The organism is Rhizobium sp. LC145 (assembly GCF_001005825.1).
GTDB lineage: Bacteria > Pseudomonadota > Alphaproteobacteria > Rhizobiales > Rhizobiaceae > Neorhizobium.
This window is the reverse complement of the sequence record NZ_LBHV01000005.1, coordinates 108,389-165,642: the sequence shown is the minus strand read 5'-3', so window position 1 is coordinate 165,642 and position 57,254 is coordinate 108,389. Positions and strand designations below refer to the sequence as shown.

General features: G+C 61.5%; 52 protein-coding genes (1 of these 52 cut by a window edge). 25 read left to right on the top strand and 27 right to left on the bottom strand.

The window, feature by feature from the left end:
* Positions 1-1,488, top strand: the 3' portion of a protein-coding gene (locus YH62_RS16240) for an LTA synthase family protein (RefSeq protein ID WP_245282109.1). The gene continues 483 nt to the left of window position 1, outside the view; 1,488 of the gene's 1,971 nt are visible here — the last part of the coding sequence; the start codon falls outside the window, past its left edge; the stop codon is at positions 1,486-1,488.
* Here the strand turns inward: YH62_RS16240 and YH62_RS16235 are convergent.
* On the bottom strand, positions 1,469-1,888 hold the full coding sequence (locus YH62_RS16235; RefSeq protein ID WP_046795287.1) for a diacylglycerol kinase: 420 nt from the start codon (positions 1,886-1,888) through the stop codon (positions 1,469-1,471). The two genes, YH62_RS16240 and YH62_RS16235, sit on opposite strands and share 20 nt — an antisense overlap.
* A 278-nt stretch (positions 1,889-2,166) precedes the next feature.
* Between YH62_RS16235 and YH62_RS16230 the strand changes: the two genes are divergently transcribed.
* From YH62_RS16230 to YH62_RS16220, 3 genes are all read left to right on the top strand, one after another.
* A complete protein-coding gene (locus tag YH62_RS16230; protein WP_348625768.1) occupies positions 2,167-2,373 on the top strand; it encodes a helix-turn-helix transcriptional regulator in 207 nt (68 codons plus the stop codon).
* Positions 2,374-2,547: 174 nt separating this feature from the next.
* The gene (locus YH62_RS16225) at positions 2,548-2,790 is read left to right on the top strand and encodes a hypothetical protein (protein ID WP_046795554.1); all 243 of its coding nucleotides are present in this window, start codon (positions 2,548-2,550) and stop codon (positions 2,788-2,790) included.
* A gap of 122 nt (positions 2,791-2,912) precedes the next feature.
* Positions 2,913-3,725, top strand: a complete 813-nt coding sequence (locus YH62_RS16220; RefSeq protein ID WP_052760434.1) for an enoyl-CoA hydratase-related protein — start codon at positions 2,913-2,915, stop codon at positions 3,723-3,725.
* Here the strand turns inward: YH62_RS16220 and YH62_RS16215 are convergent.
* The 5 genes from YH62_RS16215 to cyoA all read right to left on the bottom strand — a co-directional run bounded on the left by YH62_RS16215 (position 3,722) and on the right by cyoA (position 8,739).
* Positions 3,722-4,396, bottom strand: coding sequence for an SURF1 family protein (locus tag YH62_RS16215; protein WP_348625767.1), 675 nt, complete (start codon positions 4,394-4,396; stop codon positions 3,722-3,724). The two genes, YH62_RS16220 and YH62_RS16215, sit on opposite strands and share 4 nt — an antisense overlap.
* 93 nt (positions 4,397-4,489) lie before the next feature.
* Complete coding sequence (gene cyoD / locus YH62_RS16210; protein WP_046795284.1) at positions 4,490-4,897, bottom strand: cytochrome o ubiquinol oxidase subunit IV; 408 nt, start codon at positions 4,895-4,897, stop codon at positions 4,490-4,492.
* Entirely contained in the window at positions 4,894-5,517 is a 624-nt protein-coding gene (gene cyoC, locus YH62_RS16205) for a cytochrome o ubiquinol oxidase subunit III (RefSeq protein ID WP_046795283.1), read from the bottom strand. The genes cyoD and cyoC overlap by 4 nt, the downstream gene beginning before the upstream one ends.
* A 4-nt stretch (positions 5,518-5,521) precedes the next feature.
* A complete protein-coding gene (cyoB, locus tag YH62_RS16200; protein WP_046795282.1) occupies positions 5,522-7,525 on the bottom strand; it encodes a cytochrome o ubiquinol oxidase subunit I in 2,004 nt (667 codons plus the stop codon).
* Between the two features lie 29 nt (positions 7,526-7,554).
* Entirely contained in the window at positions 7,555-8,739 is a 1,185-nt protein-coding gene (cyoA, locus tag YH62_RS16195) for a ubiquinol oxidase subunit II (RefSeq protein ID WP_046795281.1), read from the bottom strand.
* 311 nt (positions 8,740-9,050) lie between these two features.
* On the opposite strand from cyoA, the gene YH62_RS16190 reads away from it, so the two are divergent.
* Together YH62_RS16190 and YH62_RS16180 are read left to right on the top strand one after the other, a co-directional pair.
* The gene (locus YH62_RS16190; RefSeq protein ID WP_046795280.1) at positions 9,051-10,409 is read left to right on the top strand and encodes an MFS transporter; all 1,359 of its coding nucleotides are present in this window, start codon (positions 9,051-9,053) and stop codon (positions 10,407-10,409) included.
* A 333-nt stretch (positions 10,410-10,742) separates the two neighbouring features.
* Positions 10,743-11,822, top strand: a complete 1,080-nt coding sequence (locus YH62_RS16180) for a siderophore-interacting protein (RefSeq protein ID WP_046795278.1) — start codon at positions 10,743-10,745, stop codon at positions 11,820-11,822.
* Positions 11,823-11,849: 27 nt separating this feature from the next.
* Here YH62_RS16180 and YH62_RS16175 read toward each other — a convergent pair whose 3' ends face one another.
* From YH62_RS16175 to YH62_RS16165, 3 genes are all read right to left on the bottom strand, one after another.
* Entirely contained in the window at positions 11,850-13,082 is a 1,233-nt protein-coding gene (locus tag YH62_RS16175) for an MFS transporter (protein WP_046795277.1), read from the bottom strand.
* Positions 13,083-13,100: 18 nt separating this feature from the next.
* Positions 13,101-15,194 carry a TonB-dependent siderophore receptor gene (locus YH62_RS16170; RefSeq protein WP_197082528.1) on the bottom strand — a complete coding sequence of 698 codons (2,094 nt, stop codon included), beginning with the start codon at positions 15,192-15,194 and terminating at the stop codon, positions 13,101-13,103.
* A gap of 244 nt (positions 15,195-15,438) precedes the next feature.
* A complete protein-coding gene (locus YH62_RS16165) occupies positions 15,439-15,630 on the bottom strand; it encodes a DUF2735 domain-containing protein (RefSeq protein WP_046795276.1) in 192 nt (63 codons plus the stop codon).
* A 414-nt stretch (positions 15,631-16,044) separates the two neighbouring features.
* On the opposite strand from YH62_RS16165, the gene YH62_RS16160 reads away from it, so the two are divergent.
* Together YH62_RS16160 and YH62_RS16155 are read left to right on the top strand one after the other, a co-directional pair.
* Positions 16,045-17,085, top strand: coding sequence for a glutamine synthetase beta-grasp domain-containing protein (locus YH62_RS16160; protein WP_046795275.1), 1,041 nt, complete (start codon positions 16,045-16,047; stop codon positions 17,083-17,085).
* Between the two features lie 238 nt (positions 17,086-17,323).
* A complete protein-coding gene (locus YH62_RS16155) occupies positions 17,324-18,091 on the top strand; it encodes an SDR family oxidoreductase (protein WP_137326506.1) in 768 nt (255 codons plus the stop codon).
* Here the strand turns inward: YH62_RS16155 and YH62_RS16150 are convergent.
* A complete protein-coding gene (locus tag YH62_RS16150) occupies positions 18,088-18,681 on the bottom strand; it encodes a TetR/AcrR family transcriptional regulator (protein ID WP_046795550.1) in 594 nt (197 codons plus the stop codon). The two genes, YH62_RS16155 and YH62_RS16150, sit on opposite strands and share 4 nt — an antisense overlap.
* A 78-nt stretch (positions 18,682-18,759) precedes the next feature.
* Here YH62_RS16150 and YH62_RS16145 point away from each other — a divergent pair, with 78 nt between their 5' ends.
* Positions 18,760-19,683: an alpha/beta fold hydrolase gene (locus YH62_RS16145; protein ID WP_046795274.1), complete on the top strand. Its 924-nt coding sequence runs from the start codon at positions 18,760-18,762 to the stop codon at positions 19,681-19,683.
* A 42-nt stretch (positions 19,684-19,725) separates the two neighbouring features.
* On the opposite strand, the gene YH62_RS16140 is transcribed toward YH62_RS16145, so the two are convergent.
* The 3 genes from YH62_RS16140 to denD are packed head-to-tail and all read right to left on the bottom strand — an operon-like array spanning position 19,726 to position 23,381.
* A complete protein-coding gene (locus YH62_RS16140) occupies positions 19,726-21,510 on the bottom strand; it encodes an IlvD/Edd family dehydratase (protein ID WP_046795273.1) in 1,785 nt (594 codons plus the stop codon).
* 9 nt (positions 21,511-21,519) lie between these two features.
* Positions 21,520-22,401, bottom strand: a complete 882-nt coding sequence (locus YH62_RS16135) for an NAD(P)-dependent oxidoreductase (RefSeq protein WP_082118376.1) — start codon at positions 22,399-22,401, stop codon at positions 21,520-21,522.
* Entirely contained in the window at positions 22,398-23,381 is a 984-nt protein-coding gene (gene denD, locus YH62_RS16130; RefSeq protein WP_046795272.1) for a D-erythronate dehydrogenase, read from the bottom strand. Before denD ends, YH62_RS16135 begins: the two co-directional genes overlap by 4 nt.
* A gap of 195 nt (positions 23,382-23,576) precedes the next feature.
* Between denD and YH62_RS16125 the strand changes: the two genes are divergently transcribed.
* The 6 genes from YH62_RS16125 to YH62_RS16100 all read left to right on the top strand — a co-directional run bounded on the left by YH62_RS16125 (position 23,577) and on the right by YH62_RS16100 (position 30,025).
* On the top strand, positions 23,577-25,028 hold the full coding sequence (locus YH62_RS16125; protein ID WP_046795271.1) for an FAD-binding oxidoreductase: 1,452 nt from the start codon (positions 23,577-23,579) through the stop codon (positions 25,026-25,028).
* A gap of 46 nt (positions 25,029-25,074) precedes the next feature.
* A complete protein-coding gene (locus tag YH62_RS16120) occupies positions 25,075-25,794 on the top strand; it encodes a FadR/GntR family transcriptional regulator (protein ID WP_046795270.1) in 720 nt (239 codons plus the stop codon).
* A 173-nt stretch (positions 25,795-25,967) separates the two neighbouring features.
* On the top strand, positions 25,968-27,146 hold the full coding sequence (locus tag YH62_RS16115) for a fumarylacetoacetate hydrolase family protein (protein ID WP_082118375.1): 1,179 nt from the start codon (positions 25,968-25,970) through the stop codon (positions 27,144-27,146).
* A gap of 16 nt (positions 27,147-27,162) precedes the next feature.
* A complete protein-coding gene (locus YH62_RS16110) occupies positions 27,163-27,696 on the top strand; it encodes a TRAP transporter small permease (RefSeq protein ID WP_046795268.1) in 534 nt (177 codons plus the stop codon).
* Entirely contained in the window at positions 27,696-28,973 is a 1,278-nt protein-coding gene (locus YH62_RS16105) for a TRAP transporter large permease subunit (RefSeq protein ID WP_046795267.1), read from the top strand. The genes YH62_RS16110 and YH62_RS16105 overlap by 1 nt, the downstream gene beginning before the upstream one ends.
* A gap of 47 nt (positions 28,974-29,020) precedes the next feature.
* The gene (locus tag YH62_RS16100; protein ID WP_046795266.1) at positions 29,021-30,025 is read left to right on the top strand and encodes a TRAP transporter substrate-binding protein; all 1,005 of its coding nucleotides are present in this window, start codon (positions 29,021-29,023) and stop codon (positions 30,023-30,025) included.
* Between the two features lie 82 nt (positions 30,026-30,107).
* On the opposite strand, the gene YH62_RS16095 is transcribed toward YH62_RS16100, so the two are convergent.
* The 8 genes from YH62_RS16095 to YH62_RS16060 form a co-directional block, all read right to left on the bottom strand.
* The gene (locus YH62_RS16095; RefSeq protein WP_046795548.1) at positions 30,108-30,965 is read right to left on the bottom strand and encodes a DMT family transporter; all 858 of its coding nucleotides are present in this window, start codon (positions 30,963-30,965) and stop codon (positions 30,108-30,110) included.
* A gap of 86 nt (positions 30,966-31,051) precedes the next feature.
* Positions 31,052-32,254 carry a mandelate racemase/muconate lactonizing enzyme family protein gene (locus YH62_RS16090; RefSeq protein ID WP_046795265.1) on the bottom strand — a complete coding sequence of 401 codons (1,203 nt, stop codon included), beginning with the start codon at positions 32,252-32,254 and terminating at the stop codon, positions 31,052-31,054.
* A gap of 19 nt (positions 32,255-32,273) precedes the next feature.
* Complete coding sequence (locus YH62_RS16085) at positions 32,274-32,990, bottom strand: FadR/GntR family transcriptional regulator (protein WP_046795264.1); 717 nt, start codon at positions 32,988-32,990, stop codon at positions 32,274-32,276.
* An 80-nt stretch (positions 32,991-33,070) separates the two neighbouring features.
* Positions 33,071-33,865, bottom strand: coding sequence for an APH(3')-II family aminoglycoside O-phosphotransferase (locus YH62_RS16080; protein ID WP_046795547.1), 795 nt, complete (start codon positions 33,863-33,865; stop codon positions 33,071-33,073).
* A 10-nt stretch (positions 33,866-33,875) separates the two neighbouring features.
* Positions 33,876-34,505 (bottom strand): 2-dehydro-3-deoxy-6-phosphogalactonate aldolase, encoded by a 630-nt coding sequence (locus YH62_RS16075; RefSeq protein WP_046795263.1) that lies wholly within the window; start codon positions 34,503-34,505, stop codon positions 33,876-33,878.
* 13 nt (positions 34,506-34,518) lie between these two features.
* Positions 34,519-35,439 carry a 2-dehydro-3-deoxygalactonokinase gene (locus YH62_RS16070; RefSeq protein ID WP_082118374.1) on the bottom strand — a complete coding sequence of 307 codons (921 nt, stop codon included), beginning with the start codon at positions 35,437-35,439 and terminating at the stop codon, positions 34,519-34,521.
* Positions 35,440-35,580: 141 nt separating this feature from the next.
* Positions 35,581-36,066 (bottom strand): MgtC/SapB family protein, encoded by a 486-nt coding sequence (locus tag YH62_RS16065; protein WP_046795262.1) that lies wholly within the window; start codon positions 36,064-36,066, stop codon positions 35,581-35,583.
* Between the two features lie 104 nt (positions 36,067-36,170).
* The gene (locus YH62_RS16060; RefSeq protein WP_046795261.1) at positions 36,171-37,427 is read right to left on the bottom strand and encodes an AGE family epimerase/isomerase; all 1,257 of its coding nucleotides are present in this window, start codon (positions 37,425-37,427) and stop codon (positions 36,171-36,173) included.
* A 169-nt stretch (positions 37,428-37,596) separates the two neighbouring features.
* Here YH62_RS16060 and metH point away from each other — a divergent pair, with 169 nt between their 5' ends.
* Positions 37,597-41,367 (top strand): methionine synthase, encoded by a 3,771-nt coding sequence (gene metH, locus YH62_RS16055; protein WP_046795260.1) that lies wholly within the window; start codon positions 37,597-37,599, stop codon positions 41,365-41,367.
* Between the two features lie 30 nt (positions 41,368-41,397).
* On the opposite strand, the gene YH62_RS16050 is transcribed toward metH, so the two are convergent.
* The 5 genes from YH62_RS16050 to YH62_RS16030 form a co-directional block, all read right to left on the bottom strand.
* Complete coding sequence (locus YH62_RS16050; RefSeq protein ID WP_046795259.1) at positions 41,398-42,459, bottom strand: ABC transporter ATP-binding protein; 1,062 nt, start codon at positions 42,457-42,459, stop codon at positions 41,398-41,400.
* A gap of 13 nt (positions 42,460-42,472) precedes the next feature.
* Complete coding sequence (locus YH62_RS16045) at positions 42,473-43,261, bottom strand: ABC transporter permease (protein WP_046795258.1); 789 nt, start codon at positions 43,259-43,261, stop codon at positions 42,473-42,475.
* The gene (locus tag YH62_RS16040) at positions 43,258-44,133 is read right to left on the bottom strand and encodes an ABC transporter permease subunit (protein ID WP_046795257.1); all 876 of its coding nucleotides are present in this window, start codon (positions 44,131-44,133) and stop codon (positions 43,258-43,260) included. The genes YH62_RS16045 and YH62_RS16040 overlap by 4 nt, the downstream gene beginning before the upstream one ends.
* A 65-nt stretch (positions 44,134-44,198) precedes the next feature.
* Positions 44,199-45,302 carry an ABC transporter substrate-binding protein gene (locus YH62_RS16035; protein ID WP_046795256.1) on the bottom strand — a complete coding sequence of 368 codons (1,104 nt, stop codon included), beginning with the start codon at positions 45,300-45,302 and terminating at the stop codon, positions 44,199-44,201.
* Positions 45,303-45,435: 133 nt separating this feature from the next.
* Positions 45,436-46,326 carry a MurR/RpiR family transcriptional regulator gene (locus YH62_RS16030; protein WP_046795255.1) on the bottom strand — a complete coding sequence of 297 codons (891 nt, stop codon included), beginning with the start codon at positions 46,324-46,326 and terminating at the stop codon, positions 45,436-45,438.
* 169 nt (positions 46,327-46,495) lie between these two features.
* Here YH62_RS16030 and YH62_RS16025 point away from each other — a divergent pair, with 169 nt between their 5' ends.
* The 6 genes from YH62_RS16025 (at position 46,496) to YH62_RS16000 (ending at position 53,833) form a co-directional block, all read left to right on the top strand.
* The gene (locus YH62_RS16025) at positions 46,496-47,266 is read left to right on the top strand and encodes an N-formylglutamate amidohydrolase (RefSeq protein WP_046795545.1); all 771 of its coding nucleotides are present in this window, start codon (positions 46,496-46,498) and stop codon (positions 47,264-47,266) included.
* Between the two features lie 136 nt (positions 47,267-47,402).
* On the top strand, positions 47,403-48,902 hold the full coding sequence (locus YH62_RS16020) for an amino acid permease (RefSeq protein ID WP_046795254.1): 1,500 nt from the start codon (positions 47,403-47,405) through the stop codon (positions 48,900-48,902).
* A 69-nt stretch (positions 48,903-48,971) separates the two neighbouring features.
* Positions 48,972-50,342, top strand: a complete 1,371-nt coding sequence (locus YH62_RS16015) for a glutamine synthetase family protein (protein ID WP_046795253.1) — start codon at positions 48,972-48,974, stop codon at positions 50,340-50,342.
* A 37-nt stretch (positions 50,343-50,379) separates the two neighbouring features.
* Positions 50,380-51,765, top strand: coding sequence for an aldehyde dehydrogenase family protein (locus tag YH62_RS16010; protein WP_046795544.1), 1,386 nt, complete (start codon positions 50,380-50,382; stop codon positions 51,763-51,765).
* Positions 51,762-52,907 carry an iron-containing alcohol dehydrogenase gene (locus tag YH62_RS16005; RefSeq protein WP_046795252.1) on the top strand — a complete coding sequence of 382 codons (1,146 nt, stop codon included), beginning with the start codon at positions 51,762-51,764 and terminating at the stop codon, positions 52,905-52,907. Before YH62_RS16010 ends, YH62_RS16005 begins: the two co-directional genes overlap by 4 nt.
* Before the next feature lie 206 nt (positions 52,908-53,113).
* Entirely contained in the window at positions 53,114-53,833 is a 720-nt protein-coding gene (locus YH62_RS16000; RefSeq protein ID WP_046795251.1) for an AAA family ATPase, read from the top strand.
* A gap of 72 nt (positions 53,834-53,905) precedes the next feature.
* On the opposite strand, the gene YH62_RS15995 is transcribed toward YH62_RS16000, so the two are convergent.
* A complete protein-coding gene (locus YH62_RS15995) occupies positions 53,906-55,288 on the bottom strand; it encodes a L,D-transpeptidase (protein ID WP_046795250.1) in 1,383 nt (460 codons plus the stop codon).
* Positions 55,289-55,484: 196 nt separating this feature from the next.
* On the opposite strand from YH62_RS15995, the gene YH62_RS15990 reads away from it, so the two are divergent.
* From YH62_RS15990 to YH62_RS15980, 3 genes are all read left to right on the top strand, one after another.
* Complete coding sequence (locus YH62_RS15990) at positions 55,485-56,324, top strand: DUF4432 family protein (protein WP_046795249.1); 840 nt, start codon at positions 55,485-55,487, stop codon at positions 56,322-56,324.
* Positions 56,325-56,406: 82 nt separating this feature from the next.
* Entirely contained in the window at positions 56,407-56,745 is a 339-nt protein-coding gene (locus YH62_RS15985) for a TIGR01244 family sulfur transferase (RefSeq protein WP_046795543.1), read from the top strand.
* A 67-nt stretch (positions 56,746-56,812) separates the two neighbouring features.
* On the top strand, positions 56,813-57,154 hold the full coding sequence (locus tag YH62_RS15980; RefSeq protein WP_046795248.1) for a RidA family protein: 342 nt from the start codon (positions 56,813-56,815) through the stop codon (positions 57,152-57,154).
* The last annotated feature ends 100 nt before the right edge of the window (positions 57,155-57,254 follow it).

Below are 57,254 nucleotides of genomic sequence, written 5' to 3'. Positions count from 1 at the left end.
CTCGCCTATGCAATCCTTTTCGCCTGGACACGCTTCCCCAAGCTTGGCACGCGCGGGCGGCTGCTGCGGCTGGCGATAACCATCCCGCTGCTCGCAAGCTGCATACCGCTTGCACAATACGATCGATATTCGTGGATCAGGGACCGGCTGTCGATTCTCCCCATGATGTGGGATCAGAACGCCAATTACCGCCACAATGGTTTTCTCATCGCGTTGGCGTTCAACCTTCCCATGCTCAAGGTGGCCGCTCCTTCCGGTTACCGTGCGGATGCCGTCACCGATGTCCCTCTGGCGGCGGACGCCTTTGCTGTGGATCGCGGCGGGCGGCCGGACGTCATCATGATCATGAGCGAATCGCTTTGGGACCCCACGAGGCTGCCGGGAGCGCGCCTGAAGCCCGATCCGATGCCGACGATCCGCGCCCACCAATCCGGCAATGTCTTTTCTCCCGAATTCGGCGGCATGACCGCCAATGTGGAGTTCGAAGCGCTGACGGGGTTTTCCAATGCCTTCCTTCCCCAGGGAAGCATTCCATACCAGCAATATATCCGCAGGCCGCTTCCTTCGCTCGCCAGCTTCTTCCGCGGCGAGGGCTACAGGTCCATCGCGATCCACCCGTTCGAGGGCTGGTTCTGGAACAGGACGAATGTCTACAAGGCGCTTGGCTTCGACGAATTCCTGGCCCAGGCAGATCTGCCGGAGCTGGAAAAATATGGAAAATTCGCGGCCGACGATGCGCTCATGCGTCAGATCATGGCCAAGGGCGAGGCCTCGGATCAGCCGTTCTTCCTGTTTGCGGTGACCTTGCAGGGCCATGGCCCATACGAGAGCGACCGCTACGCCGCGCTGAAGACTGAGATAGAGAGCGGGCTTTCCGAACGCGCCGCGCAATCCTTCGCGACCTATGTAGAAGGCGTGCGGCAGGCCGATGACAGCCTCGCCTCTCTGATGGATTGGGCACGCGCCCGCGACAGGGAAACGATCGTCATCCTTTTCGGCGATCACCTGCCGCCTTTGGGCCCGACCTTCCAAGAAAGCGGCTACATGCAGGACATGGTCGCCACCCGCCGGGCGGAGCTCGACGTCATGAAGCGCGAACACGAAACCCCGCTGGTGGTCTGGTCCTCCAGAACCGGCGTCGTGACGGGGCTCGGTTCCATCAGTCCGTCCCAGCTTCCCTATCATGCCGTGAAGGGGGCAGGCTTCCGCGACCCGTTCTATACCGGCGTCCTCGGTGAGGTTCGGAAGAACTATTCGATCGTGGACCGCTACATGCTCGGCCTTAGGGACGGCGGCTCGAAGCCGGGATGGCTGGATGGCGGAGCGCTGCCTCGGCAGTTGAGCGATTATCGTCTTCTTCAATACGACATGATGTTCGGTGCCGAATATGCTCGGGAGCGGTTCTTCCCCGGCTTCGACTGGCTGCGCAGGCAGGGTATGGAAAGCCGGAAAGAGGATGAGGTCGGGACTATAGAGGCAGCCAGCTAAGATTTTCCAGATCGAGGGCGCTCAGGAATTCATACATCGCATAGGCGAAGAACAACCCGTTGGCCGCCAGCAGGCAGAGGACCGCGAAAGAGCCGAGGTCCTTTGCATTGCGCGCCGTGATCGAAAACTCGGGCGACACGCGATCCATGATTTCCTCGATCGCCGTGTTCAGCGCCTCGACCGCGATCAGGATCAGAAAGAGGATGCCGCTGACGACGAAGACGAAGACTTCCGCGCCGATGAGGGCATAAATTATCATGGCGACGGCTATCGCGATCACCTCATGCTGAAACGCGGTCTCGCGCCAGATCCGGCAGGCGCCGGAGGTCGAGAATCGCAGGGCGGCGAGGGCATGGGCAATGCCGCTTCGCTTCCGGATCGGCAGGGCATCGTTCGACATAATCGGGCTCCGCTTGAGTATTGCCCCTATTATCGGCTGCCGGTATCGAGGTTCAAGAGCGGCCGGCGCATTCCCCATTTCGATGCCCAGAATATCGCAAAACAGTGCTTTTTCAAAAGCATGTAAAGCAACCCGCTGCTGGGTATTGGCTTGCGGGATCAAACTACCTATCTTTGCCCGGCATCCGGCTCCAAATGCTGCGCTGCATCCTTTGGGCTGATGCCCTTTTTACCGGCCTTCTGGCCGGTTCTCCAAAGGAGTAATCCATGACAATTTCAATGAAGAGTTTTGAGTCCTCGCAGTCAGCTTCCATCGCGAGCATTATCGCCGAAGCCAGGCGGGATGCCGGCTATAGCGTCGAGGATCTGGCTTTGACCTGTGGACTGACTGCCAGTGAAATCGAAGCGATCGAAGAAGGCCGGGATGTGGATCCGGGCCGTCTGAAACGTGTCGCAACGGCGCTCCAATTGCCGTCGGCGCATTAATTTGCCCTTTGAGAGCGGACTGATGCAGCCCGCTCTCGCGTTCCTTCAGTTCAAGCGTTCAGCCGTGGCATGAGTTCCCCCGGATCGGTTTTCACCCATCCGGCTGGAAGCGGTCGGCTGCTGAACTATATGTCCCGGAACACCGTTCATTTCCGTGAAATGAAGGAGTTCCGAATGAGCATGACCTCGGAAAACGTAACGGCGGTACTCGGCCCGGTCGATCGAATGCTGATCGCCGAGATTATCGCGACCGGCGCCACCCCGGCGGAACTTGCCGAAGCCTGGGCATGGATCAACAGCGAAGAAGCGTTGGTGAGCGCGGGGCGCACGAGGCCAAGCGGCAGGGTCGCGCAACTGGTGGATCTGCTTGCTCCCGACGATGACGATCCGGATTTCAATCCGGCCGGCGAGATCTGATCCAGGGGCTATGGACGGTTCCCGAGTTTGGCGTTTCTTGAACAGCACAGGTGCAGGTGTTTACTCCGCCTCCAAAGAATGGCACCCATCTGCCTTGTGAGGACAGGGGGAGGACAGGAAATATGCCCGACAGGATGCCTCAGCAGAGTGTCACTCCGCCGCAAGGCGGAGATGTTCTGGTCGAAACCTTGGAAACAGGTGCGGCGGCCATCTGGCTGAATCGGCCGGGACGGCTCAATGCGCTGGGCTCCGACATGGTTGTGGCGTTGACCGAGGCGGTGAACGGCGCGATCGCTGCCGGCGCGAGCGCCATCGTTCTTCGCGGCAAGGGGCGCGGCTTCTGCGCCGGCGCGGACCTCAAGGAACGGCAGGGCATGGACGCGGCGGGGCGTTACCAGCACAATCGCGCGATCAATGCAGCGGTCAACGCGCTTGCAGCGGCGCCGGTGCCGACTGTCGCAGCCATTAATGGCGCGGCGCTCGGCGGCGGCCTCGAACTTGCGCTCGCCTGCGATATCCGGATTGCGGCGGAAGGCGCTTCGCTTGGTCTCACGGAATCGCGGCTCGGCGCTATCCCCGGTGCTGGCGGCACCCAACGCCTGCCGCGACTGATCGGCATCTCCCGCGCCCTCGACATGATGTATACGGGTGAGCCGATATCGGCCCGGAGGGCCTATGAGATTGGGCTTGTGAACGCCTGCATTCCTGACGAGGAACTGGACAAGGCGGTCGCCGATTACATGGCTCTTCTCGGGTCCCGTTCGGCGGCGACGGCGCGCGTTCTGAAGCAGGTCGTCCACGAAGGTCATGCGCTTCCGCTCGCGGACGGATTGGAGCGGGAGCGGCAGGCGCTTGGCGCGATCTTCGGATCGGACGATTATGCGGAGGGCCTTGCGGCCTTCGCCGAGAAGCGGCCGCCCAGGTTTTCGCGTTAGTGATCCCGAGACCGCCGGAGAACATAAATTCCGGCGGCTGCCGACATGACTGCCAGAATATACCAGGTGAATATATAGACCAGGTGGCTGTTTCGGAAGCGTACGACCGTCAGGCCGCCCACCGGAAAGCCGCCGGGATTGGGCGTGGCGTCGGCATCGATGAAATAGGGCGCGATATTCGAAATGCCCTTGTGGGCTGCGATGGCTGCGACGTCGCGCGAATACCAGCGATCATTGGCCGGATCGTTGCCGCGCAGGAAACCGCCCCCCGGTTCGGTCATGCGCAGGAGGCCGATAACGTTTGCGGTGCCCTCGGCTTGTCCAGCGGCGCGGGATGCCGGATCGCGGCGGTCGCCGGGCACGAAGCCGCGATTGATGAGAATGGCCGTGCCGTCAGCCAGCTCGAGCGGGGTCAAGACCCAGTAGCCCGGCCCAAGTTCGGTCACCGCCTGAACCAGCGTTTCCAGGTCGTGCCGGAAACGACCGCTCACCGCCACACGTAGATATTCGTGGTCCTGGACGTTGACCGAAGCCCATTGCGCTGGAGCTGGCGGCGCTTGCGGCCCGGCATTTATCCGGCTTTCCACCCGCTCGATGAGATCAAGCTTCCAGAAAAGCCGCTGTACCTGCCATGTGCCGAGCGCGACGAAGACGATCGTCAGCAGCGCCATGACGCCGACGAGCGTCAGGCGGGCCCGGCGCGAACGGCCGGGCATTGTTTCGTCGGAAGGCAGGGACATGGGGAGCCGCAAGCGAGATGAGCGTCAGGGCATATTCTTCATCATCTCGGGCGACATGGGCATCATGTTCGTGTTGAGATGATGCATGACCCAGAGCGAACCGGCCAGGGTGATCGCCACGAGCACGAGGGTGAAGATCAGCGCCATCATCGTCCAGCCGCCTTCGGAACGCGGGTTCATGTGCAGGAAGCAGACCATGTGCACGACGATCTGAACCACACCGAGACCCATGATGAAGAAGGCCGTCAGCAGCTTGCTTTCCAGCACGTCGCCCATAACCAGCCAGAAGGGGATCGCGGTCAGGATGGCCGCGAGGACGAAGCCGGTGACATAGCCTTTGAAGGTGCCATGTCCGGCGCCATGGCCATGGCTATGGCCATGATGGGTCGCCGCGGCATCTTCATGAACAGGAGCGTGGGTTTGGGGTGTCATCCGAGAACTCCCATCAGATAAACGAAGGAAAAGACGCCGATCCAGATCACGTCTAGGAAGTGCCAGAACATCGAGAGGCACATCAGCCGGCGACGGTTCTCCTCGATCAGCCCGTGCATGGAGACCTGAACCATCAGCGTCACCAGCCAGATGATGCCGAAGGTCACGTGCAGGCCGTGGGTGCCGACGAGCGTGAAGAAGGAGGAAAGGAAGGCGCTGCGCATCGGGCCGGCGCCTTCATGGATCAGGTGGTAGAACTCGTAGAGCTCGATCGCAAGAAAGGCCAAGCCGAACAGGCCGGTGATGGCGAGCCAAGCGAGCGTTGCGCCCTTCCTGTTCTTCTCCATTTCCAGCATGGCGAAGCCATAAGTGATGGAGGAGAAAAGGAGCATTGCCGTGTTGATCGCCACGAGCGGCAGGTCGAACAGATCGGCGGGGGAGGGGCCGGCCGCATAGGAGCGGCCGAGAACCCCGTGGGTCGCGAAAAGCACGGCGAAGATCAGGCAGTCGCTCATCAGGTAGAGCCAGAAGCCCAGGAGGGTGCTGCCCTCCGGATGATGCTCCTCCTCGGTCAGATAGAACTGCCGTTCTTCCTGTTCGTTGATTGTGGTTTCACTCATCGTATCACGCCTGTTCCGCGAGCTGCCTGGAGCGGGCTTCTTCCGTCTTTTCAACGGTTTCGGCCGGTATGTAGTAGTCACGCTTGTAGTTGAAGGTATGGCCGATCGTCACGGCCAGCATGGCGACGAAGGACAGGGCAGCCAGCCACCACATGTACCAGATCATGCCGAAGGCGAAGGCGACGCTGAGTGCGGCCAGGATGACGCCCGTGCCGGTATTCTTCGGCATGTGGATCGGCTTGAAGCCGGTCATCGGGCGGGAATAGCCGAGCTTCTTCATGTCGTACCAGGAGTCGTGGTCATGGACGACCGGCGTGAAGGCGAAGTTGTATTCCGGCGGGGGAGAGGACGTGGACCATTCCAGGGTACGCGCGTCCCAGGGATCGCCGGTGGTGTCGCGCAGTTCCTCGCGCTTCATGAAGCTCACGACGAGCTGGATGAGGAAGCAGGCGATGCCGCAGGCGATCAGCACCGCGCCACAGGCGGCGATGATGAACCAGATCTGCAGCGACGGGTCCTCGAACTGGCTGACGCGGCGGGTTACGCCCATCAGACCGAGCACGTAGAGCGGCATGAAGGCGACATAGAAGCCGATGAACCAGAACCAGAAGGAGAGCTTGCCCCAGAACGGATCGAGCTTGTAGCCGAAAGCCTTCGGGAACCAGTAGACCAGGCCTGCCATCAGCCCGAAGACCACGCCACCGATGATCACGTTATGGAAGTGGGCGATCAGGAAGAGCGAGTTGTGCAGCACGAAGTCGGCCGGAGGCACGGCCAGCATGACGCCGGTCATGCCGCCGATGACGAATGTTATCATGAAGCCGACGGTCCACAGCATGGGCACTTCGTAGCGGATGCGGCCGCGATACATGGTGAACAGCCAGTTGAATATCTTGGCTCCAGTCGGGATCGAGATGATCATCGTGGTAATGCCGAAGAAGGCGTTCACGCTGGCGCCCGAACCCATGGTGAAGAAGTGGTGCAGCCAGACGATATAAGAAAGGATGACGATGACGACCGTGGCGTAGACCATCGAGGCATAGCCGAAGAGGCGCTTGCCGGAGAAGGTCGCCACCACTTCGGAGAAGATGCCGAAGGCCGGCAGGATGAGGATGTAGACCTCCGGATGACCCCAGATCCAGATGAGGTTGACGTACATCATCGGATTGCCGCCGAGGTCGTTGGTGAAGAAGTTGGTGCCGACGTAGCGGTCGAGCGTCAGAAGCGCGAGAGTGGCGGTCAGAAACGGGGAGGTTGCGACGATCAGGACGTTGGTGCAGAGCGATGTCCAGGTGAACATCGGCATCTTCATCATGGTCATACCCGGCGCGCGCATCTTCACGATGGTCGCGATCAGGTTGATGCCCGATAGCGTCGTGCCTATGCCGGCGACCTGGAGCCCCCAGATATAATAGTCCACACCAACGCCGGGACTGTAATCGGCCCCCGAAAGCGGCGGGTAGGCGAGCCAGCCGGTGCGTGCGAACTCCCCGACAAAAAGCGAGATCATGATAATCACCGCGCCTGCCGTCGTCATCCAGAACGAGAAGTTGTTGAGGAAGGGGAAGGAGACGTCGCGCGCGCCGATCTGCAGCGGCACCACGAAGTTCATGATGCCCGTCACGAAGGGCATGGCCATGAAGAAGATCATGATCACGCCGTGAGCGGTGAAGATCTGGTCGTAATGGTGAGGGTTGAGATAGCCTTCATTGCCGTTGAAGGCGATCGCCTGCTGGGCGCGCATCATGATGGCGTCGGCAAAGCCGCGCAGCAGCATCACGAGCGCCAGGATCACGTACATGATGCCGATCTTCTTGTGATCGATGCTGGTGATCCACTCCTTCCAGAGATAACCCCAGAGACGATAGCGGGTGATCAGCGCCATGAGCGCGATGCCGCCGATCGCCACCACGGCGAAGGTGACCACGAGAATAGGCTCGTGGTAGGGGAAGGACTGTAATGTCAGCCTTCCGAAAATGAACTGCATAAGGTTGGAATCTGCAAACATGGCGTGATCCAATTACATCATCGCCGGCCTTAAGGCTGGCTATTGCTATCGGTGTTGAGTTGGTCCTGCCCGGGGTTCTGGGCATCCGGCGCCTGCGGATCATGGTGTTCGCCATGATTCATCTGCGGTTCGCCCTGAGGCTGCGGGTTGTTTTCGGAACGGGTGTCCACGCCTTCTGCCGGCTCGGGGCTGCGGGCGGGGTTGCCGGTCGCGGGGAAGGTCGCGGCAGTGCCGGCCTCCGCCGAACGGCGGCTGTCGTATTGAAGGCGCTCGCGGTTCTCGTGGCTTTCCCGACCCGCTCCGCCCATGGTGTCGATATGCATCATCTCGTTCATGCACATCTGGCCGGGCTGGGCACACATGTTGAGCACGGCTTCGTAAAGCCCGCTCTCGACACTGGCGTAATAGCGGACCGGTTCGCGCTCGCTCGGCTTTTCGAGCTTCAGGTAGGCATCGCGGTTGAGCATGGTTCCCTGGCTCTTCACGCGGGCGACCCATTCGTCGAAACCGGCTTGATCGAAGGAGTGCAGCTTGAAGCGCATATGCGAGAAGCCGTCCCCGCTGTAGTTGGCGGAGAAGCCGTCGAACTGGCCTTCGCGGTTCATGACGGCATGGAGGCGCGTCTGCATGCCCGGCATGGCGTAGATCATGCCAGCCATGGCGGGGACATAGAAGGAGTTCATCACGGACGAGGAGGTGATCTTGAAATTGACCGGTACATCGACCGGCGTTGCCATCTCGTTCACGGTGGCTATTCCGTAGTCGGGATAGAAGAATAGCCATTTCCAGTCGAGCGCCACGACCTCCACCGTGATAGGCTTGGTATCGGCGGGAACCGGGCGTTCCGCATCCAGCCGATCCAGCGGCCGATACGGATCGAGCTTGTGAGTGCTGATCCAGGTCACCGCGCCCAACGCGATGATGATCGCGAGCGGCGCGGACCAGATGACGACTTCCAGGCGAGTGGAATGGTGCCAATCGGGATCATATTTCGCACTCTTGTTCGATTGGCGGTAATGCCAGGCGAAATAGAGGGTGAGGGCGATCACCGGCACGATGATCAGCAGCATCAATACCGTGGCGATGATGATCAGGTTCGCCTGCTGGGAGGCGATGTCGCCCGACGGCGACATGACGACCATGTCGCAGCCGGTCAGGGCTAAAAGGAACAGGAGTGCAGAAAGGCGTGCGGCCGTTTTGAACAAACGTGGCATCTGGAGCTCGAAATTTGCGTTTCGTCTACTTGGCACTAGCGAGGCAATGTCGGAGCTGGAATGAGGTCGTTCGTCGCACTGCAGCAATCTGTCGCGCCGCAATATACGAGCGTCCAGGTTTTTCAAGTGTGCCGCACCACCGAAGCGCGTGTGCCCACTTCCCGCTCTAGCGGCATGATCTAGGACGAAAGATGAAGACGACCAGTGGCTTTCTTCGCGTATTAAGCGAGGTTTTTTGCTTCTGATCCTTGATCTCTTCGCGTGTTTGATCAACATCTTGCAGAGGAGGCGAACGCAAGGAGGACGCATTCATGGCCACGGCCACCAATCCTACGTCTACTTCGATGGAAAGGGATGCGCGCCGCATCCACGACGACAAGCCGGTTTCGCCCGCCAATATCGCCATCGGCGTGGTCATCGGTCGCATGTCGGAATTCTTCGATTTCTTCGTTTACGGCCTTGCCTCGATTCTCGTCTTTCCGCGACTCGTCTTCCCCTTCGTGCAGGATCCGGTCAGCGCCACTCTCTGCTCCTTCGCTGTTTTCTCGCTCGCCTTCATGGCAAGACCGGTCGGTTCGCTGGTTTTCATGTGGATAGACCGCACCTATGGACGGGGTACGAAACTCACCATCGCGCTTCTCATTCTGGGCGGATCGACCGCCTCGATCGCCTTCCTGCCGGGCTATGAAAGCATCGGCCTCTGGTCGGTCGCGCTGCTGTCGCTGTTCCGCCTGGGGCAGGGATTTGCGCTCGGCGGAGCGTGGGACGGCCTTGCATCCCTGCTTTCGCTCAACGCTCCGAAGAACCGCCGCGGCTGGTATGCCATGGTGCCCCAGCTTGGCGCGCCCTTCGGCTTTGCCCTTGCAAGCGTGCTGTTCGGTTATTTCGTGGCGAATCTCTCCGACGCGGATTTCCTGAGCTGGGGCTGGCGTTACCCGTTCTTCGTGGCGTTCGCGATCAATGTCGTGGCGCTGTTCGCACGTCTGCGAATCGTCGCGACCCGCGAATTCGGCGAGCTTCTGGACGCCAACGAGCTCCAGCCGCAGCCGGTCTTCCGGATGTTGAGACTGCATGGACGCGATGTTCTGCTCGGCGCGTTCGTGCCGCTGGCGAGCTTCGCCATGTTCCATCTCGTGACGATCTTCCCCTTGAGCTGGGTCACGCTTTACGGGGGGCAGTCTCCCGCCCAGTTCCTGGTGGTTCAGGTCTTCGGCGCCATCGTCGGTGTCGGCACGATTATCATCTCCGGACTGCTTGCCGACCGAATCGGCCGCCGCAGCCAGTTGATGATCGGCGCGATCATCATCGCGATCTTCAGCTTCTCCGCTCCTTTCCTGCTCGACGCGGGAAGGATTGGTCAGAATGCCTTCATCCTTATCGGGTTTGCCATTCTCGGCCTCTCCTTCGGTCAGGCTTCGGGCTCTGTTTCCTTCCGGTTCAGCCAGACCTACCGCTATACCGGCGCGGCGCTGACTTCCGACCTAGCCTGGCTCATCGGCGCGGGGTTCGCGCCGCTGGTCGCGCTGGGGCTTGCCAGCAATTTCGGCATCATCTTCATCGGCGGCTACCTGATTTCGGGAGCGATCTGCACGATCGTCGCGCTCACGCTCAGCCGCGCGCTCGACCAGGGCGACGATTCGGCCGCCCCTGTCGCCGCCGGCCGGAGGTGATGGAGGGGCGAGGCGGCTACTACGGTTCGCCGGGCGTGAACCCGATGATGTAGATGGCCGCCAGGATGACCGCGATCACGAAAATGGTGACCACGAAGGCTGTCATGCCGCGTCTGGCCTGGGGATTGTCCTTGCTCATGACTTGGTAATGCCAGCCGAGCTGCCGGGTTCCGTCCTGTCGTTCAAGTGAGATTCCGATTTTTTGCCGATAGAGCATCGCTATGGCAAAGATCGCGGTTGCGAACCGGGGTGAAAACTTGTTAATTCCACTCCGCTTTAAGGCGTGCGCCAAGGCAGCACCCTGAAGCTGAAGAGGAAGCCGGATTTCGCCCCATGAACGAACTTATCGCCGAGACCCTGATCGAGCACGACGATGTCGCGACCGCCGCGACGAGGATGCACCAGGACCATGAAGACTTTCTGGTTCCGACCGGGGAGGCGAACAGGTGGCGGTTCCGCATGTACTACGGCTCGGTTTCGATGGAGCTCAGCGAACGGCGGCTGAAGGTGCAGGTGTTCGCACAGGACGAGACCTGCCTCTCCTATATGAAGATGGATGTCGCCGGCCATATGCAGGAATATCTCGGCTCCACCGAGGGGCTGCGCTGGTCGGGTGATGGCGATACTTCGGAAGTGCCGGTCTTTTTCCGTGAGATGAAGCTGGTTTCTTCCGAGCGCATTTCCCCGCATATGCAGCGGCTGCGTTTCCGCGCCGACAACATCGCGCGTTTCGCGGTCGGCGGACTGCATGTGCGGCTTCTGATACCGCCGAGGGAGCGCAAGCCGGTCTGGCCGGTGATCGGCAGCGACGGCCTGCTCAACTGGCCGCAAGGCGAGGATGCGCTGACGGTGCGGGTCTATACGATCCGGGCGATCGACGTGGAACGCGGGCTGATCGACATCGATTTCGTTCTGCACCCCGATCTTGCGACGCCGGCCGCGCTATTTGCGCAGACTGCACAGCCGGGCGACGTGATTGGCATGATCGGTCCCGGCGGGGACCACATTCCCGAAGCGGAGACCCTGATGCTGGTCGGCGACGATACCGCGCTGCCGGCGATTTCGCGTATTCTCGACAGCTTGCCGGCGAACCGGCGCGCCGAGGTTCTGCTCGAGGTGGACAGCCCGGAGGACGTGCTGGCGTTCGATTTCCCGAATGTTTCGATACGCTGGCTCTTTCGCGCGGGACGTCCGGCCGGCACCACGGCCCTGCTGTCGGACGCCCTGCGGAAGATCGATCCCTCGACGCTGCCGGAAGACATTTACGTGTGGGCGGGCTGCGAGTTTTCCGATTTCAAGGAGATCAGGAAAATCGTCCGCAAGGAATGGGGTGTCCCTAAGGAGCGGCAGCTCGTCGTCGCCTACTGGCGTCGGGGCGCCGAGGGCGATGAAGCCCGCAAGGAGGCCGCGTAAGTTACGCGACCCTAGAGCTGTTTCCATTTAACCCTGAACCGCTCCTGCCACATCGGCGGTAGCGCTTTCCGATTTCGCCGTTAGCGCAATTGCCGGTGCGGCGATGATGGCGAGAAGGCATGCGCCGGCGAAAAAGACGCCGTAGCCGAAGGCATTGGCGACCTGCCCGGCCACCACTCCGCCAGCAAGGCTGACGAGCGCATCCATGCATTGGAAGAGCGTGAAATCGACGCCGGCCTGACGCGGGTCCGACCAGCGCATGAACTGGGCGTAGAGAGCGACGAAGCCGAAAGCCATGACGCCTGACGAACTGCCGATCGCTGCCACGACGAGCAGGCTTTCCGGCAAGGCCCGCGTCCAGGCGCCGTAGCAGAAGAGGGCCAAAAATAGCGCCTGCAGGAAAAGGGAGGTGACGAGAATGGTCCGTACACCCCAGATCCTGACGCAAAGTCCGCCGAGCAGGGCGGCGGCGAGCCCGACGAATATGCTGCCGAGCCCGTTCAAGAGTCCGATCGTCGCGACGTCGAAGCCCGAATCGACGAGGAACGGGCCGATCATGCCGAGCGAGGTCTTCTGCGCGGTTACGAAGATGGCGGAGACGAGGAGCCCCCGGCGGAGTTCCGGCCGTTTGAGGGCCGCTGCGAGCGAGGGCACGTGCTCCCGCTTTTCCTCAGGCAGGTTGCGGGCCGCTCCGAACAGGAAGGGCAGGCCGAGAGCCACGAGAAGTGCTGCCATGGCCCAGGATGCCCATTGCCAGTTGAGCGCGCCGACCAGGTACAGGAAAAGCCCGCCGCCGATCGCCGCACCCAGATAGGCGCCGCCCACCTGGGCGGCATTGCCCCAGCCGTGCTGCGCCTTTGCAAGGGTTTGAACCGCGAAGCCGTCGCAGGCGATGTCCACGGTCGAGGCCGCAAAGGCGACGATCGTCAAGCAGGCGAGCAACGGAAATGCGTTGGCGGGGCTGAGCGTCCCGGTCAGGAGCAGGCCGGCGACGCATATGGCGCCACCGACGGCGACGATGACGGCCGAGCGGTTGCGTCCGTCGAGCGGCAGGCGATACCGTTCGATGAAGGGCGACCACAGGAACTTGAGCGCCCAGGGGAGGGCGATCAGCGAAACGAGGCCGATCTGGTCGAGCGGCACGCCCTGGCTGCGCATGACGGCGGGCAGGCCCGCCCAGGTCACGCCGCCGATGACGCTCTGGGCGATGTAGAGCCCGGCTATGCCGGAGATGACGACAAATGGCGAGGCCGGGTTCATGTTTCACATTCTCCGATATCAGAAGCGGTAACGCAGGCTTCCGAAGACGGTGCGGCCTTCATCCCAGTAGCAAGAACCCGCAGAGCAAATCGCCTTACGCGTATCGAACAGGTTCTTTGCGTTGACCTGCAGCGTCAGGCCTTTGAGATCCGGGTTGCGATAGCCGAAGTCGTAGGAGACCGCCGCATCCACCAGGGCGCGGGCATCGTTCTCGAACGTGTTCTGATCATCCCCGTAGCTCTTGCCGACATAACGGATGCCCGCTCCGAGACCCAAGCCCGCCAGAGGGCCGTCCTGCACCAGATAGTGCCCCCATAGCGAAGCGATATGGTTGGGCGTTGCCGAAAGCTCCTTGCCGACAGTGCCCGCAAGACCCTTGTCGATTTCCATCTGCATGTAGGTGTAGGAGGCGATCAGGCTGAAGCCGTTGTCGAAGGAAGCATTCGCCTCGAATTCGACACCGCGCGAATGCAGGTCGAGCTGGCGCTGGCGCTGATTGCCCGCGTCGTCGAAGGTGCCGTCGTATACGACGCCATCCGTTTGCTTGATGTCGAAGTAGTTCGCGCTGATGACGGCATTGGTATCAGGGATTTCGTATTTCACGCCGAACTCGAACTGGTCGGCGGTTGTCGGCCGTGCGACGCGGCGTTCATTGGTTACGCCGTCATACACGAAGCCAAGGTTGGGCGAGAACGAGGTCGAGTAGTTGGCGTAGGGAATGACACCCCAATCGGTTTTATAGGAAAGGCCGACGCGCCCCGAAAACGCATGGTCGGTATTGTCTATCTCCGTCATCGCGGGCGCCGCGGTGACACTGTGCGAGACGGCCCAGTCCTGTCGTCCGCTCAGGAACAGCGTCCAGTTGTCCCACTCCATCTGATCGTGAAGATAGATGCCATACTGGTCCATCTGCTGGCTTCCGGAGGACGAGAACGGTTGGGTCTTTAGATCGGCGATGGAAGCGTAGGAGATGGCCGACTGCGCGCTGTAATCCCACCAGCTATAATTGAATCCCGCGACCGCCGTATGGCTCACCGGCCCCGTGTCGAATTCGAACTGCGCCATGTTGTCGATGGTGAGACTCTTCAGGTCTTCCTTGTAGTGGCCCCAATAGCGGGTCGGAGGTGCTGGGTAGAAACCGCTATACTGCAGGTCGGCGTCGACGGCGCTGTAACGCACGTTCTGGCGCAGCGTCACGACCTCGTTGAGGCGATGCTCCAGCTCATAGCCTATGCGGCCTTGTCTGGTGGTGAAGTCGTTCCAATCGGGGTCGCCGGTATAGATATCGGAGACTTCGCCCAGAGCCGGGTTATAGTAGAATGCCGTGCCGCCGGTGACGCTGCGGGAAAATTCGCTGAGGAGAGTGAACTTGGTGTCCTCATCCGGCTTCCAGGTGAAGGCCGGCGCGATGTAGCCGGTGTCATCCGAATAGCCGTCGATATGGGTGTCGCTCTTACGGCCAAGCGCGGTGAAGCGATAGAGAAGGGTGCCGTCCTCGTCGGCGGGCCCGGAAACATCGACGCCGCCCTGGAAGCGGCTGTGCTCGCCGACCAGAAGCTCGACTTCCCGGTACTCCTCGTCCTTCGGCCGCTTCGTGACGAGATTGACGATGCCGCCCGGGCCGCTCACTCCATAAAGCGAAGAGGCGGGGCCTTTCAGGACCGTGACGCCTTCAAGGCCATAGGGCTCCGTGCGGAACCAGGCGGAGGGGCCGTTGAACTGCTTCAGCCCGTCGCGGAACATGCCGTTGTAGTAGGCGGGAAAGCCGCGCAGGTAAAATGCGTCGTAACGCGAATCAAAGCCGAAGGTGTTCGGGTTGGCGCCGGCGGTATAGGTGAGTGCTTCGTTCAGCGTGCGCGGCTTCTGATCCTCGATCTGGTCCTGGGTGACGACCGAGACGGCCTGCGGAATCTGCACGATCGGGGTATCGACCTTGGTGCCGATGCGATCAGACTTGGCGACATATCCATCCTGAACGAGGATTTCATTGCTCTCGGCCTGGATGGTGATGGTGTCCAGGACGGTGCCCTCGCCATCCTGGGCACTTGCCCAACCGCATGAAATCGCAGCGATACTTACCGAAAGCAGCCCAAGGCGCATTGTGAACTTCATGGCATTTTCCCCACTGACAATGGGGAGGCCACTCACAAATATGAGTATGTTTGTCAACTATACAGAGGCGCGGAAGGGCGTGTTTGGAGCGAAAACATCTCCGTGTAGCCGAACTGCAACCTTTCACTCTGCGCAAGGGGCACGTCATGGAAGTGCCGGCGCTACGGTGCAGCCGCGGTGTCGTAGGGCGAGGTGATCCCGACCAGGATCAGGCGGTGGATCGATTGAAATGCGCGAAGACCGGTCAGTCGCGGTCCTGCCCTGAATCCTTGATGGCTTCCTCGTGATACCAGCAGCCGCCGAATGCGGCGTCCGAAAAATCCGCCACGGCAGGGTCGATATCGGGTCGGGCTCGTTGAAGGTCCCGATTCTGGCGCAGGCCCTTCAATGGAAACTGATAGATCTTTGCCGAGACGCGTTCGGAATTAGCATTCATCTAAATCCCTCCCATCCATGGGTGGTTCGACGGAATAGAGAGTTAGCACATAATTTGCGCAGTTGCACTCTTTATGACCATTCATTGTCACTATTGCGGGCACTCGGCCCCGCCCAATGAACGGCCCGCTGCCAACGTTTGCGGCAGCGAGGAGTTCCGGCGGCCGAAATTTTCCGTGAAGGCCGGCCGCGCGTCTTGGTGTGCGGCGGACGGGGTGGGAAGCATCCCATCAACTGTTGCGATTGTGCCAATCCGGCGAAGGGAAATGCCTTGAAAGCGGTCATCTGGTTCGTTCGGAAGGCAACTGGCACGCAAAATGCTTCGTCTTGGGCATCCGATGGCGGATCGTGCTTCGGCAGCGGTCTGGCCAGGATGTGTGCTCATCGTTGCAGCATCAGTTATGAGAGAGTTCAAATGACGAAATACAAGCTCGAGTACATCTGGCTCGACGGATACACCCCGACCCCGAACCTTCGCGGCAAGACGCAGGTCAAGGAATTCGAAGCGTTCCCGACGCTCGATCAGCTCCCGCTCTGGGGCTTTGATGGTTCGTCCACGATGCAGGCCGAAGGCCGCTCGTCGGACTGCGTTCTGAAGCCCGTCGCCGTTTACCCGGATCCGGCCCGCACCAATGGCGTTCTCGTCATGTGCGAAGTCATGATGCCGGATGGCGTTACGCCGCATCCGTCCAACAGCCGCGCCACCATTCTCGATGACGAAGACGCCTGGTTCGGCTTCGAGCAGGAATACTTCTTCTACGAAAACGGCCGTCCGCTCGGCTTCCCGGAGCAGGGTTACCCGGCTCCGCAGGGTCCGTATTACTGCGGCGTCGGCTCCTCCAATGTCGGCCCGGTTGCTCGTGAAATCGTCGAAGAGCATCTCGACCTTTGCCTCGCCGCCGGCATCAACCACGAAGGCATCAATGCCGAAGTGGCCAAGGGCCAGTGGGAATTCCAGATTTTCGGCAAGGGCTCCAAGAAAGCCGCCGATCAGATCTGGATGGCACGCTACCTGCTGCAGCGCCTGACCGAAAAGTACGGCATCGACGTCGAATATCACTGCAAGCCGCTCGGCGACACCGACTGGAACGGCTCGGGCATGCACTGCAACTTCTCCACCAAGTTCATGCGCGAAGTCGGCGGCAAGGCCTATTTCGAAGCGCTGATGGCGCAGTTCGAAAAGAACCTGATGGACCACATCAACGTTTACGGCCCGGACAACGACAAGCGCCTGACCGGCAAGCACGAGACGGCTCCGTGGAACAAGTTTTCCTACGGCGTTGCCGACCGTGGTGCCTCGATCCGCGTTCCGCATTCTTTCGTCAAGAACGGCTACAAGGGCTATCTCGAAGATCGCCGCCCGAATTCGCAGGGTTGCCCCTACCAGATCGCTTCCCAGGTTCTGAAGACGATCTCGGAAGTTTCGACCGAAGGCTACGCTTCGGCTGCTGCCTAAGGGCCTAAGGGTTAGATCACGAGCGGCGCGGATCGTTTCCGCGCCGTTTTTTCATGCCTTCCTGATCGGCCCAGACCGGAAGGCTGCGATCGCCGTCAATAAACCGCGCTCGGCTATGCCCATCTGGCTTTATTCCTTCATAGACGAACCGATCGACCCCCATTCGGGCTGGACGTGGCTGGCATGGCCGCTTATGGCTTCGGCATACTTTGTCCGTACATTCGATGGGAGAAATTTGGTGCCGAATTCACTCTTCAGTCTTGAGGGCCGTACGGCTCTCGTGACCGGTTCGTCTCGCGGCCTCGGTCAGGCGATCGCCCGAGGGCTTGCCGAGGCGGGTGCCTCGGTCATCCTCAACGGCGTCAATGCAGAACGGCTGCAGGAAGCCGCTGCCGCGCTTCGCGGAGAAGGTTTTTCCGTTCGCGCCGCCGCCTTCGACGTGACGGACGAAGCCTCGGTCGTGGCGGCTTTCGAGAAGCTCGATGCCGATGGCGTGGAGGTCGATATCCTCGTCAACAATGCGGGCGTCCAGTATCGCAAGCCGATCGTGGAACTCGCAACCGCCGACTGGCAGAGGGTGATCGATACCAATCTCACCAGCGCCTTCATCGTCTCCCGCGAGGCGGCCAAGCGCATGCTGCCGCGCAAGCGGGGCAAGGTTGTGAATATCGGTTCGCTGATGAGCGGGCTCGGCCGTGCGACCGTCGCGCCCTATACGGCAGCGAAGGGCGGCATCAAGACGCTGACGCAGGCCATGGCCGCGGAATGGGCCGAGCACGGTATCCAGGCGAACGCCATCGGACCCGGCTACATGCTGACGGACATGAACCAGGCGCTGATCGACAATCCGCAATTCGATGCCTGGGTGAAGGGCCGCACGCCCTCGCGCCGCTGGGGCAAGCCGGAGGAACTCGTCGGCGCCGCCGTCTTCCTTTCCTCCGACGCCTCCAACTACGTCAACGGCCAGATCATCTATGTCGATGGCGGCATGAGTGCGGTGATCTAGGCCGCGCTGCTGCCGGCCTGCGCCGCGCGGATGAGGGTGGAGGCTGCCTTGCCGGCGGTCTCCATATAGCGGGGATCGCGATGGGTGAGGGCGGCGGCGAAGGCGCCGTCCATGAGCAGCATGACCTGCTGCGCCAGAATTTTTGAATCGGCGTGCGGGATAGGGCCTTCGAGTGTCTCGGCAAGCCAGTCCTCCACACGCTTCTTGTGAACCGTGGCGGCCTTGACCGCCGGATGGCCCGGCATGTCGGCCAGCTCGGCAACGGTGCGAAGAAAGCCGCATCCGCGCCACTTCGTGTGGCGCGCCGTTTGCGCCAGATTGCGAAAGAGGCTTTCCACCTTATCGGCAACCGTTCCCGGACTTTCCTCATACCAACGCTGGAAGAGGGCAAGGTTCGGATGATCCCGCTCCTCGAGATAAGCGGCGATCAGATCGTCCTTGCTCCTGAAATGATAATAGAGCGTGCGCTTCGTCAAATCCGCCTTTTCGGCAATGGCATCCATGCTGACTGCGCGAACGCCGCTCATGTAGAACAGCTTCGCGGCGGTCGCGACGATGCGCTCTCGGGTGTCGGTATCGGTCTTCGCCATGCTCGAAAAGTATACCGACCAATGAATACACAATGGCGAACTTGCCCTAGCTTTTGTCGGGAAGCAGGGGAGTGTTTCATGACTGTCGAGGGAAGACCCGTTGCAATCGCCTGTGCCGATGGCGTGAGCCTTGCGGGCCACCTTTGGTCGGTCGGGTCACGCTCGGCGGAGGGAACCGTCGTCATCAATCCGGCGACCGGCGTGCGGGCCCGTTACTACCACTATTATGCGCAGTTCCTGGCCGAGCACGGCTTCACCGTGCTCACCTATGATTATCGCGGGATCGGCGCATCCCGGCCGCCGAACCTCAGAGGGTGCGGCTATCGGTGGAGCGAATGGGGCGAGTATGATTTCGATGCGGCGCTGCGGCTGGCGAGCGGAGAGGGGAGCGGCCCTCTCATGGTGGTGGGCCACAGCATCGGAGGCTTTCTGCCGGGGCTAGCGCAGAGCGCATTTCTCATCGACCGCATGCTCACGATCGGTGCGCAGTATGCCTATTGGCCTGATTATGCGCCCTCGCGGAGAGCGCGGCTTTTCCTCAAATGGCATGTGGCGATGCCGGTAGCGACTGCCCTTCTCGGCTATTTTCCGGGGCGCAGATTGGGTTGGCTGGAGGACCTTCCGGCAGGGGTCGCCAACGAGTGGAGCTTCCGGCGCGCCCGTATGGAGTTGAGTTATCCGGAGGAAAAGCGCGCGCTTTATCTCCGCCGCTTTTCCTCGGTCGCGGCATCCATCCTCGCCATTTCCGTCAGTGACGACGAGATCGCCACACCGCGGGCGGTGAGCAGGGCGCTGGATTATTACGAGGGCTGCGACCGATTAGCCGTTCATCTTTCACCGGCCGATCTCGGCTACGAGCAGATCGGCCATTTCAGCCTCTTCCATTCAAGGCATGCGGCAGGTTTCTGGCTCGATACGCTTCTCTGGCTGCGCGACGGCGTCAATCCCTGGCCGAGGCGGGTCTGGAACAGGAGCGGCGTCGATCTCGAAATGGCTGTCTGAGCCGAAAAAGGGCGGCCGAAGCCGCCCCTCACGGGTGCCGTGTCAATGATTGTGGCGCGGCATGGTCTTGGCGATCTGCCGGAAGTCGGCGGCGCCTTCAAGCACGGCGCCATCGGAAAGCTGGGTGACGGACTTGCGGTAGATGCGCTGCCAGGGTGTGGCATCGGCCGGAACTGCCGGAATGCCGTCCGCCTTGCGCTTCTCGATTTCCTCATCGGAAACCAGCATGTCGCAGCGGCCCTGGTTGAAGTCGATGCGGATGACATCGCCGTTTCGGAGCCAGGCGAGGCCGCCGCCGGCAGCACTTTCCGGCGATGCGTTGAGGATCGAAGGGCTGTCGGCCGTACCGGATTGGCGTCCGTCACCGATGGTCGGCAGGCTCGTGATTCCGCGTTTCAGGAGGTGATCCGGCGGCTGCATGTTGACGACTTCCGCCGATCCAGGCCAGCCGAGCGGTCCTGCGCCGCGGATCGCCAGGATGGTGTTTTCGTCGATGCCGAGCTCGGGATCGTTGATGCGCTTGTGGTAGTCCTCCGAACCGTCGAAGACGACCGCCTTGCCTTCAAAGATACCTTCGCGGCCCGGCTCCTGGAGATAACGCTTGCGGAAATCCTCTGAAACCACGCTCATTTTCATGATCGCGAAATCGAAGAGATTGCCTTTCAGTACCAGGAAACCTGCCTTTTCCTTGAGCGGCTGATCGAAAGGGAGGATCACTTCGCGATCCGTCGCCTCGCGGCCCTCGAGGTTCTCGGCCATGGTCCTGCCGGTGACGGTGCGACAGTTTCCGTCGAGCTTTCCTACCTGCAGGAGTTCCCACATGATGGCGGGCGTGCCGCCGGCACGGTGATATTGTTCGCCGAGATATGCGCCCGCCGGCTGGATATTGGCGAGCAACGGGATATCGAACCCGTGCACCTGCCAGTCGTCCGGATAGAGATCGACGCCCGCGTGCTTCGCCATGGCGGCCAGATGCGGCTGTGCATTGGTGGAGCCGCCGATCGCCGAATTGACGCGGATGGCGTTGAGGAAGGCTTCGCGTGTCAGGATGTCGGAAGGTTTCAGGTCTTCGAAGACGAGCTCCACGGCGCGGCGGCCGGTGCGATACGCCATCTGGCCGCGCTCGCGATAGGCGGCGGGAATTGCTCCGCAGCCGGTCAGCGACATGCCGAGCGCCTCGGCCATGGCATTCATGGTGGAAGCCGTGCCCATGGTGTTGCAGTGGCCGACGGACGGTGCCGAATCGAGCGCCGCCTGCATGAATTCCTCACGGTCGATTTCACCGGCCGCGAACTTGCGGCGCATGCGCCAGATCACCGTGCCGGAGCCGACAAGATCGCCTTCGTGCCAGCCGTCCAGCATCGGGCCACCGGAAAGCACGATCGCGGGGATGTCCACCGTCGAGGCCGCCATGAGCGCGGCCGGCGTGGTCTTGTCGCAGCCGGTCGTCAGCACCACGCCGTCCAGCGGGTATCCATAGAGGATTTCCACGAGGCCGAGATAGGCGAGGTTGCGGTCGAGTGCCGCTGTCGGGCGTTTGCAGTTTTCGAAGATCGGGTGGGTCGGGAACTCGATCGGAATGCCGCCGGCATCGCGGATGCCGTCGCGCACGCGCTTGGCGAGGTCCATGTGGACACGATTGCACGGCGTGAGGTCGCTGCCGCTCTGGGCGATACCGATGATCGGCTTGCCCGAACGCAGCTCCTCCGGCGTCACGCCATAGTTCATGAAACGCTCGAGGTAGAGCGCGGTCAGGTCGATATGATCCGGATTGTCGAACCAGTCCTGCGAGCGCAAGCGGCGCCCTGGTTTTGTGTTGTCGCTCATCGGCTGGCCTCAGTTTTGCGGGTTGAGCTTTTCGAGGTGCAGAAGCAGACCGCTATGATCCTGCTCGGTGCCGCCGGCTTCAACGAAGTCGGCAAACTCCTGCCGCACTTCCTGCGTCAGGGGCAGGGTGAGCGAAAGCTCCTCGGCCATGGCCATCACGGCATTCAAGTCCTTGAGCTGATTGCTCGAAGCCCCGCCCGGCACGAAGTTGCGCTCGACCATGCGGGCGCCGTGCAGTTCGAGGATACGGCTTTCAGCAAAGCCCCCGCGGATCGCGTCGCGGAAGGCAGCGCGCGAGGCGCCGCCTGCTTCCACCAGGATCATGGCTTCGGCGACCGCGCCGATCGTGACTGCTACGATCTGCTGGTTGGCGAGCTTGCAGATCTGCCCGGCCCCGCTTGGGCCCACATGGGTTACGCGGCCAAGCGCGGCGAAAATATCCTTGAGGCTTTCAACGACGGCGGCATCGCCGCCGGCCATGATGGCGAGTGTGCCGGCCGCCGCACCCACGACGCCGCCGGAGACTGGGGCGTCCAGGTGGCGGATGCCTCTTTCGGCAAGCTTTTGGGAATGTTCACGGGCTACCGGCGGGGCAATCGAGCTGCAATCCACCACGACCGTGCCTTCTGGCAGGGCGGTGGCGACGCCACGCTCGAAGAGCACGTCGGAAACGGCCTGTCCGTTGGTCAGCATCGTGAAAACGACGGATGCGCCGGCAACTGCCTCAGCGGGCGAGGCGGCAAGCTGCGCTCCGTCAGCGGCAAGGGGGGCAGCCTTTGCCGGATCACGGTTCCAGACGGTTACCCTAAACCCGGCACCGAGCAGGCGGCGCGCCATCGGTGCGCCCATCAAGCCCGTGCCGAGAAAGGCAATCTTCTTGTGAGCGTTCACAGCTTGCCTCCCAGTTCGTCCTCGATGTGTACGCGAATGATTTCGTCGAAGCTCTTTTCGGCGGTGAAGCCGAGCTCGGTCGCGCGCTTGGCTTCGAAGCCCGGCGCCCAGCCGGCGACCATCTTCATGATCATCTCGTCGGGCTCGCGGCGGATGAGCTTGACGGCCTTCTCGCCGGCAACGCGCCGCAGCGCCTCGATCTGTTCGCCCACGGTGGCGCTGAGGCCCGGCATGGAGAGGTTACGGCGCGGGCCTACCTTTTCAAGGTCGATGGTCGCTCCGTGGATCAGGAAACCGACAGCCGAGCGCGGCGAGGCGTGCCAGTGGCGAACGTCTTCGGCAACCGGCAGGACGGCTTCCTGGCCGATCAGCGGCTCGCGCAGGATATTGGAGAAGAAGCCGGAAGCGGCCTTGTTCGGCTTGCCGGGACGGATGCAGACCGTCGGCAGGCGAATGCCGATGCCATCGAAGAAGCCGCGGCGGCTGTAGTCGGAGAGTAGCAGTTCGCAGATCGCCTTCTGGGTGCCGTAGCTGGTCAGCGGGGTCAGATGGTATTCGTCCGGAATGGGGAAGGGGAGCGGCGCCCCGACGACGGCGATGGAGGAGGTGAATACGACGCGCGGCTTGTAGCCGTCCTGATTGTGGGCAAGACGGATCGCGTCGAAGAGATAGCGGGTGCCGTCCAGATTGATGCGGTAACCCTTGTCGAAATCGAGTTCGGCTTCGCCGGAGACGATGGCGGCAAGATGGAAGATGACGTCCGGACGGCCCTCGATCAGCTTTTCGGCTTCGCCCGGAGCGGATAGATCGCCCTCGCGCGCGACAACCGTGCCGTTAAAGCCCTGCGGCTTCTCGGGCGTAACCACGTCGATGAGCGTCAGCTTCTCGACCGGCTCGCCGTCAAGCGCGCCATCCTTGACGAGGCGCTGGGTGAGCTTGCGGCCGACCATGCCGGCGGCGCCGATGATCAGGATATGCATTCGGATGTCTCCTCCTGGGCTGAAGCCGCACGCGCCCGATCCGGGTCATGCGGTTGAAAAAATTATCTTGTACGGTTGTCTGATAACCTTATATGCTTCGCTTGAAAACAAGATATTAGCGGATCGAGGAAGATTGTTGGACGCGTGCAGCGCGTGGGCCGATCTCTTCAAGAGCGCGGAGGAAAGGCAAGGAACATGACGAGCGGAGTGATGGGCACGGTAGAGGATGCGAAGGGCCTTGCGGAACCGCGGCAAGCGCTGCGCCGGATGCTCGGCGAGGATATCGTGCTGAGCGAAGCGGATGAGATGCTCCGCTACTGCCGCGACTGGCATGGCGACGTGACCAGCGGCGCGGTAGCCGTGATTCGGCCTCGCTCCACCGAGCAGGTGGCCGCTGCCGTGAAGGCTTGCCGCGAGCTCGGGCTTTCGATCGTGCCTCAGGGCGGCAATACCGGCCTCGTGCTCGGCGGAATTCCGGATGCCCCGGAACAGCAGGTGGTGTTGTCGCTGGAGCGCATGAACCGCATCCGCAAGATCGATGCCGATGATTTTTCCGCCGTCATGGAGGCAGGCTGCATCCTTTCCGAACTCAAGGATGCAATCGCGGAAAAAGGCATGTTCTTTCCGCTTGCGCTCGGCGCGCAGGGAAGCTGCCGGATCGGCGGCAACGTCTCGACCAATGCCGGCGGCATCAATGTGCTCCGCTACGGCATGACCCGCGAACTGGTGCTCGGGCTCGAAGTGGTCCTGCCGGACGGCAGCATCTTCGAAGGCCTTTCGACGTTGAGGAAGGACAACCGAGGCATTGATCTCAAGCAGCTCTTCATCGGCGCGGAAGGCACGCTCGGCATCATCACCGCCGTCTCGGTCAAGCTCACTCCTTATCCGGATCAGGTTGCGACGGCGCTGCTCGGGCTTGCCTCCCTGGAAGATGCCATCAAGCTCTATCGTCAGGCGCGGCGCGATTGCTGCGACCTGATGTCCGCCTTCGAGTTCATGCCGCCGCTCGCCTTCACGTTGGCGCAGGAGGCGATACCTGATCTGCCGGTGCCGATTTCCGCGGAATATCCGGCTTACGTGCTGATGGAGATTTCCGGTTCCGGCCTCGTCGATATCGACGATCTGATGCAGCGCTTCCTGGAAGGCGTGATGGAGGAAGGCCTCGTCGTCGACGGGACGATCGCGGCGTCCCAGAACCAGGCCCGAAATCTGTGGCTGATCCGCGAAGGCATGAACGAAGGTCAGGCGAAGCGCGGCGCTCACATGCGCACGGATATTTCGGTGCCGCTTTCGGATCTCGCGCGCTTCGTGGAGGAGGCCGAAAAGGCGGTCGCCGAGGCGCTTCCGGGCGCCGTCAGCGTTTCCTACGGTCATGTCGGCGACGGCAACGTGCATCTCAATGTGCTACCTCCGGATGGCAGCACGCCCGAAGAGCGCGTCCAATGCATCTACAAGGCCAAGACCGTCGTGAACGAGGTCCTCGATCGCTACACCGGCAGCATTAGCGCCGAGCACGGCATCGGCCGGCTGAAGCGCCCGGATTTCGATGCCAGGCTGCCCGAGACCCGCCGAAAGCTGTTGACGGCGCTCAAGCATGCCATTGACCCCGAGATGATCATGAATCCTGGTTGTCAATTGAACTTCTAGCAGAATTGCTGGAAAAGACGCTTCTTGATTGCAGGGAGGAGCAGGTTTGGCGACGATCGATTTCAGTCAGATCAGACGGGGCGAGCATTTGCCCGCGCGCATTGCGGCGCAGATCGGCAGGGAGATCAGCGAGGGGCGTATCTCGCCCGGAGAGAAGCTGCCCACGGAACACCTGCTGGCGAGAACCTTCGGGGTCAGCCGCTCGGTGGTGCGGGAGGCGATCGCTCAATTGCGCAATGAAGGGCTGGTGGAAACCCGGCAGGGTGTCGGCGCGTTCGCCACGGAAATCGAACGCCGCCAATCGCTGCGGATCGAGCAGGGGGACCTTTCGAACCGGGAAAGCTTCCGGGATCTCTTCCAGCTCCGCATCCCGCTGGAGATCGAGGCGGCGGGACTTGCCGCCATCCATCACGTGCCGGAGGAGCTGGCCAAGATCGACGAAGCGCTTGAGCAGATGACCGGCGCGGAGAAATGGACCGAGCAGGGGATCGTCGCCGACCTCGCCTTTCACCGCGCGATCGCGGCGGCGACCCATAACGAATATTTCCCGCTTTTCATCGGCTTCATCGCCGAACGGATAAGCCTTGCGATCAATGCGGCGCGTGCGGCGGCAATCCTGGAGGAGATCGTCGAAGTCACCATCGCGGAACATGTCTCCATCCGCGATGCGGTGGCAGGGCGCGACCCCGTCAAGGCGCGGGAGGCGATGCGGTATCATCTGAACGGAGCGGCGGCTCGCCTGGATTTGACGATCGAAAGTTTTTAGGGTTGAAGAACTTTCGTCCGGTGGGGCAGGGGCCCGCCGAGGTCTGTTGGAATTAACAGACTTTTCAGGCCGGCTCGCCTGCGCCCTAGACAGGGCCGAAAAGTCATACTAGAAGCGGGTCGTCTCGTTGTCAGACATCCTGACAATGTTGAGCCCGTACTCCGGGCTTCGGGATGAGCGGAGGATTTCTGGTGAGTTTCGAGCAGGCGCTGAGCGCCGAATTAATCCTGCCTGCGGATGCATCCAGCGCGGTGCTCGTCGGGCGTGTCTGGTCCAACGTCGCAGGCGGGCCTTGCCCGGTGCTGGTCTCCGGCGGAGAGGTGTTCGACCTTACTCCGCTTGCCGCGACGATTTCAGCCCTTCTTGAAATCGACGACCTTGTCGGCAGTTTGCGCGATGTGTCGCGTTTTTCAAGCCTCGGTCCTATTGATGCGTTTTTGAATGGCGAAGCCGGCGAGCTTCTGGCGCCCGCGGACCTGCAGGCCGTCAAGGCGGCCGGCGTCACCTTCGCCGACAGCATGCTGGAACGGGTGATCGAGGAACAGGCCAAGGGCGATCCGCTGCGGGCGCAGGAGATCCGCGGCCGGCTGGCCCCCGTTCTCGGCGACAACCTCAAGGGCCTCGTCGCGGGCTCCGAAAAGGCGGCCGAGGTCAAGAAGCTGCTCCAGGAACTCGGCCTGTGGTCGCAGTATCTGGAAGTCGGCATCGGTCCCGATGCCGAAATCTTCACCAAGGCGCAGCCCATGTCGTCGGTCGGTTGCGGTGCCGAGATCGGCATCCACCCGAAGTCCGACTGGAACAATCCGGAGCCGGAAGTGGTTCTGGCCGTCACGTCGAAGGGCAAGATCGTCGGCGCCACGCTCGGCAACGATGTGAACCTGCGCGATTTCGAAGGCCGCTCCGCGCTGCTTCTCAGCAAGGCGAAGGACAATAACGCGTCCTGCTCGATCGGTCCCTTCATCCGCCTCTTCGACGGCGCTTTCACGATCGGGGACGTGAAGAAGGCGGAAGTCTCGCTCATCGTCGAGGGCGTGGACGGCTTCACGATGACCGGCATCAGTCCGATGTCGGCGATCAGCCGCAGCCCGGAAGATCTCGTATCGCAGCTTCTGAACCGCAATCATCAATATCCGGATGGTGTCGTGTTCTTCCTCGGTACCATGTTCGCACCCGTAAAGGATCGTCGCGGCGCAGGCCTCGGCTTCACTCACGAGATTGGCGACCGGGTGGAAATCTCGACGCCGAAGCTCGGCCGTCTGGTCAACCGGGTCGCGCACAGCGATAACTGTGCCGAGTGGACTTTCGGTCTCGGATCATTGATGAAAAACCTGGCTCAACGCGGCCTCTTGTAAGATTTTGGGAGGGAAGATGCAGAAGGCAATCGATCTCTTTTATAAAGCCTTGGAAATCCTGTTGATTATCATGATTGCGGCCATGGCGATCATGGTTTTTGTCAACGTGGTTCTCCGTTACGGCTTCAACTCCGGTCTCAATGTTTCGGAAGAGCTGTCCCGCTATTTCTTCGTCTGGCTCACTTTCGTGGGCGCGGTCGTGGCATTTCGCGAGCACGGCCATCTAGGGGTGGAAACCCTGGTCGCGCATTTCGGCCGCAAGGGTCGCATCATCTGCATGATCCTGTCGAACATCATCATCATCGCCTGTTCGGCGATATTCTTCTGGGGCACCTGGAAGCAGTATCCGATCAACGCCAGCATGACGGCTCCGGTCACCGGCATCTCCATGGCATGGGTTTACGGGATCGGCTTCTTCACCGGCGCAGGATGCACCATCATCGCTCTGGAACGGCTCCTCCGGCTCGTCACGGGCCGCGTGACCGAAGAGGAAATTGCTGCTTTCGCGGGTGAAAACCTGACGATCGAACAGATGGCGGAGCGTACCTGATGACACTTCTCGTTTTTGTCGGCTCGCTTCTCGGCGCCATGGCGATCGGGGTTCCGGTCGCCTTCTCGCTGATGTTCTGCGGCGTCGTCCTCATGTGGTACATGGGGATGTTCAATACCCAGATCATCGCCCAGAACATGATCGCGGGTGCGGACACCTTCACGCTGCTTGCCATTCCCTTCTTCATCCTTGCCGGCGAGCTGATGAATTCCGGCGGACTGTCGAAGCGCATCATCGACTTCGCCATTGCGCTTGTCGGCCATATCCGCGGCGGCCTCGGCATCGTGGCGATCGTCGCAGCTCTCATCATGGCCTCGATCTCCGGTTCGGCAGCGGCCGATACGGCGGCGCTGGCTGCGATCCTCGTTCCGATGATGGCGAAGGCGGGCTACAACGTGCCCCGCTCGGGCGGTCTGATTGCCGCCGGCGGCATCATCGCACCGGTCATCCCGCCGTCCATGGCCTTCATCGTCTTCGGCGTGGCGGCGAACGTCTCCATCACGCAGCTCTTCATGGCCGGCATCGTGCCCGGCATCATGATGGGCATTGCTCTGATCGGCACCTGGCTGTGGGTCGTGCGCAAGGACAATGTCGAGACCCTTCCGAAGGCATCGGCACAGGAACGGTTGCGGGTGACCGGCCGCGCTCTCTGGGCGCTCGGCATGCCGGTCATCATCCTCGGCGGCATCAAGGCCGGCGTGGTGACGCCGACGGAAGCTGCGGTGGTGGCTGCCGCCTATGCGCTCTTCGTCGGCCTGTTTATCTACAGGGAGCTGAAGTTCACGGATCTGCCTCGCGTTTTCCTGCAGGCGGCCAAGACGACCGCCGTCATCATGTTCCTGGTCTGCGCGGCCCTCGTTTCGGCCTGGCTGATCACCGCAGCGAACATTCCGGCGGAAATCACCCGCTATATCGAGCCGCTCATCGATCGCCCGACGCTCCTGATGTTCGCGATCATGATCCTGGTCCTGATCGTCGGCACGGCGCTCGATCTGACGCCCACGATCCTGATCCTTACGCCGGTTTTGATGCCGATCATCAAGCAGGCGGGCATCGATCCGGTTTATTTCGGCGTATTGTTCATCATGAACAACTGCATCGGCCTCATCACCCCGCCGGTCGGCGTGGTGCTGAACGTGGTCAGCGGCGTGGCCCGCATCCCGCTTGGAAAAGTAACCGTGGGTGTGTGGCCGTTCCTGGTGGCGCAGACGGTCGTGCTCTTGCTGCTGGTTCTGTTCCCGGACCTTGTCATCGTGCCCGCGCGCTGGCTGCACTAAAACTGTTCCGATCAACCTTCTCAAACAACCGTCCAAGGGAGGACAAAATGAGAAAGCTGCTTCTGACGACAACTGCAATCGCATTCGCCTGCTCGGCGGCCGCTCCGGCCTTCGCCGAATTTAGCGACCGCAACATCCGCGTCTCCAACGGCATCAACGCCGACCATCCTGTCGGCAACGGCATTGAGGCCATGCAGAAGTGCCTGGACGAGAAGTCGGGCGGCAAGCTGAAGCTCACCGCGTTCTGGGGCGGTGCTCTTGGCGGCGACCTGCAGGCGACCCAGGCCCTGCGTTCCGGCGTTCAGGAAGCTGTCGTGACTTCGTCCTCGCCGCTCGTCGGCATCATTCCGGCGCTCGGCGTGTTCGACCTGCCGTTCCTCTTCGCCAATCCTCAGGAAGCCTATACCGTGCTCGACGGTGACTTCGGCAACATGATGAACGAGAAGCTGGAAGCTGCAGGCCTCGTCAACCTTGCCTATTGGGAGAACGGTTTCCGTAACCTGTCGAACTCCGTTCGTCCGGTCACCAAATGGGAAGACTTCGAGGGCCTGAAGGTCCGCGTCATGCAGAACAACATCTTCCTCGATACCTTCCAGAACCTCGGCGCCAACGCCACTCCGATGGCTTTCGGCGAGGTATTCTCCGCTCTCGAGACGAAGGCGATCGACGCGCAGGAAAATCCCTATGTGACGATCGACACTTCGAAGTTCTACGAAGTGCAGAAGTATGTCACCGAGACGAACCACGCCTATACGCCGTTCCTCTTCCTGTTCTCGAAGCCGATCTTCGATACCTATGCCCCGGAAGAGCAGGCTGCTCTGCGTGAATGCGCAGTCGTCGGCCGCGACGTCGAGCGTCAGGTCATCGCCGACCTGAACAAGAAGTCGCTGGAGAAGATCAAGGAAGCCGGCCTGGAAGTGAACACGCTCTCTCCGGAAGAGCAGGCTCGCATCCGCGAGAAGTCCATGGTTGTCTACGAAAAGCACAAGGCTGCGATCGGCGCCGACGTCGTGGACGGCATCGTCGCCAAGCTGAACGAAATCCGCAAGTAACGGAAAAGGCCGTGCCCAAGGGCACGGCCTTTTTTGCATCAGAGAGCCCGCGGCTTGTTCGGCCGCGGGTTCTTTTCGTTTGTCACTCGGGAACGGCAGGCAGGACCTTTTCCTTCTTCTTGAGCGTCTGCTCGCGCACGAAGATGAAGAGGCCGGAGGCGATGATGAGCGCGGCGCCGATCATCATGCCGAGGCGCGGCACGTCGCCGAAGAAGAGCCAGCCGAAAACCACCGCCCAGAGGAGCAGCGTATACTGAAGCGGCGCGACGGTTGCCGCGTCCGACATCTTGAGCGCCCGGTTGACCAGCATATGCGCCGACATCGCGACGATGCCGAGCAGGCCTAGCAGCAGCAGGTCGCGGCTTGAGGCGATCGGCGCCCAATCGAACGGAACGAAGGCCAGTCCCGCCAGCCCGGCGCCTACGACCTGGAAAAAGACCAGGGTGCTGTCCGGCGTGCCGCGCAGGAAGCGCCCGGTGATCAGCATGAATGCGAAAGCCGCACTGCCGATGATGGAGATCACCGCCGGCATGGTGAACATCGCGCTCGACGGTTCCAGCGCGATGATGACGCCGACGAAGCCGATGGCGATGGCGGTCCAGCGCCGCCATCCGACCTGCTCGCCGAGCAGGAAAGGCGAGACTGCCGCTACATAGATCGGCGCTGCGAGCCAATAGGTCATGACATCTGCGAGCGGCAGGTAGATGACGGCATAATAGAAGCAGAAGACCTCGGCCGTGGAGAAGACCACACGGGCGAACTGCATTTTCGGCCGCTCCACCTTCGTGAGGCTCGCCACGCCCGCCATCCAGACCATCGGGATCAGGATCGCGAGCGCCGCGAGACTGCGCAGGAATACGACCTGGCCCAGCCCGTAGGACGAGACGAGCCATTTGCCCATGGCATCGTTCAGCGCGAACATCACCATGCCGAGCAGCATCAGCAAAGGACCGGTGGCGGCGGAGATTTTTCGCTCCGCCGCGGTTGTCGTCGTTGTCGTCAATTATTCCTCCCTTGCAGTATAATTCAGATGTCGGATGCGTCCGACATGCGCCGGCTGACGGTGAAGGCGCGTTCGAGTTCCGGATTGAGTTCCATGCCGAGACCGGGACCCGGCGGCACGGTTATCATGCCGTTCTTCACTTCGGGAAGAGCGGTGACGAGATCGCGATACCATGTCTTATAGAAAGCACGAACGCTTTCCTGCACCAGTGCGTTCGGCGCGTTGAGCGAAAGATGCGTGGAGGCGCAAAGCACCACGGGACCCGTGCAGTCATGGGGCGCGACCGGCAGATGCCAGGTCTCTGCCATGGAGGCGATCTTGCGCGCTTCCGAAAGGCCACCGCACCAGGAGATGTCGAGCATTACAATGCCGGCGGCGCCAGTCTCCAGGTAGTCACGGAATCCCCAGCGGGTCGCAAGCGTCTCCGAAGCGGAGATCGGCGCGGACGAGACTTCTGCATAGCGTTTCAGGCTCGAGAGGCTGTCCATCTTGATGGGGTCCTCGTGCCAGAAGGTCTGGTAGGGCGTCAGAGCCTTGGCGATCTGCATCGCAGGCAGGAGCTGCCACATGGAGTGGAATTCCACCATGATGTCCATCTTGTCGCCGACGGCTTTGCGAATCTTCTCAAAGGGTTCGAGTGCGAACTTCAAGTCCGGCATGGAGATGTACTGGCCGCGGGTCTTTTCGGCCGCCGCATCGAACGGCCAGATCTTCATGGCGGTGATGCCTTCCTCCAGCAATGATTCCGCCAGTTCATCGGCGCGATGCAGGAAGCCGTTCAGGTCGTCATAGGTCGTGCCGCCGGTCAGCCCGTAGTTCGCCGTCGTCTGCCCGGTGTTCTTCTGGATGTATTCGGTGCCGGCACAGGTGTTATAGGTGCGGATTTCCTTGCGGCTGAAGCCGCCGAGAAGCTGAGCGATCGGCTGGCCGGTCGCCTTGCCGAAAATATCCCAAAGCGCGATATCGAAGGCGGAATTGCCGCGAACTTCGGCACCGGAGGAGCGGAAGCCGATATAGCCGACGAGCTCATTGGCGAGCAGATCGATCTGCAGCGGGTCGCGGCCGATCACGCGTGGCGCGACATATTCATGGATGTAGGATTCGACGGTTTCCGCACCGAAAAAGGTCTCTCCCAGGCCGGTAATGCCTTCGTCCGTATGGACGAGGACCCAGAGCAGATTGGTTCGCTCGGCGACGCGCACCGTTTCGAGCTTGGTGATCTTCATGACGTTTCCTTGGGTTTGGTCAAATCAGGCCGGCGTTCAGCAGGGCCTTGATACTTTGGTCAAAGTGCCTGTTCATCAGGTCGGCGGCGGATTGCGGGTCTCCCGCGGCAATCGCCTGCGCGAGATCGAGATGGAGAGCGTTCATGGCGCGACGCTCGTCGTCATTCGCCCGGCTTTTCCAGCCGATCGGCCATGTCTGGCGGGTGACGCCCTGAAAGGCGCCGATGATGAGCGCGAAAACCGGGTTTTTCGAAGCCTTGGCGATGGCAAGATGAAAAGCCAGATCGTGCTCCATCACCTCGTCGGAATTGCCGAAATTCTCTTCCATGGCCTTCGCGTGGCCGAGGATCGCGCGCGCCTCGCCCTCCGTGCGCCGCAGCGCGGCAAGTGCGGCCGTGCGCGCCTCGATCGTGCGGCGTGCGTCATAGATCTGCTGGATGTCGATCTGGTCGGTGACCACGCCATGCTCGATGGTCATGGAGAAGGAGGCGTCGTCGAGCTCGGCGACGGTCGGCCGCTTGCCGGCTCCGAGTTCGACAAGCCGCAGTGCCGCCAGCGACCGCAACGCTTCACGGATAACGGTTCGGGAGACCTGCAGATCCTTCGACAGCTTCGCCTCGGCGGGCAGGCGGTCGCCGGGCTTGAGGTCGTTCTCTCGGATAAACCGCGCAATCGCGGTGACCGCGCCGCCGACGAAATCGGCACCGGTGAGATGCTGTGTCGAGCTGTTTTCCATGTGCTACGTCTTTTGAAAACCTGTAGTACAGGTTTAATAGGCGTAGTTGTTACGTTTGGCAACACGCCTTGCGGGCGGCATCAGAAAAATTCGTCGAGCAAACGATAATAGGAAAGCTTGGCAGGGTCGGGACTCGGCAGACCGTAGAGATCGAGGAAAGGCTGCACCCACTCCTGCCCGAGATTGTAGCGGATGCTCCTGCAGGAAAGCGCGATGTCCTGATGCCGATCCGCCAATCCCAGCCGGGCGCAATCGATAAAGCCGGTGAAGCCCCGCGGGTCGGCCATGATATTCGGCAGGCAGGCGTCGCCGTGGGTAACCACGAGGTCTTCGTTCGCCGGTTTCAGCGTTTCCAGCTCGCGGTAGAGCTCCTCGGAGGAGCGGCCAATCCGTTCGTCATCGAAATCGCTTTCATCGACAACACCTGCCTGCATGCGTGCGCGGACGTGCGGCAGGCGGTTTTCCAACCGGTGATCGAAAGGGCAGGTGGCGATATCGAGGCTGTGCAGCCTTCGGAGCGCATCCGCCAGGAACGTGACGCGATCTGCGGCGGATATTCCGTCTGCGGATGCAAGGTCCTCACCTTCGACCGCGGTCAGAAGCAGCCAGTTGCGCTCCGCATCCTGGGCTTCGGCCACAACGGCGGCACAAGGAATGCCCTGCGCCGCAAGCCATCGCAGCCGCAGGGCTTCATCCGGAAGTTCGGTGAACGGGCCGGCCGGTTCATGCTTCAGGAAGAGGGTAGGGCGATCCGCCGCCTCCAGCCGAAACACGCTTGCCGAAGACCGGCCGAGCATATTCTGCTGCCAGTCATAGCCGGCAAGGCGCGCTTGGAGATTAGCGGGCAGCTCGATTTCATCCGGGAGCGCGCTCATGGCGGTGGCTTCAGGCAACCGCCGCGTCATAGGCGGCGAGCGTCGCTTTCGCCCGTTTGACGACCTCTTCGGCGCTCATGCCCGGCTTGTAAAGGCTGGAGCCGAGGCCAAAGGCGCTGATGCCGGCCTTGATGTAGTCGGAAAAATTCTCGTCCGAGACGCCGCCGACTGCGGCGATCACCAGATCCTTCGGCAGGACTGCCCGGATCGCGGTGATGCCGGAAGGACCGAGCACGCTTGCGGGGAAGAATTTGAGTCCTGTCGCGCCGGCTTTCGCCGCGGCGAGCGCTTCGGTGGGGGTGAAGACGCCGGGAAGGGTCACCATGCCCTTGGCGGCGGCGGTGCGGATGACATCCGGCTCCACGTTCGGGCTCACCATCAGCTTGCCGCCGGCCGCATCGAGGCTTGCAACGTCTTCCACGGTCAGCACCGTGCCGGCGCCGATCAGGCAATCTGCAGGCGCAAGCTTCGCGGCGATCTCGATCGACTTGAACGGCTCCGGCGAGTTCAGCGGGATTTCGATTGCCGTGAAGCCGGTCTCGATCAGCCCGCCGACGACGGCCTCGGTTTCTTCCGGCTTCAATCCGCGCAGGATGGCGACCAGCGGATATTTCATCTCGGGAAAGGGAATGCGGGTCATCTGCCGGTCCTCATCATTGTGCGAGCAGGAGTTTCTGTGCGGCTGCGGCAAGGCCGCGGCGCACCGCCTCGTCGGCGTCAATCGTTTCATGGGCAAGGGAGAGCGCGCGGAACGCGCCTTCGTAAAGGCCGCCCAGCCGCCCGGAGGCCACGAGCCGGATCGCCGGAATGGTGGCAAGGGCCGTGAGCCCCCCGGCGATTTCCGTGCCGATCAGCGTGCCGGAGAGGCGGGCGGCGGCATCGGTGGGCGAAAGCCCATGCAGCAGCATGCCGGAGCGCACGGTGAAGAGGAAATTGGTGACCTGCTGGGGAAAGCGGAAGGCGGCCCGCACAGCTTCCCCGAAAACGGGGTTGTCGCCGTCGAAGCTTTCCGCACCGTCGACCGAATGGGTGAGCACCGAATGCTTCGAGATGACGTCGAACAGTTCGCCGGTCATATAGGTCGCGAAGCTGGTCACCGTCTCGCCCGAAAGGTGAACCCATTTGGAGTGGGTGCCCGGCATGCAGACCACCTGCTGGCCGATCGCGCGAGGGTCGAGCGCGCCGAGAAGCTGGGTCTCCTCGCCGCGCATCACATCAGGCCTATCGGCTGCGCGCTGCGCAAGACCCGGCAGGATGCGGATGTCGCGGCTTTCGCCCGGAACCGGGACGGCACCTTCCAGCACAGCCGGCAGGGAAGCGGGCACATCGACATAACCGGCTTCGATCCAGCCCTGACGGGCACCGGCCATGCCGCAGACGATCACCGGCAGATCAGCAGGTGCGGCCAGGGCGTCGAGATGGCTGGAAAGAATGGTCGAAAAGCCGGCCTTGGCGGCGGTCGTCATGCCTTCGCCGCTTCGCCTTTCGGCAAGCACCTGGTTCTGCGAATCCATCAGCCACAGGCGAAAGCTGCTTGTGCCCCAATCGACAGCGGCATAGGCGGGTCGGGTCAAGAGAAGTCTCCGTCGGGGATCGAGGTCGGATGGCGCGGTTCTATCGCAGGTTCGAGAGACTAGACAAGGGTTCGGGTGCGGTTTTCCGCTCGTGCTTTCCAGCGAAATTCCGAGCGCTCAAAATGCGGGCATTGCGGCGGCCTACTTATCCTTCATGCCGACAGCCACCTCCGTCTTGCGCAGGAGCCAGAGAATGATGATGCCGGCTCCCGTGGCGACCACGGCCACCAGCCACATGCCGAGCCCCGCGCAGAGCCCGATGGCGCCGGATAGCCACATGCTGGCGCCGGTGGTCAGCCCTTTGACGTCTTGGCGTGTATAGATAATGACGCCGGCTGCGAGGAAGGCGATGCCAGCGGTAACGGCTTCCACGAGGCGGATGGGATCGATCTGCACGGTATCGGGCCTGTTTCCGAACTCGTGCATGACCTGCAGGCCAACCAGGGTGAAGACGGTAGAGGCGAGCCCTATCAGCATGTTGGTGCGCAGGCCGGCAGGATTTTTGACGCTCTCCCTCTCCAGACCTATCAGGCCGCAGAGGATGATGGAGCCGAGAATGCGCGCGAAGAGGATCTCGATCGCGACGGGAGCCTGATGGGAGAATTCCTCTGCGAGGCTGTTGAGCATGGCAGGCAACGATCCGGTCGTTCCAGTTTCGTGACGACCGGAGAATGCCGCTGCCGGAGGATAGTTCCCGTTCGAGCGAAGGACGCTCAAATGGCTCCTTTGCTCTAGATGCGCCCTCCGGCTTCCGCAATGACTCGGGTCAGGCTGCCGGTCGCCGGGTAGAGCGGTATCAGGCAGGCCTGGAGCGCATGATAGATATCGCCCTTGCCCGGAAACAGCGTGTGGGCGGGAACGAGGTCTTCCGTCAGCTCCTCATGCCAGCCGCCGTTCTTGTGATCGATGAAGCGGTTGGCAATCGTGCTCCAGATCAGCCGGTAGCTGTCTTCGTAGAAGTCGTCGGCCGGCAGGTGCTGGTTGACGAAATGGGCCGCGGCCGCGCCTTCGCACATCGGCCACCAGAGCTTGTTGGTCTTGGCCGGCTTGTCCTGCCAGTCGAGCGTATAGAAAAAGCCGCCCTTCTCCTTGTCCCAGCCCAGTGACATGGACTGGACGAAAAGATTCTTCGCCGCATCCGGCATCCAGGAGTGCCGCCTGTCGCCGAGCGCCCAGAGCTGCAACACGAGACGCGCCCATTCCAGCCAGTGTCCGGGCGTCGTACCGGCGGGGCGGAACATCTCGTCGCGGTGGTAATAGTCCTTATTGATCCGCCACTCCGTATCGAAATGCTCGGCGACGCGGAAACCGACGCTGCCGGCTAAGCGGCGGATGACGAGGTCGGCGATGCTTTCCGCCTTGTCGAGATAATGTCTCTCGCCGGTGACTTCGAAGGCCGCCATCAGCGCTTCGGTCAGGTGCATGTTGGAATTCTGGCCGCGATAGCTGCCACCGTCGATCGGCGACCAGTCGGCCTGGAACTCTTCCGCGATCGCGCCATGCCGCTTTTCCCAGAATCTGGTTTCGAGGATTTCGGTGATGTCGGCGAGCATGCGATCGGCGAGCGGGTGGCCGATCACCTTGGCGGAAGAGGCGGCAAGCAGCACGAAGGCATGGCCGTAACCCTGTTTGCTGCCGTCGGCCGGTCCGTCGTCGTTCAGCGACCAGTGATAACCGCCGTGCGCGTTATCGCGGTGACGGCTCCAGATGTAGCTCATGCCATGATCGATGAGATCGCCGGAGCCGGGCCGGCCGAGCAGATAGGCGATCGAATAGCAATGCACCATGCGTGCCGAGGCATGGATGCCGCGGACGGGATTGGCCACGGCAAGCGGCCGTCCTTCGTCATCGAGATCGTAGAAGCCGCCCTTCGGGTTCATTGCCCGATATTGAAAGAAATCAAAAAGGCCGTCGGCCTGATCGAGGAGCCAGCGGCGATGATAGGGAAGTTCATTCCACGGCTTCGACAATTGACCTGACTGGCTCATGATTTCTCCGGAATCAAAAGGGGTGGGCAATCGATAGGAACGGCTATAGCCTTCGGCCGTTTCGCTGTCACCGGCAAACTATGGTTCAAAAGCGTCGTCTTCCGATTATTGACATAAAGATATCTTTATGCGGTTATAGGCGCCAATGGTTTAATGCAGGAGAAGCGCCATGTTCGAGGAACTCTTTGGTCCCGAGGCTGCCCGCCGGGACGGCGCGGAAATTCTGAGCGCTCTCAAGGCGGCCGCTCGCGAGCGCATCCTCGTCATCGACGGGGCGATGGGCACGCAAATTCAGGGGCTCGGCTACAACGAGGAGCATTTCCGGGGGGATCGCTTCGCATCCTGCGCCTGCCATCAGCAGGGAAACAACGATCTTCTGATTCTGACCCAGCCGCAGGCGATCGAGGAAATCCATTACCGCTATGCGAAGGCCGGCGCGGATATCCTTGAAACCAACACCTTCTCCTCGACGCGCATCGCGCAGGCCGATTACCAGATGGAAAATGCGGTCTACGACCTCAACCGCGATGGCGCGCGGCTTGCTCGCCGCGCGGCGTTGCGGGCCGAAAAGGAGGACGGCCGGCGCCGCTTCGTGGCCGGCGCGATCGGCCCGACGAACCGCACCGCCTCGATCTCTCCGGATGTGAATAATCCCGGTTACCGGGCGGTGACATTCGATGATCTGCGCATTGCCTATGGCGAACAGATCGATGGCCTTATCGACGGCGGTGCCGATATCATCCTGATCGAGACGATTTTCGACACACTCAACGCCAAGGCGGCGATCTTCGCCTGCGAGGAACGTTTCGCCGAAAAGGGCATCCACCTGCCGGTGATGATTTCCGGAACCATCACCGATCTTTCGGGCCGCACGCTCTCTGGGCAGACGCCTTCGGCCTTCTGGAGCTCCGTCCGCCACGCAAGGCCGTTCACGATCGGGCTCAACTGCGCGCTCGGCGCGGATGCCATGCGGCCGCACCTGCAGGAGCTTTCCGGCGTCGCCGACGCCTTCATCTGCGCCTATCCGAATGCCGGCCTGCCGAACGAGTTCGGCCAGTATGACGAAACACCTGAGATGATGGCTCGGCAGGTGGAGGGATTCGCCCGCGAAGGCCTCGTCAACGTCGTCGGCGGCTGCTGCGGCTCGACGCCGGAGCATATCCGTGCAATTGCAGAGGCGGTGGCGCCTTACAAGCCGCGCGAGGGGCCGGAGCATAAGTCCTTCATGTCGCTTTCCGGCCTCGAGCCCTTCGTGCTGACCAAGGAAATCCCCTTCGTCAACGTCGGCGAGCGCACCAACGTCACCGGCTCGGCGAAGTTCCGCAAGCTGATCACGGCCGGCGACTACACGGCCGCGCTCGCCGTCGCGCGCGATCAGGTCGAGAACGGTGCCTCGGTCATCGACATCAACATGGACGAAGGCCTGATCGACTCCCAGAAGGCGATGGTCGAGTTCCTGAATCTCATCGCCGCCGAGCCCGATATCGCCCGCGTGCCGGTGATGATCGACAGCTCCAAGTTCGAGATCATCGAGGCAGGACTCAAATGCGTGCAGGGCAAGCCGGTCGTCAACTCGATCTCGCTGAAGGAAGGCGAGGAGAACTTCCTGCGCCAGGCACGGCTGATCCGCAATTATGGCGCGGCCGTCGTCGTCATGGCTTTCGACGAAGCGGGCCAAGCGGACACCTACGAGCGCAAGGTGGAGATCTGCAGCCGCGCCTATAAGATCCTGACCGAGCAGGCGGGGCTTTCGCCGGAAGACATCATCTTCGATCCCAATATCTTCGCGGTTGCCACGGGCATCGAAGAGCACAACAACTACGGCGTCGACTTTATCGAAGCGACCCGCACGATCCGCCAGACCATGCCGCTCGTGCATATTTCCGGCGGCGTCTCCAACCTGTCGTTCTCCTTCCGCGGCAACGAGCCGGTACGCGAGGCGATGCATGCCGTCTTCCTCTACCACGCCATCCAGGCAGGCATGGACATGGGCATCGTCAATGCCGGCCAGCTCGCGGTATATGATAACATCGATCCGGAATTGCGCGAAGCCTGCGAGGATGTCGTTCTCAACCGCCGAGCCGATGGTACCGAGCGCTTGCTTGAGGTCGCCGAGCGTTTCCGCGGAACCGGGGGCAAGGAAGCCAAGGCGCAGGATCTTTCCTGGCGTGAACTGCCGGTCGAGCAGCGACTGTCGCATGCATTGGTCAACGGCATCACCGATTTTATCGATGCGGATACCGAAGAGGCGAGGGTGAAGGCCAAGCGCCCGCTCGACGTCATCGAAGGGCCGCTGATGGCCGGCATGAACATCGTCGGCGATCTCTTCGGCTCGGGCAAGATGTTCCTGCCGCAGGTCGTGAAGTCGGCGCGCGTCATGAAACAGGCCGTAGCGGTTCTGCTTCCCTACATGGAAGAAGAGAAGCGCCTGAACGGCGGTGACCAGAGGAAGTCCGCCGGCAAGGTGCTGATGGCGACCGTGAAGGGTGACGTCCACGACATCGGCAAGAACATCGTCGGCGTCGTGCTCGCCTGCAACAATTACGAGATCATCGATCTCGGCGTCATGGTGCCGGCGACCAAGATCCTCGAAACGGCGATCGCCGAGAAGGTCGACATCATCGGGCTCTCCGGCCTCATCACGCCTTCGCTCGACGAGATGGTGCATGTCGCCTCCGAAATGGAGCGGCAGGGTTTTGACCTGCCGCTCTTGATCGGCGGGGCGACCACGAGCCGCGTTCATACCGCGGTGAAGATCCACCCGCGCTACGAGCGTGGCCAGACCGTCTATGTGACGGATGCCAGCCGCGCCGTCGGCGTCGTTTCCTCACTGCTTTCGCCGGAAATGAAGGACAACTATATCGGCACGATCCGGGCCGAATATGCCAAGGTTGCGGCCGCGCATGCCCGTTCCGAGGCGGAGAAGCAGCGGCTGCCGCTCTCGCGTGCTCGCGACAATGCTCACAAGATCGATTGGGCCGCCTATCAGCCTGTCAAACCGCAGTTCACCGGCACGAAGGTCTTCGAGACCTACGATCTCGAGGAGTTGGCGAAGTACATCGATTGGACGCCCTTCTTCCAGACCTGGGAACTGAAGGGTCGCTTCCCGGCGATCCTGGAAGACGAGAAGCAGGGCGAGGCGGCGCGCCAGCTCTACGCCGACGCCCAGGCGATGCTCGAAAAGATCATTGCCGAAAAGTGGTTCCGGCCGCGCGCCGTCATCGGCTTCTGGCCGGCGAATGCCGTGGGCGACGACATCCGTCTCTTTACCGACGAGAGCCGCGCCGAAGAACTTGCGACCTTCTATACGCTGCGCCAGCAGCTTTCGAAGCGCGACGGACGTCCTAACGTGGCGCTTTCCGATTTCGTGGCGCCGGTTTCGAGCGGCAAGGCGGAATATGTGGGCGGCTTCGTGGTGACCGCCGGTATCGAGGAAGTGGCGATCGCTGAACGTTTCGAACGGGCGAACGACGACTATTCCTCGATCCTGGTCAAGGCGCTGGCCGACCGTTTCGCCGAAGCTTTCGCCGAGTGCATGCATCAGCAGGTTCGCAAGGAGTTCTGGGGTTACGCACGGGACGAGGCGCTGACCAACGATCAGCTCGTCGCCGAGGAATATGCGGGCATCCGTCCGGCGCCGGGCTATCCGGCCCAACCCGACCACACCGAGAAGGCGACGCTCTTCCGCCTGTTGGATGCCACTGCCGCCACCGGCGTGGAATTGACCGAGAGCTACGCCATGTGGCCGGGTTCATCGGTCTCCGGCCTCTATATCGGCCATCCGGAGTCCTATTACTTCGGGGTTGCCAAAGTGGAGCGGGACCAGGTGGCGGACTATGCCAAGCGCAAGGGCATGGCGGTCGAGGAGGTCGAGCGCTGGCTCGGTCCGGTGCTCAATTACGTGCCTTCCGCCGATGACGCAGTGGACGATGCGGCCTGACAACGCTGCGTCGCAAGCCTGAACCGGGGATTAGTCCTCGACGACGAGAAGGTCGCCTGCAGCAAAACGCAGCGTCACCTTCTCGCCCGGAGCAGGTATTATGGCATCCGGCGAGTTGAACATGTCGAAGGAAACCTGGTTGCCGCCGATGTCGATCTTCGTGCGGATGACCGAGCCCAGAAAATGAGAGGACACGACTTCGCCGGCAAGCGCCGTATCGCCCTTGGCATTCGCAGCGATCGAGCCTGCTTCCGGCCGGAGCGCCAGCGAGAGCTTGTCTCCGCTCTTCCTGCCGGCAAGCGATTGGCGAAGCCCGACAAGTTCACCGCCGATCTTCACCGTATCGGCGGCGGGATCGGCCACGGTCGCCTCGATCATGTTCAGCGTGCCGACGAACGAAGCCACGAAGCGGGTTGCCGGGCGATTGTAGATTTCCGAGGGCGTGCCGATCTGGTCGGCGCGGCCGGCGTTCATCACGACGATCCGGTCGGAAATCGACAGCGCCTCCTCCTGGTCGTGCGTGACGAATACGGTGGTGATGCCGAGCTGGCGCTGGATCTGGCGGATTTCCTCGCGCAGCGAGACGCGGATCTTCGCATCGAGCGCCGAAAGCGGTTCGTCGAGCAGGAGCACCTGCGGCTTCGGCGCGAGCGCGCGGGCAAGTGCTACGCGCTGCTGCTGCCCGCCCGAAAGCTGGTAGGGATAGCGGTCCGAAAGATGATCGAGCCGGATCAGCGCCAGCATCTCCTTCACGCGCGCCTCGATCTCCGCCTTCGGCTTGCCCGCCACCTTCAGCCCGAAGGCGACATTGTCGAAGACATTCATGTTGGGAAAAAGCGCATAGGCCTGGAAGACCATGCCGATGTTGCGCTGGCTGGTCTTGAGGTTGTTCTGGTCCTTGCCGTTGATGCTGATCCGGCCGCCGCTCGGCATTTCAAAGCCCGCGATCATGCGCAGCACTGTAGTCTTGCCGCAGCCGGAGGGCCCGAGGAAAGAGATGAATTCTCCCTTCTCGACGGACATGTCGAAATCCTTGACGACCTGCGTAACGCCGAAACTCTTGTTTATGTGGTCGAGAACCAGAAACGACATGCAATGAAATTCCTCAAGTCCGGGCGGGCGCCAGTTTGCTGAAACGGGAAACGAGCTGGAGCAGACCCATCGACAGCCAGGTAATGGCGAATGCGATGATCGCGAGCGCGGAGGGCTCGTAGGCTTTGTTGGCGCCGACAAGCTGCAGATAAGGGCCGAAGGCCGGGCGGTTCAGGAGAGCGGCCATGGTGAATTCGCCCATGACGATCGCGAAGGTGATGAAGGCGCCCGAGAGCACTCCCGACATGACGTTCGGAAATATGCAGCGAAACAGGATGGTCGGCCATTTTGCGCCGAGGCTTTCGGCGGCTTCGGTCAGCGTGCGCACGTCGATCGCCCGCATGGCGGTATCCACGGCGCGGTACATGTAAGGCAGCGAAAGGGTGATGTAGGACAGCACGAGCAGCATGTTCGTGCCGGCGACGGAACCCGTGAAGGGAAGCCAGGACGAGGAATTGTAGAGCCTGAGATAGCCGAAAACGATGACGATCGCGGGGATCACCAGCGGCAGCAGGGTGATGAACTCTACCACCGGCCGAGCTTGGGGAAGGCGCAGCCGCACCCAATAGGCAGTCGGAACCACCAGCAGCATCCCGAAGACGATGGTGAAAAGCGCCATCAGCATGGAAAAGCCGAAGGTCGCGCGAAACTGCATGTCCGAGAAGACGGAGTGATAGGCATCGAAGGAGTAGGCATCGCGGCGCATGCGCATCGAGAACTCGAACGTGCCGATCAGCGGGACGAGGAAATAGAGCGCGCCGATGGCGATAGCAGTCCAGGCGAGTATCTTCTGCGCCTTCATTTCTGCCACCGTTCGGCGCGCATCCGCAGCCAGATGAAGAGGATGTTGGAGATGCCGGTGATGAGGATCATTCCGAGCGCCAGCGCATAACCGAGATTGGGATTGTGGAGAACGTCGCCACGTATCTGCGCGTAGAGAAGGATCGGCACGATGTTGAGCGAGGAACCGGTGAGCGCATACGCCGTGGCGATCGCTCCGAAGGCATTGGCGAAGAGCAGCAGGCTGGTGCCGAGCAGGCTCGGCCAGAGGATCGGCAGTCCCACCATGCGCCAGTATTGCCAGGTCGACGCGCCAAGGCTCTCGGAGGCCTCCCGCCACTCCTTCTTCAACCCATCGAGCGCAGGGGTGAGGATCAGCACCATCAGCGGGATCTGGAAGAACATGTAGGTGATGGTGAGTCCGAAGAAAGAGAGAAGATTGAAGCCGGTGGAATAAAGGTTGAAACCGAACCATTCCCGCAGAAAGACGGTGACGAGGCCGGTGCGGCCGAGCGTGGCTATGAAGGCGAAGGCGAGAGGGACGCCGGCGAAGTTGGATGCCACACCGGAGAAAGTGAGAAGGCCGGACCGGACGAAGGAGGGAAGGCCGCCCAACACGATCGCCCAGGCAAGAAAGAAACCGATGACTGCTCCGCCGAAAGCCGAGGCAAAGGAGACCTTGATGCTGATCCAGTAGGCGCTGAGGATTGTGGGGGTGAAAAGGCCGGTGATGTTCTCGAAGGTGAATTCACCCGCAGAATTGAAGAAGGCTCCCGCGACGAGATAAAGCGTCGGCATGACCAGAAACATCAACGCGAAGATCATGAACGGCGCGATACCCAGCCAATCGATGACGGTGCGGCGGTCGATGAGACGGGGCGAGGCTATGTTCAGGGGTCCTTTTCGGCAGGAAAAGAAAAAGCCCCCCCGCCGATGGCGAGGGGACCGATTGCACGGTGTTACTGGACGTTGGCACCGACGACGCTATCCCACTTGGTGGTGATCGCGGTCTTGCCGGCTTCCTGCTCCGCAAGGGTCGGGAAAACAGCCTTTTCGTAAGCGGCCGCGGGCGGCAGCTTGTCGAGCATTTCCTGCGGAACCTTGCCCTTGGCGACGAGGTCGTTGAAGCGGATAGGGTGGCAATAGCCCTTCAGATAGCCGAGCTGGCCTTCGTCGGAGTAGATGTATTCCATCCAGAGCTTGGCGGCATTCGGATGCGGCGCGAAGGCGGAGATCGCCTGGACGTAGACGCCGGCGACGACACCGGTTTCGGGAACGATCACGTCGAGCGGCGGATTGCCTTTCAGCGTATCGCGCCAGGTGAGGCCGTTATAGTCCCACGCGATGACAATCGGCGTCGAGCCTTGCGCAAGCGAAGCGGACTTACCGATAACCGGGACGAAATTGCCGGCTTTGTTGACCTCCGCGAAGAGGCTGAGTCCGGCTTCCCCAGCTTTGGTTGCATCCTTCTCGCCTCCGGCGATGCCGGCCGCATAAACCGCCTGCACGGCCTGGTTGGAGCCGCGCGGATCGCCTGCAAGTGCAACCGCATTGGCATATTCCGGCTTGATCAGGTCCTTCCAGTCCTTCGGCACCTCCTTGACGATGTCGGTGTTCACAACGAAGGACAGCACGCCGTAATAGTCGCCGTACCAGTGACCTTCGGCATCCTTGGCGTCTTCCGGGATGCTGTCCCAGGTCGAGACCTTATAGGGCTGGATCAGGCCCTCGGCCTTCGATGAGGGGCCGAAGGAGAGGCCGACGTCGATCACGTCGGGAGCCTGCGGGCCGGTATTGCCCTTATTGGCCTTGATGGCTTCGATTTCGTCGCCCGAGCTTGCGTCCGGGTTCAGTTCGTTGACCTCGATGCCGTATTTCGCCTTGAAGCCGGCAATGATGTCGCCATAACCGCACCAGCTATGGGGCAGGGCGATGGTCGTCAGCATGCCTTCCTTCTTGGCGGCTTCGATCAGTTCGGCGCTGGGTTCGGCAGCCGCGAGGCTGGTGGAAGCGATGAGGGCTGCGGTCGTCAGCGACAGCAGGCGTCGGTTGTTCTTGAGCACGGTATCCTCCTAGGGTTCAGGGCGTCTCGGCGCACTCGTAGAGCCGTTTCATGAATGCGATGTGACAGCCAGGTAGGTGAGCATTTTCTCATAAGTTCCCTATTTGGCTGTCGAATTTTACATGCGCATGCGTTTACTCGGAACGGGGCTGGCGGCCCGGTCGGCGGAACAATCGCGTCCGCTCGAACAGGCCTTCCAGCGAATTCATGCGTTCCCGGGTCTCCGTCCATGTGGAGCTTTGTACGGCCTCGATGAGAGCCTCCACGACGAAGAGGGTTATGACGGAGGAATCCCAGGCGGAGGGCGCCTCGATCCGCACCTTGAAGATGTGCTCGGCATGCTTGGCCACGGGCGATGACCAGACATCCGTGAACAAGATGATGACGACGCCGTTGGCCCTTGCGGCTTCCGCGAGCGTCGCCATCTCCTGCTCGTAACGGCGGATATCGAAGATCACCAGCACATCGCCAGCATTCATGTTCAGCACATGCTGCGGCCAGGAACTGGAATTGGTGGAGATCAGCGTCGTCTTCGGGCGGATCACCTGCATATGGGTGAAGAAATATTCCGCAAGCGCGCCGGTGATGCGGCCGCCGACGAAATAGATGCCGCGGTTGCGGTCGCCCAGAAGAGCCGCCGAACCTTCGAAGGTTCTGGTGTCGAGATCGGAGAGCGTATCGCGCAGATTGCCGGTGATGGCATCGGCGAAACGGTTGAGAATGTGCGTGCCCGGCGCATTGGACGCCCAGCGATCATGCTTGGCGATCGGGTTCGAGAGCGTTGCCTCGAGTTCCTGATGCAGATGCGATTGGAACTCCGGATAGCCCTTGTAGCCGAGCTTCTGCACCATGCGCGCGACGGTCGGCGTGGAAACGCCCGCACTCTCCGCAATCGTCGTGATGCTGCCGAGGCCCGACACCGGGTAGTTCTCCAAAATTCGGTCCGCAAGCTGACGTTCAGCGCGTGTGAGGCTTTCGTAACGAGTGCGGATGACATCCGATACGGTACGCGCTGTGGTTGGCACGGAACTGTTCCCTTTCCCGGTCTTCGCCGGTTTGAGAAGATTTAACAATCGTTCCAGCACATGTGTCAATGGCGGCTCTGAAAAGATTTTTTCAGATTTGGATTGACCTTGGCTGAAAGTTGAAGAATTCTCTTCGTTAAGGTTGTTTCAATCATATTCCGAGGCGATCATGCTGGTTCAGTCGGAGTTTTTCACGAAGGCGGACGGTGATCCCGTGGCCGTGGAAAACGCTGACGGGCGCGGCGAGGTGCTGCTGGTTTGCGAACATGCCTCCCGCCGCCTGCCGGAGCGCTACGGCGACCTCGGGCTTTCGCAAGAGGCGCTTGCCTCTCATATCGCCTGGGATCCTGGCGCGCTCGCCGTTTCACGGCTGATGTCGCGCAGCCTCGACGCAACGCTGATCCACCAGCGCTTTTCCCGGCTGATCTACGATTGCAACCGCCCGCCGGAATCTCCCGCAGCGATGCGCGACGTCAGCGAGATCTTCCGCATTCCCGGCAACGAGAACCTGACGGAAGCGGAGCGGTCGCTGCGGACCACCTCGCTTTACCTGCCGTTCCATGGGCGTATCCGCGAGGAGATCGCAGCCAGGCGTGCGCGGGGACGGCCGACGGTGCTCGTTACCGTCCACAGTTTCACGCCGGTCTATTTCGGAAAGCTGCGCGAGGTCGAAATCGGCATCCTGCACGAAAAAGACAGCCGGCTTGCCGATCGCATGCTTGCAGCCGCCGCAGACACGCGTCTCTACCATGTCGCGTGCAACGAGCCCTATGGGCCGGCGGATGGGGTTACGCATACGCTCGAGGTTCACGCCATGCCGGCGGGGCTTCTGAACGTGATGATCGAAATAAGGAACGATTTGATAGCAGACGAAACCGGCCAAGGGGTCGTGGCCGATTTCCTGACAGGCCTGCTGCGGGAAAGTCTCGCAGACGTCTAACGATAAGACCCGGGGAGCAGTGGAAGCTGCGACGCGCATCGACACCGAGAAACAAGCGGGCGGCGTGCGAGATTTTGAGGGGCGTGGTCGGCATTTGACGCCGGCTGCCCGTTTTCTTGGATCAGGAGAGAAGGGCATGGAAAGTTCATCCGCAGGCGTCAGCTACAAGAAGGCTGACGCATCCTATTTCGAAAAGAGGGGCCTCTCGCGCTATGCGGGGGTCTGGTCGCTTTGGGCGCTCGGCGTCGGAGCCGTCATCTCTGGCCATTTCTCCGGTTGGAATTTCGGTTTCGCGACCGGCGGCTGGGGCGGCATGCTGGTCGCCGGCATCATCATCGCCATCATGTATCTGGGGCTCACCTTCTCGATCGCCGAGATGAGCCCGGCATTGCCGCATACGGGGGCGGCCTATTCTTTCGCCCGCACGGCGATGGGGCCATGGGGCGGTTTCATCACCGGGCTTTGCGAAAACGTGGAATACGTGCTGACGCCGGCGGTGATCGTCACCTTCATAACGGCCTATGTGAACTCGATCTTCGGGCTCGATCCCGCCTATTCGCCACTGATATGGATCGTCTTCTATCTGATCTTTCTGGGGCTCAACGTCTTCGGGCTGGAGCTTTCCTTCAAGGTCACGCTGGTTATCACGGTGATTTCGCTGGCGGTGCTGGTGTTCTTCTGGATCAGCGCCATTCCGAGCATGGATTTCTCACGCTGGGCCCTGAATGTCGGCGTCGGTCCGGATGGCGCGGCGGTGGAACTGCCGGAAGGCAATGGCGAATGGTTCCCCTTCGGCTTCTCCGGCGTGCTCGCAACGCTGCCTTTCGCCGTGTGGCTGTTCCTGGCCATCGAGCAGCTTCCGCTTGCGGCCGAGGAGTCGGTCGATCCCAAGCGCGATATGCCGAAGGGCATCATCCTCGGCATCATCACGCTGATGATCTCCGCCTTCATGATCGTGCTCCTGAATCCTTCCGTGCCGGGTGTCGGCTCCTTCCATCTCGGTTCCTCGCTGGAACCGCTGCTGGACGGCTTCCGGGCGATCTACGGCGACAGCGGCGTCGTGCTTCTCGGCCTCGTGGCGCTGACGGGTCTCATCGCCAGTTTCCACACGATCCTCTACGCACAGGGCAGGCAGATCTATTCGCTGTCGCGGGCAGGTTATTTCCCGACGGGGCTTTCCGTCACCCATTCCTCCTACAAGACGCCTTATGTCGCGATGATCACGGGTTCCGTGGTCGGGCTGGCGGTCATGCTGGCGATCTGGTTCGGGCTCGGCGCGGAACAGGGCGGCAGCATCATCGGCAGCGTGCTACTCAACATGGCTGTGTTCGGGGCGATGTTCTCCTACATCATGCAGGGGATATCGTTCATCATCCTGCGCAAGAAGCTGCCCAATATCGAGCGGCCCTTCCGCTCGCCGCTCGGCATACCGGGAGCCGTCTTGACGATCATCATCGCGATCGTCACCCTGATCTACCAGGTACAGGATCCGAATTTCTCGAAGGGGGTTCTCTGGGTTGCCATCTGGTTTGCGATCGCGATCGCCTATTTCGCGGTCGTTGGGCGCCACCGCCTCATCCTCTCCCCGGAGGAGGAGTTCGCGATGGAGCACAAGCAGGCGGCTTCGCTCGTCTAAGGCCGAATGGACGCGGCCTTCGGGCCGCGTCTTCCCTTACGTTATCTTCATAGGAACGGATGCACAGGCATGGCTGCCACATATACTTTCGATGAGTTGAAGCAGGATGTCGCCGCCGGCAGCATCGATACCGTGATCGCGGCCCAGGTCGATATGCAGGGTCGTCTCATGGGCAAGCGGTTCCAGGCGGAATATTTCGTCGAAAGCGCCTACAAGGAAACCCATAGCTGCAACTATCTGCTGGCGACCGACATGGAGATGGAAACCATCTCCGGCTACAAGGCGACGAGCTGGGAGCAGGGCTATGGCGACTACACTATGAAGCCCGATCTCTCGACGTTGCGGAGACTCCCCTGGCTGGAAGGCACCGCGCTGGTCATCTGCGACGTGCTGGATCACCATACCCATGAGGAAGTGCCGCATTCTCCGCGCGCCATTCTCAAGAAGCAGGTGAAGCGGCTGGAAGACATGGGAATGGCCGCCTTCATGGCGACGGAGCTGGAATTCTTCCTGTTCGATCAGACCTATGACCAGGCGAGAGAAAGCGGCTATCGCGACCTGAAGCTCGCAAGCGGCTATAACGAAGATTACCATATCTTCCAGACCACCAAGGAAGAGGATGTGATGCGGGCGATCCGCAAAGGCTTGCAGGGCGCAGGCGTGCCGGTGGAAAATTCCAAGGGCGAGGCCTCGGCCGGCCAGGAAGAGATCAACGTCCGTTACGCCGATGCGCTGGCCATGGCCGACCGGCATGTCATCATCAAGAACGCCTGCAAGGAGATCGCCTGGTCGAAGGGCAAGGCCATCACCTTCCTCGCCAAATGGCATTACAACGCGGCCGGAAGCTCTTCCCACATCCATCAGTCGCTCTGGAGCGCGGATGGCAGCACGCCGCTCTTCTTCGACAAGGAGGGCGAATACGGCATGTCGGCCACGATGAAACACTACATGGCAGGGCTTCTCAGCCATGCCAGCGAGATCACCTATTTCCTGGCGCCCTACATCAATTCCTACAAGCGGTTCATGGCCGGGACCTTTGCGCCGACCAAGGCGATCTGGTCGAAGGACAACCGCACGGCCGGTTACCGGCTCTGCGGCGAGGGCACGAAGGGCATCCGCGTCGAGTGCCGCGTCGGCGGTTCCGATCTCAATCCCTATCTCGCCATGGCTGCGCTGATCGCGGCGGGCATAGACGGTATCGAGAAGAAGATGGAGCTGGAGCCGGCCTTCGTCGGCGATGCCTATGGCGGCAAGGGTGTCCGTGAGATTCCGCGCACGCTGCGTCACGCCACAGAACTGATGGACAATTCCGAGCTGCTGCGGGAGGCTTTCGGGGACGACGTCATCGACCACTACGTGCGTGCAGCCAACTGGGAGCAGGAGGAATACGACCGCCGCGTGACCGACTGGGAAGTGGCGCGCGGGTTCGAACGGGCGTAAATCGCCCACATCCAACGAAAGAATGGGAATTTCGATCATGACGATGATCCAATGTATCTCGCCGGTCGACGGTTCGGTCTATGCCGAGCGTCCGGCGATGTCGCTGGAGGCGGCGACCGAGGCCGTGCAGCGCGCGCGGAAAGCGCAGAAGGCCTGGGCGAAGCGGCCGCTCGAAGAGCGTGTCCATCTCGTGCTGAAAGGCGTCGCGCGTCTCAACGAGATGGTCGAGGAAGTGGTGCCCGAGCTTGCCTGGATGATGGGCCGGCCGGTGCGTTATGGCGGCGAGTTCAAGGGGTTCAACGAGCGCTCCAATTACGTCGCCTCGATCGCCGCCGATGCGCTCGCTCCGCTGCGCGTCGAGGACAGCGCGAGTTTCGAGCGCCGCATCGAACGCGAGCCGCACGGCGTCGTCTTCGTCATCGCGCCCTGGAACTATCCCTATATGACGGCGATCAACACCGTCGCTCCGGCATTGATGGCGGGCAATACCGTTATCCTGAAACACGCCGCGCAGACGCTCCTGGTCGGAGAGCGCATGGTGCGCGCCTTCGCCGAGGCGGGGGTGCCGGAAGACGTGTTCCAGAACATCTTCCTGGATCACGAGACGACTGCGAAGCTGATCTCGCAAGGCCTGTTCAACTTCATCAATTTTACGGGCTCGGTCGAGGGCGGCCGGTCGATCGAGCGGGCAGCCGCCGGTACCTTCACCGGCATCGGACTGGAGCTTGGCGGCAAGGATCCAGGCTATGTGATGGGGGATGCCGATCTCGACGCGGCGGTGGATGTGCTGATGGACGGCGCGACCTACAATTCCGGCCAGTGCTGCTGCGGCATCGAGCGAATTTATGTGCATGAGTCGCTCTATGACGACTTCGTGGAGAAGTCGGTCGCGTGGGTGTCCAACTACAAGCTGGGTAATCCGCTCGACAAGGAAACGACGCTCGGACCGATGGCCAACAAGCGCTTTGCCAAGGTGGTGCGCGAGCAGCTCGCCGATGCCGTCTCGAAGGGTGCCAAGGCGCTCATCGATCCGAAGCTCTTCCCGGCCGATGACGGCGGCGCCTATCTCGCGCCGCAGATCCTCGTGGATGTCGATCATTCCATGCCGTTCATGCGCGAGGAAACCTTCGGACCTGCGGTCGGGATCATGAAGGTGAAGACGGATGACGAGGCGATCGGCCTCATGAACGACAGCCGGTACGGGCTGACCGTTTCGCTCTGGACCAAGGATGCCGAGCGTGCGGCGAAGATCGGTCGCGAGCTCGAAACCGGCACCGTCTTCATGAACCGCGCCGATTATCTCGACCCGGCGCTCGTCTGGACGGGCGTCAAGGAAACCGGGCGAGGGGGATCTCTTTCGGTGCTCGGCTTCCACAACCTGACACGCCCGAAATCCTATCATCTGAAGAAAGCAGCCCAATGAATATCGTCGCGAACTGGAGCTATCCCACCGCCGTCAAACTTGGCCGTGGGCGGATCAAGGAGCTGGCGGACGCCTGCAAGACATTGGGGCTCAGGAAGCCGTTGCTTGTCACCGACCGAGGACTTGCCTCCATGGCGATCACCGGGCATGCGCTGGATATCCTGGATGAGGCCGGGCTTGGACGGGCGATGTTTTCCGAGGTCGATCCCAATCCCAATGAGAAGAACCTCGAAGCCGGCATCAGGGCATACAGGGAGGGCGGCCATGACGGCGTCGTGGCCTTCGGCGGAGGTTCGGGCCTCGATCTCGGCAAGCTGATCGCCTTCATGGCCGGCCAGACGCGGCCTGTCTGGGATTTCGAGGATATCGGCGACTGGTGGACGCGCGCGGATGCCGCCAAGATTGCGCCGATCATCGCCGTGCCGACGACGGCCGGCACAGGCTCGGAAGTGGGCCGGGCAGGGGTGCTCACCAATTCGGAAACCCATGTGAAGAAGATCATCTTCCATCCGAAGATGCTGCCGGGCGTGGTGATCTGCGATCCGGAACTGACCATGGGCATGCCGAAGGCGATCACCGCCGGCACGGGCATGGATGCCTTCGCCCATTGCCTGGAAGCCTATTCTTCGCCCTTCTATCATCCGATGTCCGGCGGCATCGCGCTCGAGGGCATGCGGCTCGTCAAGGAATTCCTGCCGCGCGCCTTCAAGGACGGCGCGGATCTCGAAGCCCGCACCAACATGATGTCGGCTGCGGCCATGGGGGCGGTCGCCTTCCAGAAGGGATTGGGCGCGATCCATTCCCTCTCCCATCCGATCGGCGCGGTCTACAATACCCATCACGGCATGACCAATGCGGTCGTCATGCCGCCGGTGCTGCGCTTCAACCGTCCGGCGATCGAAGAGAAGATCGCGCGGGCTGCAGCCTATCTCGGAATTTCCGGCGGTTTCGACGGCTTCTACGACTACGTGCTGTCGCTGCGCTCGGAGCTTGGCGTTCCCGAGAACCTGACGGCGATGGGGATCAAGCCGGATCGAATCGACGAGCTGACCGCCATGGCGATCGAGGACCCGAGCTGCGGCGGCAATCCGGTGCCGATGACCAAGGAAAATACCAGACAGCTTTTCCTGGATTGCTTCTGAGCTGAAGGCGTTGCGGGGCAAGGCGGTGCGACGGTCAATCCGGCGCGCCGCCTTGGTTTTCAGGGGATGGAGATTTGCGAAGCAGAGTCCTTTATGCCCTAAATTAATAAATCATTAACCATGTTTGGAAAGGATATGGGCTATCGGCACCATGCGATGGTGTCTCTTCGAGCGATGCCGCTCGTGCTTCCTTCAAGGAAATGAAAATGCCCGTAATATCCTTCGCCAATGCCAAGGGAGGCGCCGGTAAAACGACCGCAGCGCTTCTGCTGGCCACCGAGCTCGCCCATCAGGGCTTTCGCGTCACCGTCATCGATGCCGATCCGCAGCAGTGGATCAGCCAGTGGTACGAGACCTCCGGCCGGGTGCGCAATATCGAGGTCATATCGGAAGTGACCATCCCCTCGCTGCAGTGTCATCTCCGCGAGATGGCCGCAACGACCGACTATTTCATCGTCGATCTCGCCGGCGCGCGCGACGCGCTGGTCACGACGGCGATCAGCCTTTCCGATCACGTGATGATCCCGGTCCAGGGTTCGGCAATGGATGCCAAGGGAGCGGCGCAGATCCTCGATCTTCTGTCCTTCCTGAAGGAGAAGGCCAACCTTTCCATTTCCCATTCGGTCGTGCTTACGCGCGTCACCTCCATGGTGACGACGAGGGCGCTCCTCACCATCAAGGGCCTGCTTGCGGCGCGAGGCGTCAACGTGCTCAACACGCCGATCGGCGAGCGTGTCGCCTTCAGGGAACTCTTCGAGGCCGGCGGTAGCCTCCATACGCTCGATGTGGCGAAGGTCAGCAATCTCGACAAGGCGCGGGAGAATGCCGACGCCTTCGCCAAGGAGGTTTTACGCCTGATGATGCCCGTCAGAACGGCTCGTTCGGCAGCATCCCGACTTCTGGGGCTGAAGCGCGACGCCGCCTGAGACCGTTATCGACAGAAAGGAAAAAGGCGCCGATCGGGGCGCCTTTCGTTTTGAGCATTTTGGCGGAACGCATCACTCAGTGAATTCGACCGTGGTTCCGGGCTTCACCATCTTGGCAAGCTCGGTCGCATCCCAGTTGGTCAGGCGTACGCAGCCATGGCTGTTGGTCTTGCCAATCTTGGAGGGCTCCGGCGTGCCATGGATACCGTAGGTGGGTTTGGAAAGCGCGATCCAGACGGTGCCCACGGGACCGTTCGGGCCTGGAGGGATCTGCAGGATCTTGTCGTTGTCGCCCTGCTTGAAGTTGATCTTCGGGTTATAGGTATAGCCGGGATCGAGCGCGATGCGCTGCACCGTATGCGTGCCGGTCGGGGAGGGGGTGTCCGTCGATCCGATCGTTGCCGGATAGGCGGCGATCAGATTGCCGTCCGCTCCGTAGGCGAAGACCTGCTTCTTGCTTTTATCCGCCACGATGCGGGTGACGGAACCGGCTTTCGGCTGACCGGGATTGATGACCTTGATGATCGTGCCGGGAATGGTGAAGTCGACACCGGGGTTGAGCGCCTTCAGATAGCTCTCGTCCATGTGGAACTGCTCGGCCAGCTTCTCGCTCGTCGAGGTGAACGACATGGCCGGCATCTGGGACTTGTGCGCATAGTCTTCCGGGATCGATGCCACGTAGGGACCGGCCGCATCCGCTGCCGTGATCGTGTAGTCGACGATCGGCAGGCCGCCGGAATAGGAAAGCCGGCGCATGATGTCTTCGGAATTGTTCGGATCGAGCGTTTCGCCGGTCATTTCCTGCCAGGCGGCGATCGCCTTGTTGACGTTCCCGCCAAGATGGCCGTCGATGACGCCCGGCGAGATGCCTTCACGGTCGAGGAATACCTGCAGGGCGGCGATTTCCGCGCGCGGTTTCTTCGTCACCGGAATGATGGGCTGTTCCGGCTCCAGCGCTTCGCGACGCTGCTCTTCCGGTTCGATCGAGGCCAGGTCTCCGTTCGGGGCGTCGACGCCGGGCGGCGGCGATTCTTCCAGCGGCATACGGGTGACGGAATCGTAGCGCGGAACGGAGCCGGTGACCACATCCGGGTCGCCCGGCTGGTACTCGCGGTAATCCCGGTAGCCGCCACCACCACCCCCACCATAATCCCGATAGCCGCCGGGAGGAGGCGGGTATTCGTCGACGCCACGCGGGCGGGAACCCTCCCGACGCATCTCGGTCGCTACGACATTGCCGTAGGCATCGACCAAGACCCGGCGTCCCCTGCGATCTTGGCGGATGGTTACTTCACCCTCTTCCGGTATATAGTCGAGGATCGCGCCATCCGGTGCGACGAGAACCGCGTCGGACGGATACCGGTCATAGTATCGGACCTGAGCCTCGGCCGAGGACGTGCCTTGAAGCGCCGCCGCGAGGGCGAGAGCGAGGCCTGCTAGATAGAAGCGCTTCACGATGACACCAGTTCCTTAAGATGCTTTCAGCCACAAAACCTGAAGGATAGGATTGGTTCCGTATCCGTGCAGTTCCAGCCACAGACAAAGTAATTTTGACAGTAGTGTGGAAAAAATGAATTCGCCGTGAATAGAACCTTAAAATCCTCCATCTAATGCGTAACCACCTATGTGTAGTGACCAAAATGGAGCGAACATGAAGGCGTTTTCCGCGGCTGCCGGACCGAAGCTGATGTTGGACCAGGCGTCGGTTCTCGATATCGGCTCATGTTGGATAGGCGGGGTCGATCTCGCGCCCGGCCGGGCCATCCCCGACGACGGCGATCCGCGAATCGATCATTCGCTCGAAGGGTTCCTCTTTACCTGCGGGCCGGACCATATCCGCCACCCGGAGCCGATCGAGAAACATGCGGACGGAAAGAAATATCCGCTGCATGGCTCTTTCTCCTCGCATCCGGCCGAAATCGTCTTCTGGGACGCGCAGGAGGAGGGCGCGGAATGCCGCGCGCGGGTGCCGGTCACCATGGCGAATGGCGGGACGGCGCTCCTCGAGCGTCATTGGCGGATCGACGGGGCGACGGGCGAGGTCTCCCTTGCCGACAAGCTGACGAATACGGGCACGAAGGCATTCGCGCCGGTTCACATGTACCATATGAACATCGGCGCCTGGCTTTTCGACGACCATGTGAAGCTTACCGGCAGGATGCTGGAAGGCGGAGGTTTTCCCTGGAGCTTCGGCGAGGATCCCGGCGGCGTCTTCTGCGTGCCGGCGAGTGAGGCCGGCGAACAGTGGGCGCAGATCGCTCTTGGCCCGATCGCGGCCATCGGCGGATTGACGCTGAAGGTCAAGTTCCGCACCGACACGCTGCCGCATCTGCAGATCTGGCGCAATCAGCAGGCGCCCGCGCATGTGCTCGGCATAGAGCCGGTCTCCCATCGCTGGGTGAGCCGCTACGAGCTTGCCGAAAAGGGCGAACTCCACTTGCTCAAGCCCGGCCGCAGCATCGACTACGCTCTGCGTTTCTGCTTCGTCTGATGCTTATCCAAGAGCGTGATTGACGCCCCGGCGGCGTCATCGTAATGGGTTGGGCCTCATCGAAAAGCCGGAGGGCATTGCCATGGACATCCGCCAGATCAACGACGAGTATTCCGTTACCGGACAGATCACGGTCGAGGACCTGGATCAGATCAAGGCGATGGGATTTCAATCGATCGTCTGCCATCGTCCGGACGACGAGGAACCCGGCCAGCCGCACTTCGCCGAGATCGAGGCGCGCGCGAAGGAGCTGGGCCTCGACATCCGGCACATCCCGGTCGGTCGCATGGGCGTGGAGGCCGAGAGCGTCAACGCAATGGTCGACGCGCTCGACGAATTCCCGCGTCCGATGCTGGGCTTCTGCCGCTCCGGCGCGCGTTCCACGGCCATCTACGAAAAGAGCCAGCACATCCGCGGCTGATATCTTCTCATGCCTCGTGCCTTGGCGCGAGGCTTTCCCCGCAGCACATAAATTCAGGAGCATATCCATGACCATCAAGCGCATCGAGCCGGGCGCCCGCATGAGCGGTGCCGTCGTTCACGGCAACACCGTCTATCTGGCCGGACAGGTCGGCGAAGGCGAGAGCGTCACCGATCAGTGCAAGTCGGCGCTTGCCGAAGTGGATCGCCTGCTTGCCGCTGCCGGCTCCGACAAGTCCAAGATCCTGCAGACGATCATTTACATCTCGGACATGTCCTATTTCGGCGAGATGAATGCCGTCTGGGAAGCCTGGATCGACCCGGCCAATCCGCCGGCCCGCGCCACCAGCGAAGCCAAGCTCGCCGCGCCGAAGTACAAGGTCGAGTTCATCGTCACGGCCGCGGTCTGATTTCGAGCAGACCCCCTCCGTCATGCTCGGCCTTGTGCCGAGCATCTGTCCACGTCAAACGTGATTAGATCCTCGGGACAAGCCCAAGGATGACGCCGAG

Bases quoted from the DNA above. Each gene is read 5' to 3' on its own strand.
- YH62_RS16165 (WP_046795276.1), bottom strand. From the start codon at position 15,630: ATGAATGCTAATTCCGAACGCGTCTCGGCAAAGATCTATCAGTTTCCA.
- metH (WP_046795260.1), top strand. From the start codon at position 37,597: ATGTTCGAGGAACTCTTTGGTCCCGAGGCTGCCCGCCGGGACGGCGCG.
- YH62_RS16115 (WP_082118375.1), top strand. From the start codon at position 25,968: ATGAGCGGAGGATTTCTGGTGAGTTTCGAGCAGGCGCTGAGCGCCGAA.
- YH62_RS16005 (WP_046795252.1), top strand. From the start codon at position 51,762: ATGAATATCGTCGCGAACTGGAGCTATCCCACCGCCGTCAAACTTGGC.
- YH62_RS16215 (WP_348625767.1), bottom strand. From the start codon at position 4,396: ATGGCGCTGCTGACGATCGTCTTCGTCGCGCTCGGCACATGGCAGGTA.
- cyoC (WP_046795283.1), bottom strand. From the start codon at position 5,517: ATGAGTGAAACCACAATCAACGAACAGGAAGAACGGCAGTTCTATCTG.
- YH62_RS16220 (WP_052760434.1), top strand. From the start codon at position 2,913: ATGCCCGACAGGATGCCTCAGCAGAGTGTCACTCCGCCGCAAGGCGGA.
- YH62_RS16160 (WP_046795275.1), top strand. From the start codon at position 16,045: ATGACGAAATACAAGCTCGAGTACATCTGGCTCGACGGATACACCCCG.
- YH62_RS16180 (WP_046795278.1), top strand. From the start codon at position 10,743: ATGAACGAACTTATCGCCGAGACCCTGATCGAGCACGACGATGTCGCG.
- YH62_RS16085 (WP_046795264.1), bottom strand. From the start codon at position 32,990: ATGGAAAACAGCTCGACACAGCATCTCACCGGTGCCGATTTCGTCGGC.
- YH62_RS16235 (WP_046795287.1), bottom strand. From the start codon at position 1,888: ATGTCGAACGATGCCCTGCCGATCCGGAAGCGAAGCGGCATTGCCCAT.
- YH62_RS16175 (WP_046795277.1), bottom strand. From the start codon at position 13,082: ATGAACCCGGCCTCGCCATTTGTCGTCATCTCCGGCATAGCCGGGCTC.
- cyoA (WP_046795281.1), bottom strand. From the start codon at position 8,739: ATGCCACGTTTGTTCAAAACGGCCGCACGCCTTTCTGCACTCCTGTTC.
- YH62_RS16045 (WP_046795258.1), bottom strand. From the start codon at position 43,261: ATGAAGGCGCAGAAGATACTCGCCTGGACTGCTATCGCCATCGGCGCG.
- YH62_RS15985 (WP_046795543.1), top strand. From the start codon at position 56,407: ATGGACATCCGCCAGATCAACGACGAGTATTCCGTTACCGGACAGATC.
- YH62_RS16150 (WP_046795550.1), bottom strand. From the start codon at position 18,681: ATGGCGAAGACCGATACCGACACCCGAGAGCGCATCGTCGCGACCGCC.
- YH62_RS16105 (WP_046795267.1), top strand. From the start codon at position 27,696: ATGACACTTCTCGTTTTTGTCGGCTCGCTTCTCGGCGCCATGGCGATC.
- YH62_RS16015 (WP_046795253.1), top strand. From the start codon at position 48,972: ATGGCTGCCACATATACTTTCGATGAGTTGAAGCAGGATGTCGCCGCC.
- YH62_RS16110 (WP_046795268.1), top strand. From the start codon at position 27,163: ATGCAGAAGGCAATCGATCTCTTTTATAAAGCCTTGGAAATCCTGTTG.
- YH62_RS16225 (WP_046795554.1), top strand. From the start codon at position 2,548: ATGAGCATGACCTCGGAAAACGTAACGGCGGTACTCGGCCCGGTCGAT.
- YH62_RS15980 (WP_046795248.1), top strand. From the start codon at position 56,813: ATGACCATCAAGCGCATCGAGCCGGGCGCCCGCATGAGCGGTGCCGTC.
- cyoD (WP_046795284.1), bottom strand. From the start codon at position 4,897: ATGACACCCCAAACCCACGCTCCTGTTCATGAAGATGCCGCGGCGACC.
- YH62_RS16060 (WP_046795261.1), bottom strand. From the start codon at position 37,427: ATGAGCCAGTCAGGTCAATTGTCGAAGCCGTGGAATGAACTTCCCTAT.
- cyoB (WP_046795282.1), bottom strand. From the start codon at position 7,525: ATGTTTGCAGATTCCAACCTTATGCAGTTCATTTTCGGAAGGCTGACA.
- YH62_RS16100 (WP_046795266.1), top strand. From the start codon at position 29,021: ATGAGAAAGCTGCTTCTGACGACAACTGCAATCGCATTCGCCTGCTCG.
- YH62_RS16090 (WP_046795265.1), bottom strand. From the start codon at position 32,254: ATGAAGATCACCAAGCTCGAAACGGTGCGCGTCGCCGAGCGAACCAAT.
- YH62_RS16080 (WP_046795547.1), bottom strand. From the start codon at position 33,865: ATGAGCGCGCTCCCGGATGAAATCGAGCTGCCCGCTAATCTCCAAGCG.
- YH62_RS16020 (WP_046795254.1), top strand. From the start codon at position 47,403: ATGGAAAGTTCATCCGCAGGCGTCAGCTACAAGAAGGCTGACGCATCC.
- YH62_RS16170 (WP_197082528.1), bottom strand. From the start codon at position 15,194: ATGAAGTTCACAATGCGCCTTGGGCTGCTTTCGGTAAGTATCGCTGCG.
- denD (WP_046795272.1), bottom strand. From the start codon at position 23,381: ATGCATATCCTGATCATCGGCGCCGCCGGCATGGTCGGCCGCAAGCTC.
- YH62_RS16230 (WP_348625768.1), top strand. From the start codon at position 2,167: ATGAAGAGTTTTGAGTCCTCGCAGTCAGCTTCCATCGCGAGCATTATC.
- YH62_RS16025 (WP_046795545.1), top strand. From the start codon at position 46,496: ATGCTGGTTCAGTCGGAGTTTTTCACGAAGGCGGACGGTGATCCCGTG.
- YH62_RS16065 (WP_046795262.1), bottom strand. From the start codon at position 36,066: ATGCTCAACAGCCTCGCAGAGGAATTCTCCCATCAGGCTCCCGTCGCG.
- YH62_RS15990 (WP_046795249.1), top strand. From the start codon at position 55,485: ATGAAGGCGTTTTCCGCGGCTGCCGGACCGAAGCTGATGTTGGACCAG.
- YH62_RS16125 (WP_046795271.1), top strand. From the start codon at position 23,577: ATGACGAGCGGAGTGATGGGCACGGTAGAGGATGCGAAGGGCCTTGCG.
- YH62_RS16000 (WP_046795251.1), top strand. From the start codon at position 53,114: ATGCCCGTAATATCCTTCGCCAATGCCAAGGGAGGCGCCGGTAAAACG.
- YH62_RS16190 (WP_046795280.1), top strand. From the start codon at position 9,051: ATGGCCACGGCCACCAATCCTACGTCTACTTCGATGGAAAGGGATGCG.
- YH62_RS16010 (WP_046795544.1), top strand. From the start codon at position 50,380: ATGACGATGATCCAATGTATCTCGCCGGTCGACGGTTCGGTCTATGCC.
- YH62_RS16140 (WP_046795273.1), bottom strand. From the start codon at position 21,510: ATGAGCGACAACACAAAACCAGGGCGCCGCTTGCGCTCGCAGGACTGG.
- YH62_RS16145 (WP_046795274.1), top strand. From the start codon at position 18,760: ATGACTGTCGAGGGAAGACCCGTTGCAATCGCCTGTGCCGATGGCGTG.
- YH62_RS16095 (WP_046795548.1), bottom strand. From the start codon at position 30,965: ATGCTGCTCGGCATGGTGATGTTCGCGCTGAACGATGCCATGGGCAAA.
- YH62_RS16075 (WP_046795263.1), bottom strand. From the start codon at position 34,505: ATGACCCGCATTCCCTTTCCCGAGATGAAATATCCGCTGGTCGCCATC.
- YH62_RS16050 (WP_046795259.1), bottom strand. From the start codon at position 42,459: ATGTCGTTTCTGGTTCTCGACCACATAAACAAGAGTTTCGGCGTTACG.